This window comes from Amycolatopsis sp. NPDC004079 (genome assembly GCF_040610415.1).
In the GTDB taxonomy this organism is placed as follows: Bacteria; Actinomycetota; Actinomycetes; order Mycobacteriales; family Pseudonocardiaceae; genus Amycolatopsis; species Amycolatopsis halotolerans.
Window position 1 is genome coordinate 111,487 of sequence record NZ_JBEXMH010000016.1, and the last position, 46,190, is coordinate 157,676.

The following is a 46,190-nucleotide window of genomic DNA, read 5'->3' on the forward strand; positions in this document are numbered from 1 at the left end:
ATCGGCATTCCGCAGCAGTGGAGCGAAAGCGCTCCTGAGCTGCGGTACCCCGCGCCGCGGCTGGGCGAGCACTCGGCGGAGCTGCTGGGGGAGTTCGGGTTCGGCGAGGACGAGATCGGTGCGCTGGCCGCCTCGGGCGCTGCCGGGATCGGAGTGCGCGATGACGCGTGAGCTTCCCCTGAGCGGAATCGTCGTGGTGGAGTTGAGCGACAGCGCGTCGGCGCCGTTCGCGGGCAAGATCCTGGCCGAACTCGGCGCCGAGGTGTGGAAGGTCGAGCGGCCGACCGGCGACTCCGCGCGCGGCTGGGGTCCGAGCGCGTGGAAGGGCGACGGGGCGGCGTTCCACGCGCTCAACCGGGGTCGCCGTTACCTGCGCGTCGACATCAAGGACCGCGAGCAGCTGGCGACGCTGCACCGGCTCATCGCCGAGCGGGCCGACGTGTTCCTGCACAACCTGCGGCCCGGCAGCGCGGCGAAGTACGGCCTAGACGCGGAAAGCCTGCGGGTGACCAAGCCGGAGCTGGTGCACTGTGAGATCGGCGCGTTCGGCAAGGCCGGGCCGCTGCGCGAACTGCCCGGCTACGACCCGCTGATGCAGGCGTTCTCCGGGATCATGGACATCACCGGGGAGCACGACGGCGGACCGGTGCGCGCCGGGGTGTCCATCGTGGACTTCGGCACCGGCATGTGGGCGGTGATCGGCATCCTGGCCGCGCTGCATCGCAGGCACGTCAAGCACACCGGGGCCGCGGTGGACGCGTCGCTGCTGGAGACGGCGATCGCGTGGAATTCCGTCGGCATCGCCGGGTACGGGGCGGACGGCTACCCCGGCAGCAGGCACGGGTCCGGCGTGGCGTTCATCGTCCCGCACCGCGCGTTCGCGGCCTCGGACGGCGCGTTGATCATCAGCTGCGCTAACGACGCGCTGTTCGCCCGGTTGTCCTCGGCGCTCGGGCACGCGGAATGGGGGGCCGACCCGCGGTTCGCGACGAACGCCGCCCGGCTGGAGAACCGCGCCGATATCGACCGGCTGATCGGCGAGCGCATCGCGAGCGGCACCCGCGCGCAGTGGCAAGACCGGCTGCAGGCGGCCGGGATCCCGTGCGCGCCGGTGCAGACGACCCCGGAGCTGGTCAGCCACGAGCAGACCCGGGAACTCGGCATCATCGGCACCGCCGACGAGGGCGAGATCGGCGTGGTCGGGCTGCCGCTGTCGTTCGACGGCAGGCGCCCGCCGCCGCTGCCCGCGGTCCGCCCGATCGGCGCGGACAACGACCTGCTCGGCTCGGTGCTGCCGACCCGGGCCTGAACCCGTCCCCGGACAGAAGTGGAAAGTGTCATGGCTGCGCCGTATTCGGAAAAGCAGTGGAGCGCGATCGAGTCGGCACCCGCGAGCGAGGCTCGGGCGGTGCAGGAAGACCGGTTGCGGGAGCAGTTGGCGTATGTGGCCGCGCGCAGCGTGTTCTACCAGGAGAAGTTCGCGGGAATCGACCTGGCGAAGGTGCGGACGGTCGAGGACCTGGCCTCCTTGCCTTTCACGGAGAAGCAGGAGCTGCGCGAGAGCCTGGCCGCGGCACCGCCGCTGGGGGCGCACGTGGCGGCGAGCCCGGACGAGATCGTGCAGATCCAGGCCTCCTCGGGGACCACGGGCAGCCCGTCGTATGTCGGGCTGACCCGCGGCGACATCGAAACGTGGTGCGAGCTGGGCGCGCGGGCGCTGTACGCGAACGGGTTCCGGCCGGGCGACCGGCTGCTGCACGCGTTCGGGATGAGCAAGGGGTTCGTCGGCGGGCTGCCGGTGGTGCAGATCCTGCAGCACATGGGAATCGTGGACATCCCGATCGGTGCCGAGGCGGGTGCCGAGCGGCTGCTGCGGGTGCAAGCGGACCAACGGCCGAACGCGCTCATCGGGACGCCGTACTTCCTCGCCTATCTCGCCGAGCAGGCCCCGTCGATCGTCGGCCTGGACGCCCGCGACCTGGGCGTTCGGGCGATCAGCGTCGGCGGCGAACCCGGCGGCGGGCTGCCCGCGGTGCGCGAGAGGCTGGAATCGCTGTGGGGTGCGACCTCGCGCGAGATGCTCGGCGGCACCGACATCGCGTGCACCTACTGGGGCGAATGCGAGGCCGCGAACGGGATGCATTTCCTGTCGCCGGACCTGATGGTCGCCGAGCTGATCAACCCGGACACCGGCGAGCAGATCGCTCCGGTCGAGGGCGCGCAGGGCGAACTGGTGTACACCGCGCTGCGGCGGCAGGCGTCGCCGCTGGTGCGGTTCCGGACTCGGGACCACGTGATCGTCACCGGGACCGACTGCGCGTGCGGGCGGACCGGGTACACGGTGCGGTGCATCGGCCGGACCGACGACATGCTGATCGTGCGCGGGATCAACGTGTTCCCGTCGGCGATCAAGCAACTGGTGGCGGAGCTGGCCCCGGTCACCACCGGGGAGATGCGGATCCGCGCGGACTTCGAGGGGCATTCGACGCAGAAGCCGCTGCCGCTCGTGGTCGAGCACGCGGCCGGGCTGGCTTCGGAGGAACAGGCTGATCTCCGGACGTCCCTGGAGACCCGGATCCGGTCCGCGCTGAACGTGAAAACAGCCGTCACGCTGGTCCCGGACGGCACTTTGAAGCGTCCTGACCACGTGAAAGTCAACCTCGTGGAACGGGTGCCCGCGCAGCCGGCGTGATAGAGGTAAAGCGTGAGCGCGTTCAACAGGCTGCACCTGATCCGGCAGGTCGACCTCCTGACCCTGCGGCTGTTCCTGTCCGCGGTCGAGGAGAAGCAGATCGGGCTGGCCGCGATCCGGGAGAACGTCTCGGCGTCGACGGCGACGAAACGGATCCACGATCTGGAGGCCATCGCCGGCATCGAACTGCTCGACCGGGGCCCGCGCGGCGTGCTGCCGACGCCCGCGGGTGCGGTGCTGGCGCGGCACGTGCGGAAGATCTTCGGCAGTCTCGAGGACATCCGGTCGGAAATCGCGGCGTTCACCGAGGGAATGCAAGGAGACCTGACGATCGCGTCGGCCCGGTCGATCTTCGCGCCGTTTCTCGCCCGGGAACTCGGTGAATTCTACCGGCAATACCCCCAGGTCCGGTTGATCGTCCACGAAATCGAAAACAAGGAAATCCTGCAAGAGATCGCGCGCGGCGAAGCGGACCTCGGCGTCTTCGCCGCCGCGCACGAGCTCGACCTGACCGGTGTCGACGTCACGCCGTACCGCCGCGACCGGATCGTGGTGGCGCTGCCGCGCGGGCACCGGTTCGCCGACCGGCTGAGCGTGACGTTCGCGGAGCTGCTGCCGGAACCCCTGATCGCGGTGGGCCCGATGGCGGGCGCGTTCCGGGCCGCGGCGCGCCGGCTGGGCGAGGAGTTCGAACCGGCGTTCAGCGTGCGCAGCGGCGAGGTCGCGCTGAGCTTGGTCCAGGCCGGGCTCGGGGTCGCGGCGCAGCCGGAATGCATGGTGCCGCGGGAATTCCTCGACCGGGTCGCGGTGGTCGAACTCGCCGAACCGTGGGCGGAGCGCAAGATCCACCTCGCGACCGCCGCGGGCCGCCGTCCGGGACCGGCGTGCCGGGCGCTGATCGAGCAGCTGCTGGACCGGCCCGTCGACGAACCCCCGCTGGCGACCTCGTGAGTGCCGCCGGTGAGAACCGGCAGCACTCACGAGAGCCGCGGGGACGCCCGGTTTCCGCTCCTCGAATTCCCGCTTCGGAGATTCCGAATTGATTCCGGCGGTGTGCGCCGCCTAACCTCGAAACCGGTGGCGGAAATCTCAGGCAGCCGCATTTCTCAGAGTGCAGTGAGCGCTGTTCCGTGCTGCCGGAAAAAGGAGGCAGAAAACGATGAACGCACATCGGGGTGCGGTGGTCGGGTGCTGACCCGCGGAGCGGTGCTGCGGGAAACGCCGGGCAGGTACGAGGTCGTGGAGCTGGAGGTCGAGGACCCGCGACAGGGCGAGCTGCGGGTGCAGATGGTCGCGAGCGGCCTGTGCCACTCCGACGACCACTTCGCCACCGGCGACCAGACCCCGCCGATCCTGCCGTTCGCAGGCGGGCACGAAGGCGCCGGAATCGTCGAAGCGGTCGGGCCCGGCACACCGGGATACGCCGAGGGCGACCACGTCGTGTTCTCGTTCCTCCCGGTCTGCGGCCGCTGCCGGTTCTGCGCCCGCGGCCTGCAGAACCTCTGCAACCTCGGTGCCTCGCTGGGCACCGGCGCGCGGCCGGACGATCCGACGTCGTTCCGGCTGTCGCTCGACGGGCGGCCGGTCGGCCAGATGGCCGGTCTCTCGACCTATTGCGAGCACACCACCGTCTCCACCGCGTCGGTGATCAAGATCGACCCGGACATCCCGCTCGACGTCGCGTGCCTGACCGGCTGCGGCGTCGGCACCGGATGGGGCGCCGCGGTCAACTCGGCGGCGGTCCGGCCCGGGCACGTCGTGATCGTGATGGGCATCGGCGGCATCGGGATCAACGCCGTCCAGGGTGCCGCGCACGCCGGTGCGGCCGCGGTGATCGCGGTGGATCCTGTTGCGTTCAAACGGGAATCCGCGCTGAAGCTCGGCGCGACCCACGCGGTCGCGGACATGGCCGAGGCCACCGAACTGGCGCGCTCGATGACCAACGGGCAGGGCGCCGACTCGGCGATTGTCACCGTCGGCATCGTGACCGGGAGGCATCTCGGCCAGGGACTCGAAGCGGTCCGCAAGGCGGGCACGTGCGTCGCGGTCGGGCTGGGGGAGAGCTTCGTCCGCGACGGCGATTTCAACCTGCACGAGCTGGTCCTCTACCAAAAACGCCTGCAGGGTTCCCTGTTCGGCGCGAGTTCCCCGACCGCGGACATCCCGGCGCAGCTGGAGATGTACCGCCAGGGCGTGCTGAAGCTCGACGAACTGATCACCACCCGCTACGCCCTCGACGACGTCGCCGCCGGGTTCGACGACCTGAAAGCGGGCCGCAACATCCGCGGCGTCATCGTCCACTCCGCCTGACGACCGAAAGGACAACGATGTCCGCACAAGTTTCGCCCCGGGAAACGATCTCCGTCGGCGACATCAGCATCACCTACCTGCCCGACGGCGAGGCCAGCGTCTCGGAGACCGCGCTGTTCCCGGCTGGCACCCCGGAGCTGTGGAACGCGCACCGGGAACTCTTCGACGCCGACGGCAAGCTCCTGCTCTCCCTCGGCACGTTCCTGATCCGGACGGGCGACCGCAAGATCCTCGTCGACCTAGGATTCGGCGACCACACAGTCGACTTCCCCGCCGCGGACGGCGTCTTCCGCTCTGGTCGGCTGCTCACCAGCCTCCGCGAGGAAGGCCTGGCTCCCGAAGACATTGACACGGTTTTCTACACGCACCTGCACATCGACCACGTCGGCTGGACCGCGCAGAACGACGCCCTCACCTTCGGCAATGCCCGCCATCTCGTCGGCGAAGGCGAAGTCGAGTACTGGCAGGCCCTCGGCGACAACCCGCTGGCTGCGGTCGGCCCCGACCCGGACGGCGTGCTGGCTCCGCTCGAAGGACGGATCGACGCGGTTTCGGACGGCAACGTCATCGCGCCCGGCGTCTCGGTCGTCGCGACGCCCGGGCACACCCCGGGGCACTGTTCGCTGGTCGTTTCGTCCGGGCAGAGCCGCGCGTTGATCCTCGGCGACGTGCTGCACTGCCCGGTGCAGCTCACCGACAACGAGGTCTCGCTGGTCTTCGAGGTGGACGCCGAACTGGGCAAACAGACTCGCGCCCGGATCATGGACGAGCTGGAAGGCGATCCCAACGCTGTTGCCGCGCAATGTCATCTCACCGGCTCGGCGTTCGGCCGCGTGCTGCGGGGCCGAACGCGCCGGACCTGGACCTCGCTCACCTCCCAGGGCGTCTCGTGACGATGCCCGCCGAGTACTTCGAGATCGACTCGGCCGCGGTCGGTGCCCGGTTCGCGGTGAGCGTCTTCTTGCCGCGCGGTTACGAGCGCGGCGGGAATTGGCCGCTGGTGTACGCCACGGACGGCAACATCGTCGGGCCGCTCACCGAAGGCCTGCGCGGCGCGCTCACCGACCGGCAGCAAGCGCGCCCGGTCGAGCCGTATGTCCAGGTGAACGTCGGCTATATCGCGGAAGACGCGCCAAACCAGCTGGTCTTGCGCAACCGCGACCTGGTTCCCCCGGGCGAGGGCGTGCCGGACTTCATGCACGCGCACATCCGAAACCGGCTCGGCGTTGAATCGGGCGCGGTGCCGGAATCGGTGTGCGACGACTTCTTCGCGCAGCAGAAGAACGCTCGCGCGGACAACTTCCTCGCGTTCCTGGAGACCGAACTGCATCCGGAGATCAAGTCCCGGTACCGGTTCCGCTCCGACGATGTCGGACTGTTCGGCTACTCCTACGGCGGTCTGTTCACCCTGTTCGCCTTGACCTCGGGTTCCGCCCTCTTCACCCGGTTCGGCGCCAGCAGCCCGGGAGTGGTCGTGCCGGACAGCCGCATCTACGAACGCTACGGCAACCTCCGCAGGCTGCCCGGGGAAACGTTCCTGCACCTGACCGTCAACGCGTACGAAATGCTCGGCCCCAGCAAGTTCTACCGGCACCTGGCCATCGAGTTCCTGCGCTTCCTCGACGTGGTGACCGAGCGCCCGCTGCCGGGTCTGCGAGTCAGCACCGAGCTGATCCCGGGCGAATCGCACAGCACCGGGATGGCTGACGCGTACCGGAGTTTCCTTCGTGCCTGCTACCCCGGAGGTGCTTCATGAAGACGACCGCCGCGTTGCTGTGGGAAGCGCCGGGCACGTGGGACGTGCGCGAGGTGGACCTGGATCCGCCCAAGGCGGGCGAAGTCCTCGTGCAGATGATGGCGTCCGGCCTGTGCCACTCCGACGACCACTTCGCCCAGGGCGACATCCCGTTCCATTCCTATCCGGCCTGCGGCGGCCACGAGGGAGCGGGCATTGTCCGCGAAGTCGGGCCGGGCGTCACCCGGGTCGTGCCGGGCGACCACATCGTCACGTCGTTTATCCCGGCGTGCGGGCACTGCCGGATGTGCGTGGCCGGGCGGCAGAACCTGTGCGACAACGGGGCGCTGATCACCGTCGGCACCCAGCTCGACGGCACGTTCCGGATGCACGCGGACGGTCGCGGGGTCGCGCAGAACGCGTGCCTCTCCACGTTCTCCGAATGGACTGTCATCCCCGAGGTGTCCGCGACGCCGATCCGCCGCGACATCCCGTTCGAGGTCGCCGCGATCGTCGGGTGCGCGGTGCCGACCGGCTGGGGCTCCGCGGTGCGCGCGGCCGGGATCGACGCCGGGGACGTAGTGATCGTGATGGGCACCGGCGGGATCGGGATGAACGCGGTGCAGGGCGCGCGCTACGTCGGGGCCGAGCACGTCCTCGCGGTCGACCCGGTGGCGATGAAACGCGAACTGGCGCTGAAACTCGGGGCCACGCAAGCATTTGCGGACATCGGCGAGGCGGCTGAAGTGGCTCGCTCGCTCACCAACGGCCAAGGCGCGGACTCGGCGATCGTGTGCGTGGGTGTGCTCGCCACGGAACATCTCGCACAGGCATACGCGGCTGTCCGCAAGGGCGGCACCCTCGTGGTGACCAGCGCGGCGAAGCACGACCTCACCGGGATTCCGGTGCCGTTGCTCGAATTCACCATGTCGGAAAAGCGGATCCAGGGCGCGCTCTACGGAATGGGCGGCCCGGCCCGGGAGATCCCGCTCATGCTGGATCTCTACCGGAACGGCTCGCTGAAACTGGAGGAACTGATCACCCGGACCTACGACCTGGAACAGGTCAACGAAGCGTACGCGGACCTGCACAACGGGCTGAACGTGCGCGCAGTGGTGAGTTTCGCGAACCGGCACGGAGGATCCTGATGACCACGTTGGACGGAAAAGTCGCCCTGATCACCGGTGGCACCGGTGGGATCGGCCTGGGCGTGGCGCGTCGGCTGGCCGCAGCCGGGGCGACAGTCGTGCTGAACGGCCGGGACGAACGCAAGGCCGAAGCAGTGCTGGCAGAGCTGGACGGCAAAGGCCATTTCGTGGCGGGCGATGTCCGGTCCGTGAAGGACATGGCCGCGGTGGCCGCCGAAACGGCCGAGCGGTTCGGCGGCATCGACATCGTCGTGCCCAGCGCGGGCGGCAACGACGACGAGGCCCGCACCACCGCGGTGCGCGGGCCGTTCGCGGACATCGACCTGGAACGCGTCACCGCGTTCATCGGTTCGGCGGTCGCGGCGAAGCTCAACGTCGTGCAGGCGGCCGTGCCGTACCTGCGGGCGCGCGGCGGCGGCAGCGTCGTCTTCGTGACGTCGGAAGGCGGCCGGGTCCCGACGCCCGGCCAGACCGCCATCGCCACCTTCTCCGGCGGCTTGATCATGGCGAGCAAGGTCCTGTCGAAAGAGCTTGCCCGCGACCGGATCCGGGTGAACTGCGTCTGCGTCACGGTGGTCCGCGACTCTCCATCGTGGACTGCCGCCTTCGAATCGGAAGACGCGGTGAGCGACCGGCACCGCAGGCAGTACGAGAAGATCATCGAACGCAGCCCGCTCGGCGTCGCGGCTCCCGACGACATCGGCGACGTCGTCGCGTTTCTGGCTTCCGGAGAGTCCCGGTACCTCACCGGCCTGGTCGCCAGCCCGACCGGCGGCCTCACCGTCCACTGAGGAGGTCCCGTGATGCTGCCGGACGCGCTGAGCGGGCGCTGGTACAACTCGCGGACGTTCGATCCGGACGATCCGTGGGCCGATTTCGCCCCGCGCAGCGCGGCGGTGGTGCTGGTCGACCTGATCAACTGGCAGGCGCACCGCGACGGGTTCAGCGCACGGGTGGCCTCCGGGGACTACAAGACCGCACGGTGCGAGAACGTCGTGGTCCCAGCACTGTCGCGGGTGCTGGCCGCGGCCCGGGAGGCGGGCGCGGCGATCGTCCATTCGAGACTGGCCAGCCGGGCTGCCGATTGCGCGGACATCGTGCCGGCGTTGCGGGCGTATGTGCGGGAGGCGGAGGCGTGGGAAGGAAACTGGGCCGCCGAACCTCTCGACGGCCTTCACTCGCCCGGCGACCTGGTGGTCACGAAGTCCGGCTCGGGAGCGTTCGGCAGCTCGGATCTCGACCAGGTGCTGCGGAACCTCGGCGTGCGGACGGTGCTTTACGCCGGGGTGGTGACCGACCGGTGCGTCCTGCTCACCGCCGCGGCCGGGTTCGATCTCGGCTATCAGCAGTACCTGCTGACCGACTGCACGGCCGCCTCGACCGCCGGGGACCAGGCCGCGGCGGAGCGGCTGATCGGCGGGTACCTGGCGCGGCCGGTCGCCGCGGCCGAGGCGGTCAGGGCGTTCGAGGCGGGCTGACGGACGGGTCCGCGGCGGGTTCCGCGTGGGTCTTGGCCCAGCTGGCGAGGAGAAGGAGGGCGTCGTGGGCGGTGTGGTCGCCGGGCGGGGCGAGGTAGCTGTAGAGGCTGAGCCCGTCGGTGCCCGGGATGGCGAGCCCTTCGTAGTGCAGGGTCAGGTCGCCGACCACCGGATGGCGGAACTGCTTCTCGCCGCGGTCGTGGGTCCGGACGTCGTGGCGGGCCCAGCGGGTCTTGAACTCGTCGCTGCGGGTGGCCAGTTCGCCGATCAGTTCGGTGAGTTTCCGGTGGTACGGCGCGCGTCCGGCCTCGGCGCGCAGCAGGCAGACCGCGTAGTCGGCGATCAGGCCCCAGTCCGGGAAGAACCCGGCCGAGCGGTCGTCGAAGAACACGTACCGGGCGAGGTTGGGCGTGCCGGGGGAACGGTCGTAGACGTCCGAGTACAGCGCGCGGCCGAGATCGTTGGCCGCGACGAGGTCGAGCCGGCCGTTCTGCACCAGCATGGGCAGGTCGGGCGTGCGGTCGAGCATCAGCAGCACGCCGTCCGGGACGCGGTCGGGGGCGCGCCGGGCGCCGGTGCGGGGCCGGGAGCGGGCGAGGCCGAACAGATGCGCCGTCTCGACGTCGTTCAGCAGCAGTGCCCGGGAGAGCGCGTAGAGCACCTCGTCGGAGATGTCGCCGGCGCGGCCGCGTTCGATCTGGACGTAGTAGTCCGGGCTGACCCCGGCCAGCGTCGCGACCTCCTCGCGCCGGAGCCCGGGCACCCGGCGGCGTCCGGACGAGGGCAGCCCGACCTGGTCAGGCGTCACTTTCGCCCGGCGGGAGACCAGGAACTCCTTGAGATCCGCCGCCACGCTCATCCTCCACACGGTAGGCGGTCCGGCCGGTCCGGGGGAGGGGACGACAGCACCCCCCGCCCCGGCGGCGGGTCAGAGGTTCTCGCGGTAGAACGGCACGAGCCGCTCCAGCGCGATCTTCACCGGCTCCGGCTTGTCGTAGAGGTCGTAGTGCGACCAGCCCTCGGCGACCACGAGTTCCTTCTTCTCCGACCGGGCGCGGCGGACGATCTCCAGGCCGTCCCGGTAGGACCCGAACGCGCCCGGCTTGTCGCCGACGACGACCATCAGCGGCTGGGTCAGCAACACCTCGGCGCGGTTGAACGCGTCCCAGCCGACCGCGGTCGCCTGGTGCGAGAACAGCGCCCGGTTGAGCCCGTGCGGCTTGCGGCCGCGGTCGCTGCGGTAGTACTCGGTGGCCTCGGCGACGTCGATCTCGGTCAAGCCCAGCTCCTGGGCCTTCTCCGGCGACGGCGGCAGCAGGTCGTCCACGCGCAGTTCCGCGCCGCGGGCTTCGGCGGTGCGCTGCGCGGCCATCGCCTCCAGGGCGGCGATCGGGTCGTAGTTCGTGAACGACTCGTGCATCAGCCGTCCGTAGTTCGCGCCCGCGACGGTGCCGAGCGCCTTGATCCGGCGTTCGGTCATGGTCGCGTTCACCGAGTAGCCGCCCGCGCCGCAGATCCCCAGCACGCCGATCCGGTCCTCGTCCACATAGGACTGGGCGACCAGGTAGTCGATGACGTAGCTGAAGTCCTGCACGCGCAGCGTCGGGTCTTCGATGAACCGCGGCTCGCCGCCGCTGGCGCCCTGGAAGCTGGCGTCGAAGGCGACCGCCACAAAACCTTCGTCGGCGAGCGCCGTTCCGTAGACGTTGCCGGAGGTCTGCTCCTTGCAGCTGCCGATCGGGTGCGCGGTGATGACGACGGGGTACTTCTTGGTTTCGTCGAACTCCGGCGGGAAGTACACGTCCGCCGCGATGTCCCAGTAGAGCGCTTTCACGCTGACTTGCTCGATCTTGCTCGGCACAGTCTCTCTCGCTTCCTCGGTCGGTTCCCTTCGGTGCTTCCCACGCTAGGAAGGCCGGCGACGTCGAGGCAGGGGCTGAGAGCACCCCCCCTGTGCACCCGCCGTCTGGCCTACCGTCGGAGTCGGGGCCGAATCCGCCGAACACCAAGGAGGCTTCGGCCTCCGGCCGGCGAACTCACCTTTTCGCGAAAGGGGTCATCATGACCAAAGTCCTCGTGCTCGGCGCGTCCGGGCAGATCGCGTCCTGGGCTGTCGGCATGCTCGCCGACCAGGGCACGACGCTCACCCTCTTCGCCCGCAGCAGGGCCCGCATCAGAGAGGTGCCGAATGGATCGACCGTCATCGAGGGCGACGTGAACGACCGGACCGCACTGGCGGAGGCCGTTCGCGGACAGGACGTTGTCTACGCGAATCTCGCCGGAGGCATCGACCGTCAGGCGAGGGCCATTGTCGAGGCCATGGAGGCCGAGGGCGTCAAGCGGCTGGTCTTCGTCACGGCGCTCGGCATCTACCACGAGGTGCCTGGCGAGTTCGGCCGCTGGAACCGCGAGACGATCGGCGCGTCCACGCTCGACACTTACGCGGCGGCATCCGACGCGATCGAGGCCTCCCGGCTGGACTACACGGTGCTGCGCCCGGCCTGGCTCTCCGACGCCGACGAGGTCGCTTACGAGGTGACCCAGCGGGACGAGCCGTTCAAGGGCACCACCGTGTCCCGCAAGAGCGTCGCCGCGGTTGTCGCCGACCTCGTCGCGCATCCGGAGAAGCACGTGCGGGAGAACCTGGGCGTGAACAAGCCCGGCACCGACGGGGACCGACTCGTCTGGTAGCGGCCGCGCTCCGTGCGATGAGGCCGAATCCGTTGCCGCTGCGGGGGAATCCGCCGCGATGGCCGGGCGCGAACGGCTGACGGGCTCCGGCGCGGCGCTCGCCCGCGCGGTCGGCCGTGGCTCGCTGCCTCTGGCGAGCAAGGTAGTTAGGCAACTGATAGTATGGCGGCTATGGATGAGTTGCTGGGCAAGAGGCAAGGGTTGCTGTTGCGTCGCCTCGGCGGCAACGACGCGCGGCTCGCGATGGGAGTGCTGGCGGTCGCACGTCGGATCGACGACAGCTACAACGAGCTGCTGGCCGAGCACGACCTGTCGGGCGGTCGGTTCGCGGCGCTGCTGGCGATCAGCGAGACGCGCGGGATCACTCCGGCCCGGCTGTCCGAGGAGCTCGAGGTCAAGCGGGCGACCGTCACCGGCCTGGTCGACGGGCTCGTCAAGCGAGGCCTGGTTGTGCGGGGCGGCGACGAGGCCGACCGGCGGGTTCAGACGTTGACGGCGACTTCGGACGGAGAGCGCCGGGTCCAGGTCGTTCTGCCGCTGGTGGAGCAGTGGCTCGGCGGGTTGATCTCCGGCGTCGATCGCGAGACGGCTTGGCCGCTGCTGTCGCGCATCCACCGAAACCTCGGCTCGAACGGGGACAGCTGATCTCCGCCGCGACGGCCGACCCATCAGTTTTCTAGAGAAAGCGTTGTCTGCCATGGACTGGGCTGCTCTCCGGGACGCCGCGCGTCGCGGCATGCGACCGGGCAAACCCTTGCAGGAACCCCGCAAGCTGCTGCGCGTGGCGATCGGGATGCTGGTCGCGGCGATCGTCGGCTACCTCCTGCCCGACCCGGGGGAGCAGCTGCTGGTCACGGTCGGCGCGTTCCTGGCCACGATCGCCGCGGTCATGCCGCACAACCGGTCCCGGATCGTCGCGACGGCGGTGACCTGTCTCGCGCAGATCGCCGCCGCGGCCCTCGGGGTGCTTCTCGGCGGGAACTGGGCGGTCGCGCTGCCGCTCGTTTTCGTCCTGTTCCTGGTCGCCGGGCTGCTGCGGGCCGTGGCGCTCAGCCTCAGCATCCGGATGACGGTGGTCACCATCGTGTTCCTGGCGTTCGCCGAGATCGCCCCGGCGAGCGCCGGCGGCGCGGTCGGGTTCTTCTCCCTCGGGTTCGCGATCATGTTCCTCGCGCAGCTGCTGCCGCCCTACGGGGCCCGGCACTCGTCGCAGCGCCGCGCCGTCGCGGGCCTGTATCTCGCCATCGCCACCGGCGAGTCGGAGGATTCTGCCTTGCTGGCGGCCGAACGGAGCCTGGCGCTGCTGCGCCGCCGGAGCCACCGCGAGCTCGACCGGCTCGCGCAGCTCGTCGAACGCGGCGAGGAGATCGGCCAGCAGATGCGCGCGCTCGGCAATCGGACGGACACCGCGTCGGCTCGCTGGCGTGCGGCCGCTTGCGACCAGCTCAGGACGGTCGCTTCGGCGATCTCCCGGCCGCGCGAGGGCAGCTCTCTCGCCGCCGCCTCGTGGCCGCACCAGCCGGGCGACGGCCTCGAACTCGCCCTGTCCCGTGCGGTCGGCACGTCCACCCGCTTGGCCGCCGTCGGGGAAGTACCCCCGGCCTCGGACCAGCGACGCGCGCCGAGTTCGCTCGAACTGCTGCGGGACGAGCTGCGCTGGGGTTCCCCGATCCTGCACCACGCAGTGCGGCTGGCTGTCGTGTGCGTCATCGCGCAGGTCGTCGGCATGGCCGCGGGCAGTTGGCTGGGACGTGATGCTTTCCTTGCCGGGCATGGCTTCTGGGTGGTCGTCGCCGCGGCGCTGATCGTGTTCCCGGACTACGGTTCCACGTTCTCCCGCGGCATCGGCCGCACCATCGGCACCGTCGCCGGCGCGGCGTTCGGAGTCGCGCTCTCTTTCCTGCCCGCGATCCCGGTCCTGCACGCCGCCGTGCTCCTGCTGCTGTTCTACGGCTACCTCGCGTTCCGCAGCTGCGGCCAGCCGTTCACCATGTTCTGGGTGGTCGCCTGGATCGGTTCCCTGACACCAGGACCGCTGGGCGCGACCACGCGCGGTCTCGACACGATCATCGGCTGCGTGCTCGCGTTCGCCGCCTATCTCGTCGCGCCCACCTGGCAGCGCCGGCTGCTCACCGAGCGCCTCACCGAGTGGGCCGACGCTGCCGCCCGGCAGATCGACGCGCTGGTCCTCCTCTGGACGGCGGACGACGAGCCGCACCGGCTCGCCGGCGCACACAGCACCGTCCGCGCACGACTGACCGGGCTGGAGTTCACCGCCGCGGCCCGCAGCGCGCGTGACGAGCCCCGCGACCGGCGCGGACGCTGGCCGAACGACACCCTCGCCCCGGCCATCGACGCTGTGACGAGCGTGCGCCGCCAGATCGCGGCGCTTTCCGCGCTCGCTCCACTTTGGAACGACGACGAACGCGCAGCCGTCTGCGCTCAGGTCGAGATGCTCTCCCGCGTCCTCGACGCCGTCGCGCAGGCTCCCGAGTTTTCCGCTCTGCACAGCAACACCGGCAGCGCGCAAGGGCCGGCCGTTTCGGCGGACACCGCTGCGGCGCTTGATCTTCTCCGCGATGCCGGTGCTGCCGTGGAGAAGATCACCGCGGCGCAGAGCCCGGTCGGCGCGCGATAACCGGCTCGCCCGCGTTCGCGGCGGGCACCCCCGGCGTCGACACCTGGTGTCGGCGGCTGGGACGACGAACTTATCCGATGCCGGAAGGCAGGAGAGGAAGCAAAACAATGCCTGACAACTTGTGGCAGGGCCGCTACGACAGCCTGTTCATCGGCGGCGACTGGGTCGCCCCGTCCACCGACGAGAAGCTGAACGTGATTTCCCCGTATACCGAAGAGATCATCGCGACGGTGCCCATGGGCGTCGAGGCCGACGTCGACCGCGCCGTGGCCGCGGCCCGCGAGGCGTTCGACAAGGGCCCCTGGCCGCGGATGTCGCTGTCCGAGCGCTCGGAGGTCATGCGCAGACTCAGTGCGGAGATGCAGGCGAATGAGCGGGTGATGGCCGAACTGGTCTCCGCGGAGATGGGCACGGCGATCCAGCACTCGGTCCCCATCCAAGCGCAACGACCCCGGCTGATCGTCGATCAGATGATCGAGCTCGCCCAGAGCTACCCGTTCGAGGAAATCCGCGAGGCGCCCTCCGGCCGTGCGCTCGTGCACCGTCGGCCCACCGGGGTGCTCGGCGCGATCGTCCCGTGGAACGCGCCGCACTTGATCACCATCATGAAGCTCGCGCCGGCTCTGCTGGCCGGATGCACCGTGGTGGTCAAGTCCGCGCCCGACGCGCCGCTGAACCAGTACCTTTTCGCGGAGATGGCGCAGAAGGCAGGTCTGCCCGCGGGCGTGCTGAACATCGTGTCGGGGGATCGCCCAGCCAGCGAGCACCTGGTCTCGCACCCCGGGGCCGACACGATCTCCTTCACCGGATCGACCGGCGTGGGCAAGAGCATCGCCGCGGTGTGCGCGGGCCTGCTGCGCCCGGTCACCCTCGAACTCGGCGGCAAGTCCGCGGCCGTGCTGCTCGACGACGTCGACGTGGAATCGACCGTCGACACGGTCATGCACGCTGCGCTGCGCAGCAACGGCGAGGTCTGCACCGCCAAAACAAGGATCATCCTCCCCAGGGCCGTTTCCGGGCGGTTCGTCGACGCGCTGGCCGCGAGGATCCGCGCACTGAAGATCGGGGACCCGCTCGACCCGACTGTCTACTTCGGACCGCTCGTGAGCTCTCTGCATCGCGACCGCGTGGAGGGCATGATCGCCACGGCCGTGCGGGAAGGCGCCGTCCCGGTCGTCGGCGGCGGCCGGCCGAAGGGGCTGGACAAGGGCTGGTTCGTCGAGCCGACCGTTTTCGCCGGCGTCTCCCCGTCGATGAACATCGCCCAGGAGGAGGTGTTCGGTCCGGTGATCTCGGTGCTCGAGTACGACACCGAGGAAGAGGCGCTGGCGATCGCCAACGATTCCCGCTACGGCCTCAGCGGCGCGGTGCACTCCGCCGACCCGATGCGCGCCACGCGTTTCGCGGCTCGCATGGAGACCGGCATGACGGAAGTCAACGGGCTCCCGGCCGGGCTCGCCGCGCCGTTCGGCGGCGTCAAGGACAGCGGGCTCGGGTACGAGCTCGGCCCCGAGGGCTTCGACGAGTTCGTCGAGATCAACAGCATCGGCATCCCCGCGGATCTCGACTGGCCCGTTCGCTGATTCCGCTCGCTCGATTCGTGGCCCCGGAACGCAGGACAAGAAATCAGGAGAAACCATGAAAGCGGCAGTGCTGCTCGAGGTGGGCAAGCCCCTCGAGATCCGCGACATCGACCTGGCCGCGCCTCTGGCCCACGAGGTCGTGGTCGACGTCAAAGCCAGCGGCTTGTGCCACAGCGACCTGTACACCATGAAGACGGACTTCGGCTGGCCGGTGCCGCTGGTGCTCGGCCACGAGGTTGCCGGGGTCGTGTCCTCGGTCGGACAGGACGTCACTGACGTGGCGGTCGGCGATCACGTCGTGGCCAACCTGATCTCCAGTTGCGGCCGCTGCGCGAACTGCCTGCGCGGCGTGCCCACCAACTGCACGGACCCCGGCGCGATCCGCCGCGGCCCCGGCGAGAAGCCGCGCTACTCGATGCACGGCGTCCCGGTCAGCCAGATCGGTGACATCGGCGGCTTCGCCGAGCAGATCCTGGTGCACGAACGCAACCTCGTCCCAATCGACCGCACCATCCCCTTCGACCGTGCCGCGCTGCTCGGCTGCGGCGTGATCACCGGCGTCGGAGCCGTGAAGAACGCCGCGGGCGTGCGGTTCGGCGACTCCGTCGCCGTGATCGGCTGCGGCGGGGTCGGCCTGAACGTCGTGCAGGGAGCCGCGATCTCCGGGGCCAGCCACGTGGTCGCGATCGACCTGCAGCCCGCGAAGCTCGAGCTCGCACGCAGGTTCGGCGCGACCGATGTCGTCGACCCGGCGGAAGAAGCCGATCTCCCCGCCCGCGTGCGGAAAATCGTCGGCAAAGCCGGTGTCGACTACGCCTTCGAAGTCATCGGCCTGCCGCAGACCGTCCAGCAGGCGATCGACATCACCGACACCGGAGGCTCGACCTACGTGGTCGGCAAAATGAAGCCGGGAACCTCGGCCGCGCTCACCGCCGCCGACCTGCTGCGCGGCAACAAGAAGCTCAGCGGAGTCTTCATGGGCGCGACGGTCGCGGGCGTCGACATCCCGCTGTATTCCAAGCTGTACCAGCAGGGCCGGTTGAACCTCGACGACCTCGTCTCCGAGACGATCTCGCTCGATCGGATCAACGAGGGGTACGCGAAGCTGGAGAAGGGCGAGATCGCGCGCAGCGTCGTCGTCTTCGACTGAGGCGCGGCATGACCGCTTCCGGGACGTCGAGTGCGCGTGGGACGCGGGCGTAGCGCGGTTCGTCGGCTCCGAGGAAAGCCTTGCGCGCCGGGGAACAGGTGGTCTTCGGGGAATCGGATTCCGTCGCTGGACCTACGACGGCCGCGGGAATTCTCAGGTGGCTGTGTCCGGTTCCGCGGCGTCGTTTCTCCGCACGATTTCCGAGGCGAGGTCGTGAAGTTTCCGGGACTGGTTGCGTGCGTGGCTGCGCAAGTGGACAAAAGCTTCGTCGGTGGAGGCGTGCAGGCGCTCCGCGAGAACTCCTTTGGCTTGTTCGATCACGATCCGGCTGTCCAAGGCGGTTTGCAGGTGGCTGATGACGCTGTCCTTTTCGTGCATGGCCCGCTGTAGCCGCAGGGAGGCGGCAGCGGTCGTGGCCAAGGACTGCGCCAGGCGGATGTCGTGCGGCCTCGGCACCGGCGATGCGGTGTTCATCAGGCTGAGCGCGCCGTAGCTGTGGTCGCGAGTGCGCAGCGGCACGGCGGCGACGGCGTTGATGCCGTCGCGCAGGGCGAGCGGGGCGAAGCGAGGCCAGCGCGGGGAGGTGCTGTTGTGCCGCAGCAGCACCAGGGGCAGTGCGCGACCGCTGTGGGCGCTGTCGAGGGACGGCCCTTCCCCGAGATCGAACTGGGCCCGCTCGAGCCGTCGGCTTTTCTCGTCAGACGCGGCGAGGTGGTCCGGCTCCCCGGTGATGCCCATTACTGTGGCGCCTGCCGCTTGCACGGGCAGCAGCGCGACCACATGCGTGACGAGGTCGCGGAGCAGATCGAGGGGGTTGGCGTCGTCGCGGTCGACGAGGTCGCGCATCGCTTGGGCGATGAGGAGTTCTCGTGGGGTAGTAGGCATCGAGTCCGCTCAGTCCGTGGGTTCTGAATTCGACGGAGCGGGGTCTGGACGCCGTCTCGTGCGTACGCGGGTTGATCCAGGAGAATTGCATGTCGCTGGCAGGTTGCGCCGTGCTGCCTCGGTTTCGGTCGCCTGCCGGAAGGTCCGCGGGGCGCGGACCCTCCGCACGATGCGTCGTCAAAGGTAGCGCGATTCCTGACTGCGGGGAATGCTTCTTGCCGGTCGTGTCGGGCCCGGGCGCACCGCACCGCGGATGCCGATGTCAGTCCTCAAGGAGCTCTTGGCCGCGGCGGCTGTCCGCGACGATTGCGCGGGCGAAAGTGCCGATGGGGATTTCGCGGGCGAACGCCGCCGCGCGGATTCGGGTGCCTGCCTCTTCGGCAGTGATGTGCAGGCGGGCTGACAGCATGCCGGCGGCGTGGTGCACGTCGTCGTAACCGGTGGTCTGGGCTGCCTCGTCGAGCAGGCGGTCGTCGCTGACAAGCATCACGGCGGCGATCCGGGCCAGGCGGCAGGCATCTGCCACCACCGGCTCGGACGGTGCGCCACGGCGGCGGCGGTAGAAGGTCAGCACGCCCATGCGCAGGGGGGCCGGCAGGGGGAGGGCGAGCACGGAGGCGACGCCGATCCGGTCGGCGGCGTGGGTGAAACCGGGCCACTGCCCGGTCGCGGCGAGGTCGGGGACGATGACGGCCCGCTGCTGGGCGAAGGCGGTGATTCCCGGGCCGTCGCCAGTGGTGTACTGCAGTTCTTCGGCGTGCCGGGCCCAGAGGTTGCTGGCGGAGAGAACCCGGGTGGCGCCAGCGGGGGTGTACAGCGTCAGCACGATCGTCTCCAGCTTGGGTACCAGCCGCAGGACGGTCGTGCACACGGCGTCCGAGCACGTCGTTCCCGGTTCTCCGTTTTCGACCCCGCTGATCACGCGCCACCACAGCTCTTTGCTCCGTTCGCCGGAGCGCTGGGGCTCGTCCGACGGCAGACCGGCCTCGCCGGTCTGCCGTCGGACCGCGGGGGGAGCGAGTGCTTCGGACAACTCCGCGTACGCCTTGAGCCCGGTGCCGGGGCAGGCGACGACGCGGAGAACAGTGCCCGGCCGGGCACGCTCTCGCAGCAGGGTGAGGGTGTCGAGGCCGTGCGAATCCAGGAACTCCACTTCGGTGAGGTCCAGCACCAGTACCCGGGGATGGGTTAGCAGTACCGAGGCTGTTGTCTCCCGTAGTTGTGCGGCGGTGGTCAGGTCGAGCACGCCGGCGGCGTGCACCACTGTCACGCCGGCACGGCGGTCGACGGACACCGAGAAACTCAGCGCCGCCGCCACGCCGTGCGGGTCCCTGTCTGTCATAGCGTCCCTCCCGCGTGGCCGCCGCAGCGTCCGGGAGCTCCGGCCGAGCCGGGGCACCACGATCGAGCAGTTCGCGGTGCGGGCAGCCGAGGACTATTTCACGGGTTGTCGCGGAATGCCGCTAGCAGCGAGAACGAAGCGCGGCGGCGTAAGCGAACCTGTGGCGGATCAGTCGCCGCGCAGGGTCTGGGAGGGGGATTCGCCGTAGGCGGCGCGGTAGTGGGCGGCGAACATGCTCGGCCGCGCGTAGCCCCAGCGTGCCGCGACCTGGGTGACCGTGGTCTTTCCGGACACGGCGGTCCACAGTTCGGTGCGGGCGTGGTCGAGACGGATCCGCCGGAGGTACGCCATCGGAGTCGTGCCGAGGTGACGGCGGAAGGCCAGTTGCACCGCGCGGACGGAGACCCGCGCCGCCCACGCGATGTCGGCGGGGTCGATGTCGCGGTCGGCGTGGGTTTCCATGAACGCGATCGCGCGGCGCAAGGTCCGCGGGTGCGCGTCGGACCGGGCGCTGCCCTCGTGCTCGGCCGACGTGGTGTTCGGGAAGGCGTTCAGCACGGACGCGGCGAGATAGTTCGACGCGGCGGACACCGCCAGGAGATTGCCGCTGACCGCCGGGGCACTGAGGACTTCGTCGCGCAGATGGGCGATCGCGGTCCGCAGATGCCGGGCGGCACCGGCGTTGTGCGGACGGTGCGCGAGAAGCCGGACTGGTTGCCTGGCTCCGGCGAGGTGCCCGAGCAGAGCGGGGTCGAGCGTGGTGACGGTGTAGCGCCCTTGTGCGGCTCGGCCGGCGAAGGGCCGATCCGGTGGCGCGACACAGAACAGTTCGCCGGAGCCGAACTTCTCCGGCTCTCGCCAGCCCGCGACGCGGTGTTCCGTTTCGCCGGAATCGACGGCGCACAGGCAGATCCTGCCCAACGGGCCGGCGTCGTAGGTCGTCTCGAAGGCCAGTTCGATCCGGCCGACGCTCACCGCGTCGGCGACGAGGTGGGTGATGCGCGCACTCGACCGGCCGGAGGTGCTGCCGATCCGCAGCGGAGCGTGGGAAGCGCTCAGGAATTCTTCGGTACGGCCGAGATCGGTGCTGTCCAGCTCCAGACAGGTGACCACGGCCTTCGGTCGCGGCCCCGCGCCGGAATCGGCCAGGGCGCGTTCCACCGTGGCGAATCTCGGCACGGCCGCATCCGGGTCGGCCGCGTCCAGGACCGCTTTCGCCGCGCCGCCGAGCGACCGGGACACCAGCGCACAGCGGACGCCCCGTTCGATGCTGGCGCGGGCGAACGCGATCACGGCGCGGGCGGTGCGCACTGTCAGGACGTCAACGCCGCGCAAATCGAGCGCGATCAGCGCCGACGGTGCGTTTTCCGCACTGACGGCGAGCAACCGGTGAATCACGTCCGCCGTCGGCGCATCGCCGAGGGACAACGACAGCACCAGAGCAGGGCCGACCCGTCTGGCAGCGATTCCCGGCTGCTCCATGGTCTTTTCCGTCTCGCCTTCGCTTTTCCGTTCCCGCACGACGTGTCGCCGGCGGCCCGGCTGACGATCCTCCCCGCGACAGCGGCTGTCCATCGCGCGGCGTCGGAGGCTTGGTTTCGTCGGTACCCTTCATTCGTCGCTGCCTCGTCGAAGGCAGGCGAGGACGGAGGCGGCTGATGCGCGGGGCGGCCAGGCGCGCGGTGAGCGACTCGATGGTCGATCTCGACGGCGAGCTCGCCGGGCTGATCGCGGGCAAGGCGTGGGAAGAAACTCCGCTGGGACCGCTGCGCGAGTGGCCGGCGGGGCTGCGCGCCGCGGTCGGGCTCATGCTGCGGTCGGATTTTCCCATGTTCCTGTGCTGGGGCGAGGATTTGCGGTTCCTGTACAACGACGCCTACATCCCGGTGCTGTCGACCAAGCACCCGTGGGCGCTCGGCGAACCGTTCGAGGTGGTGTGGACCGAGGCGTGGCCGCGGGTCGAGCCGATGGTGGAAGGGGTGTTGCAAGGCCGCGCGTCCTACGTCGAAGACTTCCCGCTGATGCTGGAGCGCAACGGTTTTCGCGAGGAAACCTATTTCACCATGTCCTACAGCCCGCTCGGGGCGGAGGAGGCGCCGGGCCTGTTCTGCGCCTGCACCGAGACCTCCGGGCAGGTCGTCGGATCGCGGCGGATGGCGCTCCTGCGCGCGCTGGCGGAACAGTCGACACTGGAGCTGGGCACCGAAGACGAGGCGTGCGCGGCGGCGGTGCGGCTGCTGTCGAAGAGCCGTGCCGACGTCCCCTTCGCCTTGGCGTACTTGATGAACGCCGACGGGACCTCGGCCAGGCTGGCGGCGTCGCTGGGCGTGCGGCCGGGCAGTGCGCTGGCCCCGCTGGCGGCCGGTCCCGGGAACGCCGAGTTGTGGTCCGCGCTGAGCGGCGGGCAGGAGTCGGCCTGGCAGGGGCTCGCGGCGCGTTGTCCGGGCAGCCAGGTCGCGGAGTCCGGCGGCACGGAAGAAGAGGCCGACGAGGCGCTCGTGCTGCCCGTGACCGGCGGCGCCGATCATCCGGTCGGCGCCCTGGTGCTCGGCCTGAGCCCGCATCTGCGGCCGACCGAGGACTACCGCGCGTTCCATCGGCTGGTCGCGACCCAGCTGTCCGGGGCGATCGCCGAGGTCCGGGCCTACGAGGCCGAACACCGGCGAGCCGAGGAGCTGGCCGAGCTCGACCGCGCGAAGACCACCTTTTTCTCCAACATCAGCCACGAGTTCCGCACGCCGCTGACGCTGATGATGGGCCCGGTCGCGGAACTGCGCACGGCCGTCGACACCGGCTCCGTCGAGCCCGCGCGGTGGCAGGCCGAGCTGGACGTGGTGCACCGCAACGGGGTGCGGCTGGGCAAGCTGGTCTCGACGCTGCTGGACTTCTCCCGCATCCAGGCCGGGCGCATGCAGGCCGCGTTCGAACCGGTCGACCTGGCCGTCGTGACGGCCGAACTCGCGGGGGTCTTCCGGTCCGCGATGGAGCGCGCGGGCCTCGGCTACGCCGTCGAGTGCGATTCCTCGACCGGACCGGTCCACGTCGACCGCGAGATGTGGGAGAAGATCGTCCTCAACCTGCTGTCCAACGCATTGAAATACACGTTGTCCGGCAGCGTCTCGGTGGCCTTGGGCCGGTCCGGCGACGCGGCGGAGCTGCGGGTGGCCGACACCGGCATCGGAGTGCCGCCGGAGGAACTGCCGCGGCTGTTCGAACGGTTCCACCGTTCGGTCACCGCCCGGGCGCGGTCGGTCGAGGGCACCGGGATCGGCCTGGCCTTGGTCCGGGAGCTCGTCGAGCTGCACGGCGGGACCATCACGGTGGACAGCGCCGTCGACGCGGGTACCACGTTCGCCGTGCGCATCCCGTTGGGCCACAAGCATTTGCCCGCGGACCACGTGCGGGCGGCAAGCACGTCGACCGAACCCCAGGCGGCCGAGCCGTTCCTGACCGAGGTGTGGAGCTGGCTGCGCGGCCCGCACGGCAACTCCGCCCCGGACACGGAGCCGGACGCTCCCCGGCCCTCCGGCGGAGGCCGGGTGCTGGTCGTGGACGACAACGCCGACATGCGGGAGTACCTCTACCGGCTGTTGTCCCCGGAGTTCGCCGTGCAGGCGGTCGGCGACGGCTCGACCGCGCTGGCGCTGGCCCGGTCCGACCCGCCCGACCTGGTGCTCTCCGACATCATGATGCCGGGCGCGGACGGCATGGAGCTGCTGGCGGCACTGCGGGCCGAGCCGGGCACAGCGAACGTCCCGGTAGTGCTGCTCTCGGCACGGGCCGGTCAGGAGGCCGCGGTCGGCGGCCTGGCCGCCGGTGCCGACGACTACCTGGTGAAGCCGTTCTCCAGCCGCGAACTGCTGGCCCGGGTCCGTGCGCACCTCGACCTGACCCGCACCCGGGCGGTGGAGTCGCGGCGCATGCGCGAGCTGGCGCAGGCCGTGGCCGACATCAACGACGCGCGCACCGCCCAGGACGCGATGGACCGCCTCGCGCTCGCGGCCCGCGAGCTGATCGGCGCCCACCAGGCGATCGCCCGGCTGGTCGCCGACGACTGGGAGGGCGGCCCGGTGGACAGCTGGTCGTTCTCGGAGAAGTACGCGGCGTGGTACGGCCACCGGCTGCGTCCGGGCCGCGGCTGGGCAGAAGCGCTGGTCGGACGCGAGGACACCGTGGTGCGGTTGACGCAGCCCGAGCTCGAAGCGCATCCGGCGTGGCGCCACCGATCCGGCGAGGAGGACGGTCAGCCGCCGATGCGCGTCGTCCTCGTCGCCGCGTTGACTGCCGATGACGGGCGCGATCTCGGCCTCGTGCGGCTCTCGGACCGCTACGCCGGGGAGTTCACCGCCGACGACGCGGCCATCGTGCGGCAGCTGGCCGAAATCGCCTCCGCGGTCTTGGAGAAGATCCAGCTGCTGCGCAGGCAGACCGACGTCGCGGTCACCTTGCAGCGGTCGATCCTCGGTCCGACGGCGCTCCCCGAGGGGTTCGCGGTGCACTACTCGCCGGCCGCGAGCGCCCTGGAGGTCGGCGGGGACTGGTACGACGTCATCACCTTGCCCGACGGCAGCTACGGGGTGGTCGTCGGCGACGTCGTCGGCCACGGACTGTCCGCCGCCGCCGTGATGGGCCAGTTGCGCAGTGCGGCCCGAGCGCTGCTCACCGAGGGAAACAGCCCGGCCAGGGTACTTACCGCGCTCGACGCGTTCGCCGCGCTCGTGCCCGGTGCCCGGTGCGCGACGGTGTTCTGCGCCGTCGTCGACGCGGGCGGCACGGTGCGCTACAGCAGCGCGGGGCATCCGTGGGCGCTCGTCGACGACGGGACCGGGCACGTTGTGCTGAACGGCGCGCAGTCGGCGCCGCTGGCGGTCCGGCGCGTCTGCCATCGCCGCCAGGCCCAGGTCGCCCTGCCGCCCGGGGCCACGTTGCTCGCCTACACCGACGGACTGATCGAGCGCCCCGGCGAACTCCTGACCGAGGGCGTCGAGCGGGCCGCGCGCGTGCTCGCGGAACATCGCGACGCGAGCCCGGCGGAGCTGGCGGGCCTGGTCGCCGAGCGGCTCCTCGACGATGATCGCGACGACGACGTGGCGTTCCTCGTCTACCGCTCGCCTTCCGGCTCGGCCGAACCGTTTTCGGCGAGGCTCTCCGCGGACACCGCTCAGCTCAGCGAATTGTGCGAGAAGCTGCGCGGCTGGCTGCGTGCCGGCCGAGTGGATCCGGCAACCGCGGACCAGGTGCTGGTCGCCGTCGGCGAGGTCGTCACCAACGCGGTCGAGCACGGCCCGGCCCCGGAGCACAGGCGGCCGGTCGCCGTCGCGGCGGAACGGAGCCCGGACCGGATCGTCGTCACCGTGAGCGACGGAGGGCGGTGGGCAGGCCGGAATCCGGCGGAGAAACGCGGGAGAGGGCTGGTCATCGCCGAGGCCATGGTCGACGAGCTGACCATCGACACTTCCGGCGCGGGCACCGCCGTTCGCCTGATGAAGGAGACACGTCCATGACGCTGCGCTTCACGACCACAGTGCAGGGCGACGTCGCCACGCTCGCGGTCAGCGGGCAGATCGACGCCGCCACCGCGAGCGAGTTCCGCCGCGCTGTCGCCAGCGCGTCCGACGAGGCCCCGCAGCTGACCATCGACCTGACCGCGGTGGACTATCTGCTCAGCGCCGGGGTGAGCGTGCTCTACGAGTTCGTGGACCAGCAGCCGCAGCTGGTGATCCGGGCGGACGGCATCGTCGCCCAGGTCCTGTCCGTCGCCGGGCTCGACGAGGCCTTTTCCGTCCGAACCACCTGATGCCCTGAGCTACGGGTGCGGGTCGGTGGTGGTGTGCGGGAGAGCGGCGAGCCGGAGAACCCGGTGGGCGAGGCTGTTCTCGGGTGCGTAGAGCAGGAACGGCGGGGAGTCGGCGGCTGCCGCGCGGTGCAGCACGCTGACGGCGGCACTGCCCAGGAAGGTGACCGCGGTGAGGTCGAGGACCAGTTTGTGGGTGCCGCCGAGGGTGAGCCGGTCCAGCTCCGCGGCGAACTCCTCCACCGTGACGGCGTCCAGCGGCCCGTGGACGGCGACGCGGTTGCCGGGCGCGTGGGGCTGGACGAGGACCAGCGGGGCGGCGGCGGCCTCCGCGGAACGGGCGGTTTCGTCGGCTTCCTCGGCGGCGAGCAGCCGCACCGGCTGGGAGAGCCGGTGCCGGATGGTCGCGGTGGTGCCGCCGTCCCCGTGTTCGAGGTCGAGACGGTCGACGAACCTGTGCGCGAGTGCCAGCCCCAGGCCGTGGTCTTGGCGGAACCCGTCGTCGCCGGGACGGGTGCGTTCGATCCAGCGTCCGTCGTCGGCGACGGTGATCCGGGCGGTGCCGTCGGCCTCGAGCCGGGCGGCGACGGTGACCGTGCCGTCGACGGAGTCGGGATGGCTGTGTTCGGCGGCGTTGGTGACGAGTTCGGCGACGGCGTGGGCGAGGGCGTCCACGTCGTGGCTGCCGGCTCCGAGGCTGTCCAGCCAGCCGTGCAGGGCCTCGCGGACCGGCTGCAGCGCGCCCAGGTCGGCGGCGAGCCGCAAGCGCAGCGGAGCCGCCGGGACCCGGCGGGCCGCGGCGAGCAGGACAGCATCGTCGGCGTGCCCGGTCTGACCGGCCAGTTGTTCCACGACCCGCGCGCAAACCTGGTCGATCGCCCGCCCGCCGCCGGCCGCCCGGATCAGCTCGGCCGACGCCGCATCCGGATCCCGCCCGAGCCGGCGGAGGATGCCGTCGCTGTAGAGCAGGACACTTTCGCCGAATTCGAGCCGATCCTCGGCGAGGACGCAGCCGGTGCCGGTCCCGAGCGGGCCAGCGCCCGCGACCGGCAGATAACGAGCTTCGCCGGCTCCCGCGACCAGCGGCGGCGGATGCCCGGCCGAGCCCGACCGCATCGTGCCGTCCACCGGATCGAGAACGACAACACACACCGTGGCGGCATGGGCGCCCGCGACCCGCCGCGCCGTCCGGTCCGCTGCCTTGATCGCGGTGGCGATGTCGCCGGTCTCTTCCAGCCGGTCCAGCAGCACCGCACGCAACCGCCCCATCGCCGCCACTGCGGCCGCGCCGTGTCCGACGACGTCGCCGACGACGAACGCGACCCTGCCGTCCCCGATCGGCACGGCGTCGAACCAGTCGCTGCCGGCGTCGACCGTGGAGTCGGCCAGAAGATAGCGGCCGGCGATCCGGACCCCGGGCAGCACCGGCAGCGCGGAAGGCAGCAACTGCCGCTGCAATTCGGTGATCACCAGCGCGCCTGCTCGAGGCGCGCACACCGCGCGGCTGTCCGACGGGCCCGGTTGGTCCCCACCTGCCTCATGGTAGAGCCCGATCGCATACCGACGCAGATTGCCGGACGCGGTGGAGGAACGTCGGCGGGGGACGGCGCGCCGCACCAGCGCGTCCAGGCGAGCCGGCTGGCCTGGTGAGTCTCCGTCCATGGTGAGGAAGCTCAGCTTCGCAAGCCGTCGTGGACCTGTTCCATGCTGTTCCTGCGTCCCGTGCAACTGGTCGGAGTGATCGACTGACCGGGACCATCAGGAGTGTTCGCGAAGACGAACGTCCATAGTGGAGTGACGGGCCGTTTCTGGGGCATACGGGAATAGACATCTGGGTCGCGGTGTGCCGTGGCCGTCGCGGTTCGCCTTGGCGGTTGGCGGTCCTGGGGCGCGGACTGGGGAAATAAGCAGCCGTACGTTTTGTGCGTCGGTCTGGTGCTTGATGAGCGGCGTTCGGACCGAGTCGTGTGTTTCGTGTGGTCGGCGCGTGCGACGAATGCGGCTTGGCCGGAGCCGCACGGTGAGGGAAGTGGCATACGGAACTACGTAGCGTGGCCTCCAGTGCGCCACGGGTGCTTGTCTGGCTCGGCCGATGGATGAAGCAGTCCCGACCTGACCGCGGCCCACGGGGGAGCAATGCAGGCGAGCGGCCCTGGGGTAGCGGCGGGGTATCTGCACCGCTCCGAACCGACCGCCGAACGTTTCCTCCAGGATCCGGACGAGCCGCGCGGCAGGAGTCACCGGACTGAAGCGAGCGAGGCCGCACTATCGCCCTCCGCCATGCCGAGGTTGGTCCACTGCGTCGCGTCGTGCCCGGGCCGCTCCGGCGAGTATCCTGTCGTCCACGATCGCCCACCTTGCGGCTCTTCCCGCTGACCGCACGGGAAAGCTCCAGATCCCAGCAATTCGGCTCACCGTCGACCGGTTCCAGCCGTTTTGCCCGTCCCCGAATGCGCCAATACCGGAAGTCGACGCTGTCCCGGGTGAGCGCAGCGTGCGGGGAATCGTTGTACACCAGCACGGCGAGCTGAGCGTCATCGCGAAAAGCGTCGACCATGTGCATCAATCGTGGTCGCGGTGGCATGCGGTGAAGGTCGGGATTGTGTCACCGGTTGTTGCTGAGCGGCCGTATTCGTGGCGGCCGACGGGCTGGGTCAGGCGATCTGGCGTCCATTGGGCCGGTTGAGTTCCCAGTCGTCAGGGTCGTGGTTGACCCAGACCGTCGTGTCCGGCCTGCTGGCGAGCAGTTTCAGCTTGCGCAGGCCGGTTTCCTTGTCGGGGTTGGAGACGTCCAGCGGCATGCCGGTGGTCTGGTCGATGTTGCTGCGCAGATGGGCGGCGTCGCTGCTCAGGACGATCTGCTTGCCGTCGGGCAACCGCACTTGCAGTGCGAGCGTGCCGGGGGTGTGGCCGGGCAGGGACAGGATCGTCACGCTGCCGTCGCCGAAGACGTCGTGGTCATAGCCGCGGGGGACTTCGAGCCAGTCGATCCGGCTCGCCGCGTCTAGGTCGTGTTCTCGGAACATGGCGGCGTCGAGTGCGCGTGGCGTGCGGGCGTAGCGCAGTTCGTCCGCTCCGAGGAAGCCTTGCGCGCCGGGGAACAGGTCGAGGCCGCCGGTGTGGTCGAAGTGCAGGTGGGAGATGACGATCTGCCGGACGTCCTTCGTGGTGAAGCCGATCGATTCCAGTTGGGTGTCCAGCCGGTGGTCTTCGGGGAATCGGATGTCGAAGGCTTCGGCGAGGGGGCCGTAGGCGCGGGCGGGGTCGCCGGCGGCGGTGCTGTCTAGTCCGGAGTCGAACATGAGCAGGCCGAGGTCGTGCTCGATCAGGAAGGTCGGGATCGGCACGGCGAGCGGGGTGCCGCCGGTGCCGAGCTGGAACAGGCCGCAGTCGGTGGCGATGGTGGGGGCGTCGAGCGCCCAGAGGTGTTTGACAGTGCCGGACACGGGGGTCTCCTTCGGGCTGTTCAGGCGAGGACGACGGCGCGGGCGCCTTGTTCCGCGGCGCAGTAGTCGACGGCTTTGGCGATGTCGGTGAAGGCGAAGGTTTCGGTGACCAGCTGGTCGAGGTGCAGGGCACCGCTGCGGTACAGCTCGACCAGGCGCGGGATGTCGCGTTTGACGTGCGCTGAGCCGTACAGGCAGCCCTTCACCGTCTTGCCCGCCATGACGACGTTGCCGAAGACCTCGTCGATGCCGACGCCTGGTCCGGCGCCGACGAGAACGGTCGTGCCGCCGCGGCGGGACATGGCGATCGCCTGCTGCACGGTTTCGGGTCGCCCGGCCACCTCGATCACGACGTCCGCGCCGCGACGTCCGGTGAGGGCTTGGACCTGCTTGACGACGTCGGGGCCTGCGGTCAGGGTGTGGGTGGCGCCGAGTTCGGAGGCCAGCGCCAGGCGGTCCGCGTGCACGTCGATCGCGATGATGGTGGTGGCTCCGGCGATTCGGGCGCCCTGCACAGCATTGAGCCCGACGCCGCCACAGCCGACGACGGCGACGGTGTCGCCCACACGTACTTCGCCAGTGTGGACGGCGGCGCCGAATCCGGTGAGGACACCGCAGCCGAGCAGGGCGGCGGAGGCGATCGGGATGTCGTCGGGGATCTTGATCGCGGCTCCGGCGGGCACGACGGTCCGTTGCGAGAAGCTGCCCAACCCGCAGAACTGGCGGACGGGGGCGCCGTTCAGGCTCATCCGGGCGCTTCCGTCGACCATGGTGTGCGCGCCGAGCATGGTCCGGGGACGGCCGCACAGGTGCTGTTCGGCTCGCTGGCAATAGAAACAGCTGCCGCAGCTGGCCAGCCAGGACAGCACTACGTGGTCACCGGCTTTCAGGTCCTCGACGCCGGCACCGACCTCGACGACCACGCCCGCCCCTTCGTGGCCGAGGACCAGCGGTACCGGCGCGGGGAGCTTTCCGGTGAAGACGCCCACGTCGGATTGGCACACGCCGGTGGCGCGTACTTCGACGACGACCTCTCCGGGGCCCGGGTCGGCCAGCGTGATTTCGGTGATCCGGAGGGCGGAGCCCGCCTTCTCGAGCAGCGCGGCTTCAGTCATTTCGCTTGCCTCCATAAGTTGTGCGGAGAACGCTCTTGAGGACCTTCCCGCTGGCGTTGCGCGGCAGGTCGTCCACGAAGTGGAAGTGTTTGGGGACCTTGTATTTGGCCAGTCGTTCCGCCAGCCACCGGCGTACGTGCTCGGCGTCGACCGGGCGGCCTTCGGCGGGCACGATGATCGCGGCCCCGGTCTCGACGTACCGGGGGTCGGGGACGCCGATCACCGCGGCGTCGGCGACATCGTGGTGTCCGGTCAGGACCATCTCGACTTCGGCCGGATACACGTTTTCGCCGCCGCTGCGGTACATGTCCTTGGCCCGCCCGGCGATCGTCAGGAAGCCGTCTTCGTCGATGCTGCCCAGATCGCCGGTGTGGCACCACCCGTCGACGAAGGTCGCTTCGGTGGCATCCGGAAGGTTCCAGTACCCGATGCTCACCCCGCCGCTGCGGACGCAGATCTCGCCGACTTCTCCGCGGCCGGTGGGAGTTCCGTCCGGCCTGATCACCTTCACCTCGGTCATGGCCTGCGGGCGGCCGATGCTGCTTTCGCGGCCGCGCGCTACCGCGAATTCCAGGCTGGTGCTGACGGCACCGCCTTCGGTGAGGCTGTAGGACTGCACCAGTTCGACGCCGGGGAGCCGACGTTCCATTTCGTCGTAGATCCACGGCATGACGACGTCGCCGCCGGTGACGATCCGGCGGAGGGCGGCGGGAACGAGAGTTTCGATCGCGTCCATGTGCAGCAGATCGGCGAGCATGAAGGGATACAGGAGCATGGACGTGGTGCCGTTGTGTCGGGCGACTTCAAGGAACCGTTCGCAGGTGAAGTTGCCGGATGGGAAGGTGACCGCCGTGCCGTGTGCGAGCAGCGCGGGCAGCAGCAGCACTTCGAAGCCGCCCGCGTGGAAGAGCGGTCCGCTGGTCTGTGCGACGGTGCGCTCGTCGATGCGCCACCGTTGCGCCTGGACGGAGCCGATCCACAACGCGTTGCCGTGGGAGAACAACACGCCTTTCGGCCGCCCTGTAGTACCGGACGAGTACATCAGCGAGACGGGGTCGTCGGCGTTCAGCTCGGGGAAACCGGAGGCTTCGGACTCCTGGGCGGCGAACACCGGCAGGGGAGTGGCCCAGTCCGGGCCGGCGCCGATCGAGGGGCGCGAAACATAAGTGGCGACCGCGATGCCGTCGCGGATGCTCTCGAGCACCGGCGTGAACTCGGCGTCGAACAGCAGCAGGCTCGCGCTCGAATCGCTCAAGGCGAACTCGAGTTCCGGGCCGGTCAGCCGCCAGTTGAGGCGAACGGCGATGCCGCCCACCCGGCCGATCGCGAGGTACAGCGCGATGTAGTCGGCACAGTTGCGCAGCAGGAGCGCGACCCGGTCGCCTTTCCGCACGCCCGCTCGCTGCAAGGCACGGGCATAGCGCAGTTCCCTCGCCCGCAGTTCCGTCCAGGACACCGCGGGTTCGCCGCCCAGGACGACGGCCGGGCGGCCGGGGTCGATCGGCGGCAGTTGGCCCGCGATCGAATCGGTGACGTAGTTGAGGCTCATCCCCATCGATGACTCCCGTGTCTCGCGTCGGACGGCTAAACGATCGCTCCGGATGCCCGCAAAGCGGTCACCTCTTCCGCGGTGAGGCCCCAGTCGAGCAATGCGGTGCCGGTGTCGGCCCCCGCCGGAACCGCCGGGCCTTGGACGGCGCCCGGGGTTCGGCTGAACCGCGGCGCAGGGGCGGGCTGCAGCACGCCGTCGACCGGAACGAAGCTCTTCCTGGCCGCCGCGTGTTCGTGACGCAGCGCCTCGTCCAGGTCGAGGACCGGTGTCGTGCACGCTTCCCGCCCTTCGAACCGGGATTCCCACTCGGTTCGCGAACGAGTGCGGAAGACCGCGGCGATCGTCGCGTGCAGCGACGGCCACTCGGCGCGGTTCCATTGGCGCGCGGCGAGTTCCGGTGCCAGCTCGAGGACAGCGAGCAGCTCGGCGAAGAACTTGGCCTCGATCGCGGCGACAGCCATCCAGCCGCGGTCGGCGGTCTCGTAGACGGTGTAGAACGGCGCCCCGCCGTCGAGAGTGTTGCTGCCTCGCTCGGGCGCGAGCATCCCGGCTTGGTGCTGGCCGTAGAAGACGCCGCCCAGCAGGGCGATTCCGTCCAGCATCGACGCGTCGACGACCTGGCCGGGTCCGCCGTCGCGGGCTTCCCACAGGGCGGCCACCAGGCCCATGGCGAGCATCAGCCCGCCGCCGGCGTAGTCGCCGAGCAGGTTGAGCGGGATCGCCGGCGGTCCGCCCGCGGGTCCCATCGTCGCGAGCAGGCCGGACGTCGCGAGGTAGTTGAGGTCGTGTCCGGCAGTCTGGCTCAGGGGGCCCTCCTGGCCCCAGCCCGTGGCCCGCCCGTAGACCAGGCTGGGGTTGCGTGCGAAGCAGTCCTGCGGCCCCACTCCGAGCCGTTCGGCGACTCCCGGGCGATTGCCCTCGATGAGGACGTCAGCCTGTTCTGCCAGCCGCAGCACCACATCGACGCCTTCGGGGTGCTTCAGGTCGACCGCGATCGAGCGCCGCCCGCGGTCGTTGACGAAGGCCGGTTGCCGCCCGTTGGCCGCACCGAGATCGGTGCGCATCGTGCCCACGGCGGCCGGCCGGTCCACCCGCAGCACTTCGGCGCCGAGATCGCTGAGCAACATGCCGCACCACGGCCCCGGCCCGATCCCGGCGAGTTCAACGACCTTCAGCCCCGCCAACGGCCCCGCCTTCATGCGGCACCGACGAGGATCTGCTTGAGCTCGGTGAAACCGAGAATCCCTTCGGGGCCAGACTCGCGACCCCAGCCCGACGCGCCGACCCCGCCGAAGGGAGCGCTCATCGCCGGACCGAAGGAATTGACCGCCACCGCCCCGGCGCGAATCCGGCCCGCGATTTCGATCCCTGCCTCGATGTCAGCGGTGTACACCGCACCCGACAGCCCGAACTCGGTGGCGTTGGCCAGCCGGACGGCGTCGTCGAGGTCGCGGTACACCTGCACCGCGGTCACCGGCCCGAACACCTCGCGCCGCACCAGTTCGGTGTTCTCGGCGACGTCGGTGAAGATCGTGGGCTGGTGGAACCACCCGGTCTCCAGTCCGGCGGGCCGTCCGCCGCCGGTGACGAGCCGGGCGCCGTCCTGCCTCGCCCGGGCGACGAAACCTTCGGTGCGGCGCAGAGCCGCCTCGTTGATCAGCGGGCCGATGTGCGTCGCCCGATCGAGCGGATCACCGATGACGAGGCGTTCCCAGGCGGATTTCAGCCGCTCGACGACCTCGTCGTGCCGACGTTCGGAGACCAGGATCCGGGACAGCAACGCGCACACCTGGCCCGCCCCGTTGGTAGCGCCGGGCACGAGCGCCCGCAGCACCTTGTCCAGCGGCGCGTCGTCCAGCGGCGCGTCGTCCAGGATCACCGCAGGTGACTTCCCGCCCAGTTCCAGTTGAGTGCGCGCGTACCGGCCGTTCGTGACCGCGAGGACGTCCTGCGCCGCCGCATGTCCGCCGGTCAGTGAAACCAGATCCACCCGGGGGTCCCGGGTCAGTGCCTGCCCGACGGAGACCGGTCCCGACACGAAGTTCACCACTCCGGCGGGAAAACCGGCCTGCTGGGCGCATTCCGCCACTAACGCCATCGTCAACAGGGATTCCGGTGCTGCCTTGACGATCACGGGGCACCCGGCGAGCAACGCCGGAACGACCTTGGACGCCACCGTCACCACCGGACCGTTGTAGGGCAGCATTGCCGCCACGACACCGGCTGACTCCCGCCGCAGGAGGACATCGCCGAGTTCCGAGGACCGGCGTCGTTCCCTCAGCATCTCCTCGGCGCCGTCGAGCGCGGATCGCCACGAGGCGAGAGTCCCGAACCGGTGCAGCGCCTTGCCATGCCGCACCGGCATTCCCGCCTCGACAGCCCAGGCCACGTCCAGATCGGCCGCACGTCGATCGACGTTGTCCAGCCAGCGGGCGCACGTCGCGACCCGGTCGGCCAGGGGAGTGGCGGCCCACGCTCCACGGGCGGAGAAGGCGGCATCGACCGCCGCGGTCGCGTCCTCCTCGGAAGCCTGTCGTGCCGTGCCGACCGTACTCGCGTCCGACGGAGACACGATGGTGTGCCCGTCTCCGGTCGCCGGCCTCCATTCGCCACCGACGAAGACGTCGTCGGTGTGCGGTACCCGTACGCCTGCCGCTTCCACGATTCTCCTGACCGCTAGATTCCCTACGGATGAATAGATAATATATTGTGCGTTTAGATCGGGCAAGCGAGGAGGCCGGGTGAAGGACGCGAGCGGCACCGAGGCCCGCGCGACGCGCAAACGCGCCGAGCGGGTCCGGCTCATCGAGCACACCGCCGCCCGGCTTTTCGCCGAGCGCGGCTACGAGGCGACGAACTTCGAGGACATCGGCGCGGCCTTGGATCTGCGCGGCCCCAGCCTCTATCACTACTTCTCGTCGAAGGAAGAGCTGTTCCTCCGGTGCATGGAGCACGCGGCCGCGGAGGTGTTCCCCCGGCTCGTCGCGATCGCGGAGTCGGAACACCCGCCACGGGAAAGGCTGAGGCTGATGTTCCGGGAGGAAGCCGTGCTCGTTCTTCGCGAGTACCCGGAGTTCATTCCGCTCTTCCTCAAGGTGCGGGTCCCGGTTGCGGCGCTGGAATCCCGTCGCGACGAACTCCGGCGCGAGCAGACCATGATCTTCCGGGCCGTGGCGGACGAGCTGGCCGAGGACCTGCACCTGACCTTGAATCTGGCGCTGGGCGGACTGGCGCTCATCGGCGAATGGTTCGACCCGGAAGACCGGCTCGGCGTGGACGAGTTCGCCGAGTCGGTTTCCCGTACTCTCGTCGGGCTGTTCGGGGGCGGTGGGTGAGCCGCGTCAGGCAGCCTGCCCCAAGTGCTTGCGGTAGAACGGGATCAGTGCGTCGAGTGCGATCTTGACCGGCTCGGGCTGGTCGTAAAGGTCGTAGTGCGAGTAGCCCTCGGCCACGACGAGCTCACGGTCCCGCGATGCCGCGATGCGGCCGTACAGCTCCGTCCCGTCGCGGTAGGAACCGAACGCGCCCGGCTGGTCTCCGACGACGATCAGCGTCGGCTGCGTCAGCATCGTCTCGGCGCGAAGGAACGCGTCCCAGTTCAGTGCCTGGTTCAGCGAGCCGAAGTTCATCCGGGCGACGCCGTTGGGCTTCCCGCCCCGTCCGGTCTTGTAGTAGTCCGTGGCTTCGACGACGTCCCGGTCCGCAGCGCCTGCTTCGCGAGCCGCTTCGGGGGAGGCCGGCAGCAGTTCATTGACCTGGACGTCGCCGCCGCGGGCCTCCTCGGTGCGCTGTTCGCCGACCTGTTCGAGCAGCTTGACCGGGTCGAACTCGCTGAAGCCCTCCTGCATGAGACGGCCGTAGTTCACCGGCACGACCGCGCCGAGCGCCTTGATCCGGCGTTCGAGCATCGTGGCGTTCGTGGCATACCCGCCACCGCCGCAGATGCCGAGGACACCGATCCGGTCCGCGTCGACGTAGTCGAGCGTCACGAGGTGGTCGACCACGTGGGAGAAGTCGGCCACGCGCTGGGTCGGGTCTTCGGTCCACCGCGGCCCGCCGCCGCTGTCGCCTTGGAAGCTCGCGTCGAAGGCGATGACGACGAAGCCTTCCTGCGCCAGCGCCGGGCCGTAGACGTTCCCGGCGGTCTGTTCCTTGCAGCTGCCGATCGGGTGGGCGCTGATGACGGCAGGGTAGGTTTTGCTCGCGTCGAAGTCCGGCGGCAGCAACAGGTTCGCCGCGATGTCCCAGTACGGGGCTTTGACGATGACTTGGCGGGTCTCGATCTCGCTCATGAGCCTCTTCTCCTCGGCAGTGGCTTCCTTGAGTCCGAGCCTGCCCGGGTTCGCCTCGTCGAGACAGATGCTCCTGTGCGGGGGTACTGGCGACCCCTGGCTGGGAGCGCCTCAGCCGGATCGGGAGCTACAGGATCAGATCGCCGCCGTTGATGTCCACCGTGGCCCCGGTGATGTAGTCCGACTTCGGGGACAGCAGGAACAGCACCAGTTCGGCGATGTCGGAGGTCGTGCCGATGCGCCGCAGCGGAGTGGCCGCACGGGCTGCTTCCCGTTTCCGCTCGTCGACGGAACCGCTCAGCATCGGGGTTTCCACCAGCCCGGGCGCGATCGCGTTGACGTGCACGTTGTCCGGAGCCGCTTCCAGCGCGACTTGGCGGGTGAGGCCGAGCAACGCGGCTTTGGACGCGGAATAGTGCGCGCCGGCGAAGTTGGCGAGGGTCCGCCCGGCCCGCGAGGAGACGTTGACGATCTTGCCGGATCGCCGCGCCTTCATTCCGGGCAGCGTCTCGCGCATCCAGTGGAACGCGCCGTTGACGTTCACCCCCATCAGCCGCGCCCAGTCGTCGTCGGAGATGGTCTCGACCGGCCGGGTGACGCTCACCAATCCCGCGCCGTTGACGAGCAGATCGATCTGCCCGGCGTCCGCGAGGACGGAGGCGGCCGCGGCGCGCACGGAGCGGGGGTCGGCGACGTCGCACTGGACCGGGACGATGCCCGGTGCGGATTCCGAAGCCGGTTTGAGGTCGACCGCGAAGACGGATGCTCCCGCCTGGGCGAGCCGGGACGAGATTTCCGCGCCCATTCCCCGGCCCGCTCCGGTGATCACGGCGACTTTGCCGGTGAATTCTTCTGTCATGAGTCCGTCAGTCTTCCGGTGTCAGGGGCAGCAGCAAGGCCGCCATCACGTCGTCGACCTTTTCCAGCGCCAGAACATCCTGGATCATCCGGTCAGCCGTCGAATCCTCGAGCGGCAGCACCGAGAACGGCAGGCACATCCGGAACTTGTCGATGAAGTCCTGTTCGCTGAAGGGGTTCTTCGGATGCCCCTTCACATAGACGTGTTCGGTGGCGATCACCCGCCCGTCGCGCAGGGTCGTGGTCAGCCGGGCGCCCCAGTCGGAAACGGACGGATCCTCGACGGCGGAGATCCGGGTCATCAGCTCCCGCACCTCCGGACGTCGCCGCGCTTCGTCCGAATAGGACTGTACGAACACGCGTCGGTCGAAGGCGGCAGTGGCCACGGCGTAGGGAAGGCTGAACTGGCATTCCGGGACGGTCTGCGGATCCCACTTCTTTTCGGTCGGCTCGCACACTGCCCGCCAGCCCGAGGTCGAGACTGCGATGTGGACGCTCGCGATGTCGGCGGCGGCGAACTCGTGCGTGCGCATCTGCTCGATGATGCCGTCGATCGAAGAGTGCGAGAAATAGCAGGCGCTGTAGCCCTTGGTGGTGATCTGAGTCGCCGTCCAGTCCTTTCCGAGACCGCGGGTCAGCCCGTCCGGATCGGTTTCCCAGCGCGCCGTGCGCAGAAAACCGTTGGGTCCGGTCAGCACTTCCTGCCGGGGCCCGGTGATGCCGCGGCGAGCGAGCAGGCACGCGGTGATCGCGGATTGGCACACGAGCCCGTGGTGCACGCGCACCATCAGCGTCGCCGGTGCGTAGATGCCCATGGTGTGCGGCTGCGTCATCGTGCGGGCGATGCCCTGGGCGTTCTCCAGCTCCTCCGGGGAGAATCCGAGCAGACTGCCGACCGCGGCGACAGCTCCGAAGATGTAGTGCCCGCCGCAGTCGTTGTCCTTCACCGCTTTGCTGATCACCCGGTACGCCGATCCGATGCGGATCAACGTTTCCTGGCCGATCACCAGTGCGGTCAGGAACTCCGCTCCGGTCACGTCCGGTCGCAGCCCGGTGGCGGCGAGCAGGCTCGCGACGATGTACTCGCTGACGTGCCCGGCTTCCTCGTGCAGATCGCCGCAGTCCATCGCCCTCGGCATCGGGCCGATGGCCAGCGCGGCTTCGGCGGCGGGCACGCGTCCGCCGTAGAACGGCAGGGGCGTTTCCGGTTTGCCGCCCTTGTCCCGCACCAGGTCCGCGATGGCCGGGATGCCGTCCATTCCGGACCCGCCGATCAGGACCGCCATGCAGTCGAGCAGGGCGTGTTTCGCGTGCCGGACGACGTCTTCGGGAAGGTCGGCGTAGGTCGTCTGCGCTGCGAACCGGCACAGCGCGCGCATGGGGTCCTCGGTCATTTCAGCGTCTGCCCCGCGTCGATCTTCAGTTCGAGCCCGGTCACGTAGCGCGCTTCGTCGGAAGCGAGGAAGGCCACCGCGTTGGCGACGTCCTCGGGTTCGACCCACGGCACGTCCATCACCGGGATGGTCGCGAACCGGTCCTTGACCCGGTCGGCGGTGCGTTCCGCTTCCGGGAGGTCCGGTGCGAACAGCGCGTACGTTTCGTCGTTGTGGATCAGTTTCGTGTTGACCGATGTCGGTGCCACGCAGTTGACCCGGATCCCGAACGGGGCCAGCTCCAGTGCTTGCGTCTTCATCAGGCCGACCACGCCGTGTTTGGCCGCGACGTACGGCGAAAGGTTCTGCATTCCCTTGATCGCCATGGTCGAGCTGGTGAAGATCATCGACCCTCCGCAGCCCTGGTCCTTGAGGATCGGGATCGCCGCCTTCGCGGTGTGCCACACGCCTTTGAGGACCACGTCCTGAGTGGTCTGCCATTCGAGGTCGGAGATCTCTTCGCTCAGCCCGTACGACCAGATCCCGGCGTTCGCGACCACCACGTCGAGGCGTCCGAGCTGTCGCACCCCGTCGTCGAGCGCGGCCTTCAGCGCGGCGTAGTCGCGCACGTCGACCTGCGCGGTGACCACCGAGCGTCTCAGACTTTTCACCCCGCGCGCGGTTTCTTCGAGGTCCGCGGGCGTCGCTGGCGGTGCCACGTTGGTCTCCACCGGTGCGGCGATGTCGACGGCGATGATGTCCGCGCCGTCCCGCGCCAACCGCAGCGTTTCGGCGCGGCCTTGCCCGCGCGCCGCTCCGGTGACGAACGCGACCTTGCCTGCGAGTTTTCCTGGCATGCGCTCAGCTCCGTTCTCGACTCCGTTGTCCGGCCCCGAGATTCGTCCGGTTCGGCCGATGCGGGAAGGGCGTTTCTCGGCTGCCGAGAAACAGCCGGTGCGACGAGTCTCAGCCGAGTTCGATGGCTCGCCGGATCTGCCGCAGGAGCAAAGCGATCCGCGGGTCGGGCGAGTGGAGCCGGTACGCGCGGGAGATGCCGCGGGCAGTGGTGTGCAGCGCGGGCAGCAGTTCGGCGGCCGCGTCGGCGGCGAACGGGACGGTGACGGACAGGGCGGCGAGCGCGGTGCGGTCGTCGGCGAGGATCGGGACGGCGATGCCGGTGGAGTCAAGGGAGATCCAGCGGCGCGCGACGACGTGCCCGACCCGGCGGGCCTCGTGCACGATCCGGGCCACCTCGGCGCGGTCGACGACGCTGTGCTCGGTGAAGCGGACGATCTTGGCGGAAGAGAGGATCTCGTCGCGCACGCCCGGCGGGGCGAACGCGACGAGCACGATGCCGGGCGACGAGGACAGCGCGGGCAGCCGGACGCCGGGCTGGGTGACATTGGTGGCGCCGGCCTGGCGTGCGGACAGGGTGTCGACGTTGAGCACGTCGTTGTGGTCCAGTACCGAAAGCAGCGTCGGTGCCTGGACGACGGCGCGCAGATCCTCCAGGTAGGGGAGAGCGCTCTCGCGCAGGGTCGGCAGCCCGGCCGAGCGGGCCGCGATCTCCCACAGCCGCACTCCGATCCGGATCCGGCGGTCGGCGTCGCGGTCGAGGATTCCCAGCCGGGTCAGTTCCGCCACGATGCGGTGCGCGGAAGGCACCGGAATCCCGGTGCACCGGGCGATCTCGGACGCGGTGCGCGCGCTGCCCGTGTCTTTGACGGCCTCGAGCACGCGCACGACCCGCTCGATCATCGACTCGCCGCGCGGAGACATCCGCCCCGCCTCCTTCCGCGCGCGGGGGCCGGGCGCGCTGGTCCGACGGCGGCCGGGGTCATTCGTCGGCCCAGGTCACCACTTCCTCCAGCGGCGCGCGAGCGGTGCGGTAGCTGTTCGTCGGGTGGTCCTCGTCGGGGTAGCCGAACGAGATGCCGAGCAGGATCTTCCGGTCGTCCGGGATGTCGAAGTGCTGCCGGATCAGCGTGGCGTGCCCGGCGAGCGCGGCCTGCGGGATCGCGCCCAGCCCGAGGCTTTGTGCCGCCAGCAGGAAGGTTCCGACGTACAGCCCGCTGTCGACGGCGCCGTAGAGGTCGTGCACGGCGTCGGTGGTGACGATGGCGACGTGCGGGGCGCCGAAGAAGCGGAAGTTCTCGAACGCTTGCCGGGCGGATGCTTCCCGGTCGCCGCGTTCGATGCCGACGGCTTCGTACAGTTGCCAGCCGCTGGCGCGGCGCCGGTCGCGGTACACGCCGCGGTATTCGGCGGGCGGGGCGAAGTCGAACTCGGCCGGGTTCTCCCGCGCCCACTCGGTCATCGCTTTCCGGAACCGTTCGGTCGCCGCGCCGCTGGTGACGATCACCTGCCAGGGCTGGGTGTTGCACCACGACGCCGTCCGCTGCGCGAGCGACAGCAGCCGCTCGACGACCGGCCGGGGCACCTGCCGGTCCTGGTAGGCGCGACAGCTCCACCGTGTGACCAGCAGATTCTCGAGTGCCTCGTCAGGGGTCATGCTCGCCAGTCTAGCAATAATATAAAAAATATTTCCAGCTCGGCTCTGGTGGACCCGGGCTCATCGGCTGGACGGCGTGGTTGAGGCGTACGCCGCTTTCGACCGGCAGACCGATGGCAAGGAGATCATCGAGTTCTGGCGCAGGGAAGCGAAAAGGTGCCAGCGAGCCTGAGACCCGCTGGCACCTTTTCGCCGATTCAGGCCCGCAGCAGCTTGGCGAACTCGGCGGCCGGCTGGTCGAGGTCGCCGTCCTTGATCGCGTGCAGCAGTGCGGCTCGCTGGTCCTCGCTCAGCGCCGCGGACAGCACGTCGTGGAACTTCGCGTCCAGATCCGTCTGCGACATCGGGTTTTCCGCTGTCCCGGCGGGGTTGTCCACGAACACGTGCTCGCCCGTGCCGTCCTGATAGGTCACCGTCAGGTCCGCGACCCAGCGCCCGGGGTACTGCTCGTCGAGGTCCGGCCGCACCTCGATTTTCACCTTCCGGGCCAGCGCGGCGACGTCGCTGTCTTCGCCGAGATCCAGTTTCCCGGCCAGGTACGCCTGATGCGTCGAGAACCCGTTGCCGCGCCCCAGCGCCGACAGCGCGAACTGGAACGGCAGGCTGTACTGGAGGTGTTCGATGATCTTCGGCGCGTACGCGTTGCGGTTCTGGTTGCCGATCACCACGTCCCCACCGGTCTGGATGCCCAGCAGCGCCGACTCGATCCGGTCCGCGTCTCCGGTCAGCTGCCGCGCGCCGTCGATGTAGGCGTGGTTGATCCCGCAGCAGCAGTAGGGCTTGAGCCAGACGCGGGAGATCTCGAAGGTCTCGTCGAGCCCGAAGGCGGCCGCAGCCTCGTCGCCGACCTCCCGTCGGGCGAAGGTGCGGAAGAAGCCCTTCGACCCGGTCAGGAAGGTGGTCGGGCCGGTGATCCCGGCTCCGGCGAGTTCGGCCGCGCGGATGCCCCCGCGGGTCCCGATGCCCGAGTGCACGCGTTTGATCGAACCGCCGCCGGAGGTGTACTCGGTGGTGCCGGAAGCGTGGCTGAGCGCGATCGAGAGCGCGTGTCCGGTGGTCTCCAGGTCGAATCCGCGCAGTTTGGCGACCACCGCGGCGGCGCCGAAGGTCGACAGCAGACCGTGCGGGTGGAACCCGCGCACGAGGAGGTCGGGGTTCGCCAGCTTGCCGATCCGCGTGTAGACCTCGTATCCCGCGACGATGGCGGTGAGCACGTCGCGCAGGTCGGAGCCGAGTTCTTCGCCGACGGCCAGCGCCGCGGAGATCACGCAGCTGCCCGGATGCGCGGAACTGGACCGGTGCGCGTCGTCGTACTCGAAGCCGTGGCCGAAGGTGGCGTTGAGGAACGCCGCGTCGGCCGCGCTCATCGCGTCGCCGGTCGCGACGACGTGCGCGTTTCCGGGGACGTGTGCCGCCCTGGTCGCTTCGAGCACGGCTTGGCTCCACGGCAGCGCCGCGCTGCCCACCTGGAGGGCGAGCTGGTCCTGCAGCAGCCGACGGGTCCCGGCGACGGCTTCGGCCGGGATCGCGTCGAAGGTCAGGTCGGTGACGAGCCGCGCCGCGGCTTCTTCGACGGGATAGAAGGTACCCACAGTGGTTGCCTTTCCGATCAGGAGAGGGGGAGGCCGTAGGACTTGAGCTCGACGTAGGCGTCGAAGCCCTCGGGGCCCGCTTCGCGGCCGATGCCGCTGTTCTTGAATCCGCCGATCGGCGCGGTGAAGCCGACCGGGTTGCCGTTGACCTCGACGGTGCCGGTGCGGATCCGCCGGGCGACCGCCAGCGCGTGCTCCGGGTCGGCGGAGAACACCGAACCGTTGAGGCCGTAGTCCGAGTTGTTGGCGATGGCGACCGCCTCGTCCTCGGTGTCGAAGGTGTGCACGGTCAGGACCGGGCCGAAGATCTCCTCCTGGGCGATCTTCGCGCCCGGATCGACGTCGGCGAACACGGTGGGGGAGACGTACCAGCCGCGCTCCAGCCCGTCCGGCCGTCCGCCGCCGATCAGCAGCGACGCGCCGGATGCCCTGCCGTCGGCGAGATAGCCCTCGACCCGGGTGCGCTGCGCCGCGCTGGCGAGCGGGCCGATCTCGGTCGCCGGGTCGAACGGATCGCCGACCGGCATCGACCCGATCAGCTCCACCAGCCGGTCGTGGAGTTCGTCCCGGCGTGAGCGGGCGACGACGATGCGGGTCTTGTTGCTGCAGACCTGGCCGGTGTTGCGCAGCGACACGGCGCGGACGGCGGCGATCGCGGCGTCCAGGTCGGCGTCGTCGAGCAGTACCGCCGCGGACTTGCCGCCCAGTTCGAGCGTGCAGCGGCGCAGGTCCTGGCCGCACAACGCGCCGATCCGCCGCCCGGCCGCGGTGGAACCGGTGAACGACACCTTGTCGACGCCGCGATGCCGGACCAGGTATTCGCTGACCTCCCGCCCCGCCGGGACGATGTTGACCACCCCGTCGGGCAGCCCGATTTCTTCCAGCATGTGGCCGAGGAGGTACGCGTCGAGCGGGGTTTCCGGCGAGGGCTTGAGCACCATGGTGCAGCCGGCCAGCAGCGCGGGGGCGAGCTTGATCATGGTGATCAGCAACGGCGCGTTCCACGGCACGATCGCGGCGACCACCCCGACGGGCTCCCGGGTGACGAGTGCGTGCCCGGTCGCGGACCGGCGGGTGTCCTGCCACGGGTAGTCCGGCGCGAGATCGAGGAACGCGTCGAGCAGCAGTCGCGGGCCGATCGCCTGCATCTTCGTCGACAGCGTGATCGGGCAGCCCATCTCGGCGCTGATCAGCTGCGCGATGTCGGTCTCGTGCTCGGCCAGAGCGGCGCTGAGCTTGCGCAGCACGGCGATCCGCTCTTCGAGCGGCAGGCGGGGCCACGGGCCGCGGTCGAACGCGTGGCGCGCGGCGGCGACTGCCGCGTCCATGTCCGATTCGACGCCCTCGGCCACCCGGGCGAGGCCTTCCTCCGTGGAAGGGGAAACCACGTCGAAGCGCCGGCCGGACGCCGGGGCCGTCCACCGCCCGCCGAGGAAAAGCTTGTCGTAGTGGCCTTGCCACAGCTGGGGCTGTGCGGGCATCGGGGCACGCTCCTTGATCGTCCGAGGGAGACCGGAGTCAGCATACAGAATATAAAATATCTAAACTAGAGGCGGCGGCGAACGGGAGCACCTTGACTCACGACGGGCCAGATAATATAAAATATTATCGCAGTGCACCCTCAGTGAAGGCGGGCGACATGCAGCACAAGCCACTCGACGGCATCCGGATCCTGGAGATCGGGGGCTACATCTCGCTCCCGTTCGGGACCTCGATGCTGTGCGGCCTCGGCGCCGAGGTGGTGAAGGTGGAGAAGCCGGTCGTCGGCGAGGACTTCCGGCGCCGGATGAACAACGAGAGCCCGTACTTCCGCCAGTACAACGCGGGCAAGCGCAGCCTTTCGGTCGACCTCAAGACCGCCGAGGGGATCGACCTGATCAAGGCGCTGGTGCCGCGCTTCGACGTGGTGCTCGAGAATCTCCGCCCCGGCAAGCTCGCCGCCATGGGGCTCGGTCCCGACGAGTGCCGGGAACTGCGCCCGGACGTCGTCTACGGCTCGGTCACCGGGTTCGGCTCCACCGGGCCGCTGGCCGACCGGCCCGCCTACGACACGATCGGGCACGCGTTCGGCGGGCTGTACTCGCTCTTCAGCGACGACGGGCGGCCGCAGCTCGCCGGTGGGCTGAGCGCGGACCTGGTCACCGGGCTGACGACGGCGGCGGGCGTTCTCGCCGCGCTGGTCGGCAAGCTGAAGACCGGGCAGCCGCAGCGGATGGAGACCTCGATCATGGAGGCGGTCAGCGTGCTCACCGCCGATGGCATCACGCAGGCCTTCGAACTCGGCCGCGATCCCAGCCGCACCAGCAGGCACCCGCAGGCGCAGAACTTCTGCGTGCCGACCTCCACCGGCGAGTACCTCGCGGTGCACCTGTCGTCGTCGCAGAAGTTCTGGCAGGCGCTGTGCCGCGCGCTGGAGCGCACCGATCTGCTCGAGGACCCGCGCTTCGCCGAGTACCGCCCGCGCGAGGCGAACTACTTCGAGCTGGTGCCGATCGTCGAGGCGGAGTTCGCGCGGAAACCCAAGGAATATTGGGAGCGCGTGCTCACCGAACACGACGTGCCGTTCGCGCCGGTGCTGTCCATGACCGGCTACCTCGACCACCCGCAGGTGCGGCACCTGGACATCGCCGACCATCAGCCGGACGGTCTCGCGCTGCTCCGTCCGCCGTGGACGTTCGACGGCGTGCGCCCGGACCGGTCTTCGGTCGCGGCGACGGTGGGCGCCGACTCCCGTGCGGTCGCGAGCGAGGTGCTGGCGGCCGAAGACGTCGAAAAGCTGTTCGCGACCGGCGTCCTGTACGAATCCTGAACGATTACTGGAGAACTTCGATGAAGCCGTACCGTTCCATGCTCTTCGTCCCCGGCCACAAGGCTTCCTGGGCCGACAAGGGGCTCGCGTCCGGTGCCGACGCGCTGATCCTCGACCTCGAAGACTCCGTCCCGGTCGCGGAAAAGGAGAGCGCGCGCCCCGTCGTCGCGGAGACGATCGACCGGCTGCACGCGCAGGGCGTGCGTCCCGACGTGTGGGTGCGGCCCAACGCGTCGGTCAGCGGCATCCAGGGCGCGGACCTCGAAGCGGTCATCCGGCCCGGACTGGCCGGGCTGTTCCTGCCGAAGGTGTTCGACGCCGAGGAACTGATCCGCATCGACGCGGTCGTGTCGCACATCGAGGCGCGCGAGGGACTCGAAGCGGGCAGCGTCGGGCTGATCGTGAGCTTCGAGACCGCCGTGTCGATGGCGCACTGCGAGGAGATCGCCGCCGCGACGCCTCGGGTGTCCAGCCTGCTCGGCGCGACCGGCCCGAGCGCCGACGTCGGCCGCGAGCTGGGCTTCGAGTTCACCCCGGCCGGTCTGGAGACGCTGTACCTGCGCAGCAGGCTCGTGCTCGCCGCCCGCGCGGCCGGACTGCACCACCCGGTGGCCGGAGTGTGGCAGGACATCCGCGATCTCGACGGGGCGCGCCAGTTCTGCGCGGACAACAAGCAGCTGGGCTACCGCGGCATGGTGTGCATCCACCCGTCGCACGTGGCGATCGCCAACGAGGTGTTCACGCCGGCACCGGAGGCGGTCGACCACTCCCGACGGCTGATCGAGGCGTTCCGCGCGGCGGAGGCGGCGGGCAGTGCGGCGGTGGACTTCGAGGGCCAGCACGTCGATATCGCGCACGTGAAGACAGCGGAGGGGATCGTCGCGCAGGCGGACGCGATCGCGGCGAACGCTTGATCTTTTCCCGGCTGCTTCCGGGGGCGGTCCGCCTCGGCCGTTTCGAGGATTGCCGCGCGGGCGGAGCCTAGCGCGGCGAATGCCCGGAAAGTACCAATGCCAGGAACTTAAGGCGGTGCTGTGGGTGCCTTCGAGTCGCGTCCGCCCAGGTCGGAGGTGTCGCCTGGCCTGGGATGCGGAGTGTGCGGTCCGTGAGGGGAACCCTGAAGGAATAAAGATAAATGGCCGGTAACCACAACGCCCCCACAAAACCGGCGAGGCGGGGGGGAAGCACTTATAAG

39 protein-coding genes (1 of these 39 running past the window's edge) are annotated in these 46,190 nt (G+C 69.9%); 20 read left to right on the top strand and 19 right to left on the bottom strand.

Annotation, left to right across the window (positions count from 1 at the left end):
• The 10 genes from ABZX37_RS19025 to ABZX37_RS19070 form a co-directional block, all read left to right on the top strand.
• A protein-coding gene (locus ABZX37_RS19025) for a CoA transferase (protein WP_354741116.1) crosses the window boundary here: on the top strand, positions 1-171 show its 3' portion. Its footprint begins 1,038 nt before the window's first position; the window shows 171 of its 1,209 coding nt (coding positions 1,039-1,209); the start codon falls outside the window, past its left edge; the stop codon is at positions 169-171.
• Positions 161-1,309 carry a CoA transferase gene (locus ABZX37_RS19030; RefSeq protein ID WP_354741118.1) on the top strand — a complete coding sequence of 383 codons (1,149 nt, stop codon included), beginning with the start codon at positions 161-163 and terminating at the stop codon, positions 1,307-1,309. The genes ABZX37_RS19025 and ABZX37_RS19030 overlap by 11 nt, the downstream gene beginning before the upstream one ends.
• 30 nt (positions 1,310-1,339) lie before the next feature.
• Positions 1,340-2,692, top strand: coding sequence for an AMP-binding protein (locus ABZX37_RS19035; protein WP_354741120.1), 1,353 nt, complete (start codon positions 1,340-1,342; stop codon positions 2,690-2,692).
• A 12-nt stretch (positions 2,693-2,704) separates the two neighbouring features.
• Entirely contained in the window at positions 2,705-3,643 is a 939-nt protein-coding gene (locus tag ABZX37_RS19040) for a LysR family transcriptional regulator (protein WP_354741122.1), read from the top strand.
• A gap of 237 nt (positions 3,644-3,880) precedes the next feature.
• On the top strand, positions 3,881-5,002 hold the full coding sequence (locus ABZX37_RS19045) for an NDMA-dependent alcohol dehydrogenase (protein ID WP_354741123.1): 1,122 nt from the start codon (positions 3,881-3,883) through the stop codon (positions 5,000-5,002).
• Between the two features lie 17 nt (positions 5,003-5,019).
• Positions 5,020-5,895, top strand: a complete 876-nt coding sequence (locus tag ABZX37_RS19050; protein WP_354741124.1) for an MBL fold metallo-hydrolase — start codon at positions 5,020-5,022, stop codon at positions 5,893-5,895.
• A gap of 2 nt (positions 5,896-5,897) precedes the next feature.
• Entirely contained in the window at positions 5,898-6,758 is an 861-nt protein-coding gene (locus ABZX37_RS19055; protein ID WP_354741186.1) for an alpha/beta hydrolase-fold protein, read from the top strand.
• The gene (locus ABZX37_RS19060; protein ID WP_354741125.1) at positions 6,755-7,885 is read left to right on the top strand and encodes an NDMA-dependent alcohol dehydrogenase; all 1,131 of its coding nucleotides are present in this window, start codon (positions 6,755-6,757) and stop codon (positions 7,883-7,885) included. The genes ABZX37_RS19055 and ABZX37_RS19060 overlap by 4 nt, the downstream gene beginning before the upstream one ends.
• Entirely contained in the window at positions 7,885-8,676 is a 792-nt protein-coding gene (locus ABZX37_RS19065) for an SDR family oxidoreductase (RefSeq protein ID WP_354741126.1), read from the top strand. Before ABZX37_RS19060 ends, ABZX37_RS19065 begins: the two co-directional genes overlap by 1 nt.
• Before the next feature lie 12 nt (positions 8,677-8,688).
• Positions 8,689-9,363, top strand: coding sequence for a cysteine hydrolase (locus ABZX37_RS19070; protein WP_354741188.1), 675 nt, complete (start codon positions 8,689-8,691; stop codon positions 9,361-9,363).
• Here ABZX37_RS19070 and ABZX37_RS19075 read toward each other — a convergent pair.
• Positions 9,341-10,222, bottom strand: a complete 882-nt coding sequence (locus tag ABZX37_RS19075; protein WP_354741128.1) for a helix-turn-helix domain-containing protein — start codon at positions 10,220-10,222, stop codon at positions 9,341-9,343. The two genes, ABZX37_RS19070 and ABZX37_RS19075, sit on opposite strands and share 23 nt — an antisense overlap.
• A 69-nt stretch (positions 10,223-10,291) precedes the next feature.
• Positions 10,292-11,224: an alpha/beta hydrolase gene (locus tag ABZX37_RS19080; RefSeq protein WP_354741130.1), complete on the bottom strand. Its 933-nt coding sequence runs from the start codon at positions 11,222-11,224 to the stop codon at positions 10,292-10,294.
• A gap of 200 nt (positions 11,225-11,424) precedes the next feature.
• Here ABZX37_RS19080 and ABZX37_RS19085 point away from each other — a divergent pair, with 200 nt between their 5' ends.
• From ABZX37_RS19085 to ABZX37_RS19105, 5 genes are all read left to right on the top strand, one after another.
• A complete protein-coding gene (locus ABZX37_RS19085; RefSeq protein ID WP_354741132.1) occupies positions 11,425-12,054 on the top strand; it encodes an NAD(P)H-binding protein in 630 nt (209 codons plus the stop codon).
• Between the two features lie 171 nt (positions 12,055-12,225).
• Positions 12,226-12,699 carry a MarR family transcriptional regulator gene (locus ABZX37_RS19090; protein WP_354741134.1) on the top strand — a complete coding sequence of 158 codons (474 nt, stop codon included), beginning with the start codon at positions 12,226-12,228 and terminating at the stop codon, positions 12,697-12,699.
• A 52-nt stretch (positions 12,700-12,751) separates the two neighbouring features.
• Positions 12,752-14,692 carry an FUSC family protein gene (locus ABZX37_RS19095; RefSeq protein ID WP_354741136.1) on the top strand — a complete coding sequence of 647 codons (1,941 nt, stop codon included), beginning with the start codon at positions 12,752-12,754 and terminating at the stop codon, positions 14,690-14,692.
• Positions 14,693-14,799: 107 nt separating this feature from the next.
• Positions 14,800-16,275, top strand: a complete 1,476-nt coding sequence (locus tag ABZX37_RS19100; protein WP_354741138.1) for an aldehyde dehydrogenase — start codon at positions 14,800-14,802, stop codon at positions 16,273-16,275.
• Positions 16,276-16,330: 55 nt separating this feature from the next.
• Entirely contained in the window at positions 16,331-17,425 is a 1,095-nt protein-coding gene (locus ABZX37_RS19105) for a Zn-dependent alcohol dehydrogenase (protein WP_354741140.1), read from the top strand.
• Between the two features lie 153 nt (positions 17,426-17,578).
• On the opposite strand, the gene ABZX37_RS19110 is transcribed toward ABZX37_RS19105, so the two are convergent.
• The 3 genes from ABZX37_RS19110 to ABZX37_RS19120 all read right to left on the bottom strand — a co-directional run bounded on the left by ABZX37_RS19110 (position 17,579) and on the right by ABZX37_RS19120 (position 21,134).
• Positions 17,579-18,310, bottom strand: coding sequence for a GAF and ANTAR domain-containing protein (locus tag ABZX37_RS19110; protein ID WP_354741141.1), 732 nt, complete (start codon positions 18,308-18,310; stop codon positions 17,579-17,581).
• Positions 18,311-18,572: 262 nt separating this feature from the next.
• Complete coding sequence (locus ABZX37_RS19115; protein WP_354741142.1) at positions 18,573-19,652, bottom strand: STAS domain-containing protein; 1,080 nt, start codon at positions 19,650-19,652, stop codon at positions 18,573-18,575.
• Positions 19,653-19,820: 168 nt separating this feature from the next.
• Positions 19,821-21,134 (bottom strand): helix-turn-helix domain-containing protein, encoded by a 1,314-nt coding sequence (locus ABZX37_RS19120; protein ID WP_354741144.1) that lies wholly within the window; start codon positions 21,132-21,134, stop codon positions 19,821-19,823.
• A gap of 176 nt (positions 21,135-21,310) precedes the next feature.
• On the opposite strand from ABZX37_RS19120, the gene ABZX37_RS19125 reads away from it, so the two are divergent.
• Complete coding sequence (locus ABZX37_RS19125; protein WP_354741146.1) at positions 21,311-25,156, top strand: SpoIIE family protein phosphatase; 3,846 nt, start codon at positions 21,311-21,313, stop codon at positions 25,154-25,156.
• Positions 25,153-25,449 carry an STAS domain-containing protein gene (locus tag ABZX37_RS19130; protein ID WP_354741148.1) on the top strand — a complete coding sequence of 99 codons (297 nt, stop codon included), beginning with the start codon at positions 25,153-25,155 and terminating at the stop codon, positions 25,447-25,449. The genes ABZX37_RS19125 and ABZX37_RS19130 overlap by 4 nt, the downstream gene beginning before the upstream one ends.
• A 9-nt stretch (positions 25,450-25,458) precedes the next feature.
• Here the strand turns inward: ABZX37_RS19130 and ABZX37_RS19135 are convergent, their stop codons facing one another.
• The 6 genes from ABZX37_RS19135 to ABZX37_RS19160 all read right to left on the bottom strand — a co-directional run bounded on the left by ABZX37_RS19135 (position 25,459) and on the right by ABZX37_RS19160 (position 34,221).
• Entirely contained in the window at positions 25,459-26,916 is a 1,458-nt protein-coding gene (locus ABZX37_RS19135; RefSeq protein ID WP_354741150.1) for a SpoIIE family protein phosphatase, read from the bottom strand.
• Between the two features lie 1,184 nt (positions 26,917-28,100).
• On the bottom strand, positions 28,101-28,892 hold the full coding sequence (locus ABZX37_RS19140) for an N-acyl homoserine lactonase family protein (RefSeq protein WP_354741152.1): 792 nt from the start codon (positions 28,890-28,892) through the stop codon (positions 28,101-28,103).
• Between the two features lie 20 nt (positions 28,893-28,912).
• Positions 28,913-30,007 (bottom strand): zinc-binding dehydrogenase, encoded by a 1,095-nt coding sequence (locus ABZX37_RS19145; RefSeq protein ID WP_354741154.1) that lies wholly within the window; start codon positions 30,005-30,007, stop codon positions 28,913-28,915.
• Entirely contained in the window at positions 30,000-31,562 is a 1,563-nt protein-coding gene (locus ABZX37_RS19150) for an AMP-binding protein (protein WP_354741156.1), read from the bottom strand. Before ABZX37_RS19150 ends, ABZX37_RS19145 begins: the two co-directional genes overlap by 8 nt.
• A gap of 29 nt (positions 31,563-31,591) precedes the next feature.
• On the bottom strand, positions 31,592-32,743 hold the full coding sequence (locus ABZX37_RS19155; protein ID WP_354741158.1) for a CaiB/BaiF CoA-transferase family protein: 1,152 nt from the start codon (positions 32,741-32,743) through the stop codon (positions 31,592-31,594).
• Positions 32,744-32,754: 11 nt separating this feature from the next.
• On the bottom strand, positions 32,755-34,221 hold the full coding sequence (locus tag ABZX37_RS19160; RefSeq protein WP_354741160.1) for an aldehyde dehydrogenase family protein: 1,467 nt from the start codon (positions 34,219-34,221) through the stop codon (positions 32,755-32,757).
• A gap of 79 nt (positions 34,222-34,300) precedes the next feature.
• On the opposite strand from ABZX37_RS19160, the gene ABZX37_RS19165 reads away from it, so the two are divergent.
• Positions 34,301-34,894 (top strand): helix-turn-helix domain-containing protein, encoded by a 594-nt coding sequence (locus ABZX37_RS19165; protein WP_354741162.1) that lies wholly within the window; start codon positions 34,301-34,303, stop codon positions 34,892-34,894.
• Between the two features lie 6 nt (positions 34,895-34,900).
• On the opposite strand, the gene ABZX37_RS19170 is transcribed toward ABZX37_RS19165, so the two are convergent.
• The 8 genes from ABZX37_RS19170 to ABZX37_RS19205 all read right to left on the bottom strand — a co-directional run bounded on the left by ABZX37_RS19170 (position 34,901) and on the right by ABZX37_RS19205 (position 43,667).
• Entirely contained in the window at positions 34,901-35,851 is a 951-nt protein-coding gene (locus tag ABZX37_RS19170) for an alpha/beta hydrolase (RefSeq protein ID WP_354741164.1), read from the bottom strand.
• Between the two features lie 127 nt (positions 35,852-35,978).
• On the bottom strand, positions 35,979-36,710 hold the full coding sequence (locus ABZX37_RS19175; RefSeq protein WP_354741166.1) for an SDR family NAD(P)-dependent oxidoreductase: 732 nt from the start codon (positions 36,708-36,710) through the stop codon (positions 35,979-35,981).
• 7 nt (positions 36,711-36,717) lie between these two features.
• The gene (locus ABZX37_RS19180) at positions 36,718-38,103 is read right to left on the bottom strand and encodes an MmgE/PrpD family protein (protein WP_354741168.1); all 1,386 of its coding nucleotides are present in this window, start codon (positions 38,101-38,103) and stop codon (positions 36,718-36,720) included.
• Positions 38,100-38,939 carry a mycofactocin-coupled SDR family oxidoreductase gene (locus ABZX37_RS19185; RefSeq protein WP_354741170.1) on the bottom strand — a complete coding sequence of 280 codons (840 nt, stop codon included), beginning with the start codon at positions 38,937-38,939 and terminating at the stop codon, positions 38,100-38,102. The genes ABZX37_RS19180 and ABZX37_RS19185 overlap by 4 nt, the downstream gene beginning before the upstream one ends.
• Before the next feature lie 109 nt (positions 38,940-39,048).
• A complete protein-coding gene (locus tag ABZX37_RS19190) occupies positions 39,049-39,861 on the bottom strand; it encodes an IclR family transcriptional regulator (protein ID WP_354741172.1) in 813 nt (270 codons plus the stop codon).
• 58 nt (positions 39,862-39,919) lie between these two features.
• The gene (locus tag ABZX37_RS19195; RefSeq protein ID WP_354741174.1) at positions 39,920-40,594 is read right to left on the bottom strand and encodes a nitroreductase; all 675 of its coding nucleotides are present in this window, start codon (positions 40,592-40,594) and stop codon (positions 39,920-39,922) included.
• Between the two features lie 197 nt (positions 40,595-40,791).
• Positions 40,792-42,186, bottom strand: a complete 1,395-nt coding sequence (locus ABZX37_RS19200; protein WP_354741176.1) for an MmgE/PrpD family protein — start codon at positions 42,184-42,186, stop codon at positions 40,792-40,794.
• Positions 42,187-42,203: 17 nt separating this feature from the next.
• Entirely contained in the window at positions 42,204-43,667 is a 1,464-nt protein-coding gene (locus ABZX37_RS19205) for an aldehyde dehydrogenase (protein ID WP_354741178.1), read from the bottom strand.
• Between the two features lie 158 nt (positions 43,668-43,825).
• On the opposite strand from ABZX37_RS19205, the gene ABZX37_RS19210 reads away from it, so the two are divergent.
• Both ABZX37_RS19210 and ABZX37_RS19215 read left to right on the top strand, forming a co-directional pair.
• Complete coding sequence (locus ABZX37_RS19210; protein ID WP_354741180.1) at positions 43,826-44,995, top strand: CaiB/BaiF CoA-transferase family protein; 1,170 nt, start codon at positions 43,826-43,828, stop codon at positions 44,993-44,995.
• Between the two features lie 20 nt (positions 44,996-45,015).
• Positions 45,016-45,909 carry a CoA ester lyase gene (locus ABZX37_RS19215; RefSeq protein ID WP_354741182.1) on the top strand — a complete coding sequence of 298 codons (894 nt, stop codon included), beginning with the start codon at positions 45,016-45,018 and terminating at the stop codon, positions 45,907-45,909.
• Positions 45,910-46,190: the final 281 nt, after the last annotated feature.

What these genes read in the sequence shown, in the direction of transcription:
- ABZX37_RS19145 (WP_354741154.1), bottom strand. Translation starts at nt 30,007, where the DNA reads ATGACTGAAGCCGCGCTGCTCGAGAAGGCGGGCTCCGCCCTCCGGATC.
- ABZX37_RS19035 (WP_354741120.1), top strand. Translation starts at nt 1,340, where the DNA reads ATGGCTGCGCCGTATTCGGAAAAGCAGTGGAGCGCGATCGAGTCGGCA.
- ABZX37_RS19030 (WP_354741118.1), top strand. Translation starts at nt 161, where the DNA reads ATGACGCGTGAGCTTCCCCTGAGCGGAATCGTCGTGGTGGAGTTGAGC.
- ABZX37_RS19170 (WP_354741164.1), bottom strand. Translation starts at nt 35,851, where the DNA reads ATGAGCGAGATCGAGACCCGCCAAGTCATCGTCAAAGCCCCGTACTGG.
- ABZX37_RS19060 (WP_354741125.1), top strand. Translation starts at nt 6,755, where the DNA reads ATGAAGACGACCGCCGCGTTGCTGTGGGAAGCGCCGGGCACGTGGGAC.
- ABZX37_RS19065 (WP_354741126.1), top strand. Translation starts at nt 7,885, where the DNA reads ATGACCACGTTGGACGGAAAAGTCGCCCTGATCACCGGTGGCACCGGT.
- ABZX37_RS19120 (WP_354741144.1), bottom strand. Translation starts at nt 21,134, where the DNA reads ATGGAGCAGCCGGGAATCGCTGCCAGACGGGTCGGCCCTGCTCTGGTG.
- ABZX37_RS19115 (WP_354741142.1), bottom strand. Translation starts at nt 19,652, where the DNA reads ATGACAGACAGGGACCCGCACGGCGTGGCGGCGGCGCTGAGTTTCTCG.
- ABZX37_RS19050 (WP_354741124.1), top strand. Translation starts at nt 5,020, where the DNA reads ATGTCCGCACAAGTTTCGCCCCGGGAAACGATCTCCGTCGGCGACATC.
- ABZX37_RS19190 (WP_354741172.1), bottom strand. Translation starts at nt 39,861, where the DNA reads ATGTCTCCGCGCGGCGAGTCGATGATCGAGCGGGTCGTGCGCGTGCTC.
- ABZX37_RS19095 (WP_354741136.1), top strand. Translation starts at nt 12,752, where the DNA reads ATGGACTGGGCTGCTCTCCGGGACGCCGCGCGTCGCGGCATGCGACCG.
- ABZX37_RS19075 (WP_354741128.1), bottom strand. Translation starts at nt 10,222, where the DNA reads ATGAGCGTGGCGGCGGATCTCAAGGAGTTCCTGGTCTCCCGCCGGGCG.
- ABZX37_RS19125 (WP_354741146.1), top strand. Translation starts at nt 21,311, where the DNA reads ATGCGCGGGGCGGCCAGGCGCGCGGTGAGCGACTCGATGGTCGATCTC.
- ABZX37_RS19150 (WP_354741156.1), bottom strand. Translation starts at nt 31,562, where the DNA reads ATGGGGATGAGCCTCAACTACGTCACCGATTCGATCGCGGGCCAACTG.
- ABZX37_RS19085 (WP_354741132.1), top strand. Translation starts at nt 11,425, where the DNA reads ATGACCAAAGTCCTCGTGCTCGGCGCGTCCGGGCAGATCGCGTCCTGG.
- ABZX37_RS19185 (WP_354741170.1), bottom strand. Translation starts at nt 38,939, where the DNA reads ATGCCAGGAAAACTCGCAGGCAAGGTCGCGTTCGTCACCGGAGCGGCG.
- ABZX37_RS19215 (WP_354741182.1), top strand. Translation starts at nt 45,016, where the DNA reads ATGAAGCCGTACCGTTCCATGCTCTTCGTCCCCGGCCACAAGGCTTCC.
- ABZX37_RS19110 (WP_354741141.1), bottom strand. Translation starts at nt 18,310, where the DNA reads ATGCCTACTACCCCACGAGAACTCCTCATCGCCCAAGCGATGCGCGAC.
- ABZX37_RS19205 (WP_354741178.1), bottom strand. Translation starts at nt 43,667, where the DNA reads ATGCCCGCACAGCCCCAGCTGTGGCAAGGCCACTACGACAAGCTTTTC.
- ABZX37_RS19055 (WP_354741186.1), top strand. Translation starts at nt 5,898, where the DNA reads ATGCCCGCCGAGTACTTCGAGATCGACTCGGCCGCGGTCGGTGCCCGG.
- ABZX37_RS19195 (WP_354741174.1), bottom strand. Translation starts at nt 40,594, where the DNA reads ATGACCCCTGACGAGGCACTCGAGAATCTGCTGGTCACACGGTGGAGC.
- ABZX37_RS19090 (WP_354741134.1), top strand. Translation starts at nt 12,226, where the DNA reads ATGGATGAGTTGCTGGGCAAGAGGCAAGGGTTGCTGTTGCGTCGCCTC.
- ABZX37_RS19210 (WP_354741180.1), top strand. Translation starts at nt 43,826, where the DNA reads ATGCAGCACAAGCCACTCGACGGCATCCGGATCCTGGAGATCGGGGGC.
- ABZX37_RS19070 (WP_354741188.1), top strand. Translation starts at nt 8,689, where the DNA reads ATGCTGCCGGACGCGCTGAGCGGGCGCTGGTACAACTCGCGGACGTTC.
- ABZX37_RS19175 (WP_354741166.1), bottom strand. Translation starts at nt 36,710, where the DNA reads ATGACAGAAGAATTCACCGGCAAAGTCGCCGTGATCACCGGAGCGGGC.
- ABZX37_RS19130 (WP_354741148.1), top strand. Translation starts at nt 25,153, where the DNA reads ATGACGCTGCGCTTCACGACCACAGTGCAGGGCGACGTCGCCACGCTC.
- ABZX37_RS19105 (WP_354741140.1), top strand. Translation starts at nt 16,331, where the DNA reads ATGAAAGCGGCAGTGCTGCTCGAGGTGGGCAAGCCCCTCGAGATCCGC.
- ABZX37_RS19100 (WP_354741138.1), top strand. Translation starts at nt 14,800, where the DNA reads ATGCCTGACAACTTGTGGCAGGGCCGCTACGACAGCCTGTTCATCGGC.
- ABZX37_RS19180 (WP_354741168.1), bottom strand. Translation starts at nt 38,103, where the DNA reads ATGACCGAGGACCCCATGCGCGCGCTGTGCCGGTTCGCAGCGCAGACG.